Origin of the sequence: Pseudomonas sp. BF-RE-25 (assembly GCF_019956105.1) — a bacterium.
Lineage (GTDB): Bacteria > Pseudomonadota > Gammaproteobacteria > Pseudomonadales > Pseudomonadaceae > Aquipseudomonas > Aquipseudomonas migulae.
This window is the reverse complement of sequence record NZ_JAHBDB010000031.1, coordinates 1-54,586: the sequence shown is the minus strand read 5'-3', so window position 1 is coordinate 54,586 and position 54,586 is coordinate 1. Positions and strand designations below refer to the sequence as shown.

The window sequence follows — 54,586 nt, the reverse complement described above, 5'->3', positions numbered from 1 at the left end:
TCGGTGGAACTGGGCACGCGCAACATCAAGGTCGCCCTGCGTCGGCTGCGTAAGTTCGCCCGTCAGGGTGCGGCCGAAGAACTGGACATCGATGGCACCATCGATCACACCGCCAAGGATGCCGGGTTGCTGAGTATCCAGATGCGGCCGGAGCGGCGTAACACCGTCAAGCTGTTGCTGCTGTTCGACATCGGCGGTTCGATGGATGCGCACGTGAAGATCTGCGAGGAGTTGTTCTCGGCCTGCAAGACCGAGTTCAAACACCTGGAGTACTTCTACTTCCACAACTTCATTTATGAATCGGTGTGGAAGAACAACATGCGCCGCACCTCCGAGCGCACGTCGACCCAGGACCTGCTGCACAAGTACGGCGCCGACTACAAAGTGATCTTCATCGGGGACGCGGCGATGGCGCCTTATGAAATCACCCAGGCCGGCGGCAGCGTCGAGCACTGGAACGAAGAAGCCGGTTATGTGTGGATGCAGCGGTTCAAGGAGAAGTACAAGAAGCTCATCTGGATCAACCCGTATCCGAAAGATACGTGGGGCTATACGTCGTCGACCAATATCGTTCGGGATTTGATTGATGACCAGATGTACCCGCTGACGTTGCGGGGGCTTGAGGAAGGGATGCGGTTTCTTTCCAAGTAATCTTTGCCGTCCGCCAGGGCCCCATCGCGAGCAGGCTCGCTCCCACACTGGATTTTGAGCGTACACAAATTACGTGTTCGCAGAAGTTCAACTGTGGGAGTGAGCCTGCTCGCGATGCTTTTAGCGGTCTGAAAACCGGCGCAAATACTCGACCTGTTCGCGATGCGCGACATCCTGCACCACCGGCCGCAACCGCACCGTCGCCCCCGGCAGACACTGCGCCAGCCGCGCCAGCGCCAACGGCGTCAACGCCCCCAGTCGCGGATAACCGCCAATGGTCTGCCGATCATTGAGCAGCACAATCGGCTGCCCGTCCGGCGGCACCTGCACCGCACCCAGCGGAATGCCCTCGGAAATCATTGGTTTGCCCTGGTACTGCAACGCTGTTCCCAGCAAGCGAATACCCATGCGGTCGGCGCGACTGTCGAGGGTCCAGGCGCTGTTGAACGCATCGAACAGACTCTGGCCGCTGAACTCGCCGATCTGCGCGCCGAGTACCACGTCCAGTGGCAAATCGGATTTGAAGTCCGGTATTTGTTCGCGAGGCAACTCGCGCATCAGCAGCGGCGCTTCAGCCGAGTAGCTCAGCGACGCACCTTTGGCCAACGCCCGTCCCATGCCATCCAGCCCTCCCAACTCCTCACGCACCACCGTCGCGCTGCTGCCCAACACCTTCGGCGCATCAAAACCACCCGGCGCCGCGAGATAAGCCCGCGCCCCCAGGAGTGGCTGAGTGAACTGCAGGCGCTGACCTTTGCGCAGCTTGAAACTGCGCCACGGCGCCAGCGCCTGACCGTCCAGTTGCGCGCCAAGGTCCGCCCCGGCCAGCGCGAGCAAGCAATCGCCCTCGGCCACCACGGTAAATCCGCCGAGGGTGATTTCGATCACCGCTGCATCCAGCGCATTGCCCAGCAGCCAGTTGGCCCAGGACATCGAGCGCCAATCCAGCCCGCCGCCCTGGGTCACGCCCAGATGCCGCACGCCAAAACGGCCAGCGTCCTGCAACAGGCACAACGGTGTGCTCGCTTCAATCGATAGCCGGCTCATGCCTGCGCCTCCAGTGGCGTGTCGTCACCGCCCAGGTTGATGAACTCGGCGTAGCTGACCGCTTCGAAGCGCACCGTATCGCCCGGTTGCATCAGGCTGTAGCCATCGCGTTCGCGGTCGAACAGTTTGGCCGGGGTGCGGCCGATCAGGTTCCAGCCGCCGGGGGACACCACCGGGTAGGCAGCGGTTTGCCGTTCGGCGATCCCGACACTGCCGGCCGCGACTTTTTTGCGCGGCGTATTCAGGCGCGGTGCGGCGAGGACTTCTTCCACTAGCCCCATAAAGGCAAAACCCGGCGCGAAGCCCAAGGCGAACACCTGATATTCACGGTCACTGTGGCGGCGGATCACCTCCTCCACGGCCAGCCCGCTGCGCTGAGACAACAGGCGCAATTCCGGACCGACGCTCACGTCATACCAGACCGGTAGAACATGACATTTTCCGCCGGTGCGGGTGTTGGGCGACAAATCGATCAGTGCTTCGGCGATCAATTCCCGCGCCTGCGCCGGGCTCAATGCGGCCAGATCGTAATGCACCATCAATGTCGTATACGACGGCACCAGATCGATCAGATGCGCACCAAACGCCGCACGCAGGTTTTCGCTGGCAGCGAGCATCCACGGCATGTTGGCTTCGGCGATCTCATCGAACAGCCGCACCATCAGGCAATCCAGCGCCACCACTTCCACCCGAAGTTTCATGGCGCACTCTGCTGATCGAGGGCTTCGCGAATGCGCCGCACGGCCGCCACGGAACTGGCGTTGTCACCGTGTACGCACAGAGTGTTGGCCTGCAAATGCAAGGCGCTGCCGTCGCTGGCGGTCAGGTTGTCACCACGGGCGATGGTCAGTGCCTGTTCGATAATTTTTTCCGGGTCGTGATGCACTGCACCCGGCAGTTGCCGCGAAACCAGCATGCCGGCGCTGTCATAGGCACGATCGGCGAACGCTTCGAACCACAACGTCACGCCGTATTCATCACCCAATCGCTGTGCGGCACTATTGTCGCGGGTCGCCATCAGCATCAGCGGCAACGTCTTGTCATAAGACGCCACGGCCTGCAGCACGGCGCGCAATTGCGCCGGGTTGGCCATCATGTCGTTGTACATCGCGCCGTGGGGTTTGACGTAGCTGACGCGCCCGCCCTGCGCCCGGCAGAGGCCGTCGAGGGCGCCGATCTGATAGTGCAGAATGTCCTGAAGTTCCTGGGCGGTATACGCCATGGAGCGACGGCCGAACCCGACCAGATCCTGATAGGCCGGATGGGCGCCGATCTGCACGCCGTTGCTCAGGGCAAGGCTGACGGTCTTGCGCATGATGCTCGGGTCGCCGGCGTGAAAGCCGCAGGCGATGTTGGCGCAATCGATGAAGGGCATGACCTCGGCGTCCAGCCCCATGGTCCAGTTGCCGAAGCTCTCGCCGATGTCGCAGTTCAATAGCAGGCGGCTCACGGTGAACACTCCTGTAGGTTTTGTTCTTTTCAGATGTGGGCAGATTACTGCGCATCCAGTTGTTTGCCACGGGTTTCCGGCAGGCTCAGCGCCGCAAGGATCACCACCCCGTAGGAAACCGCCGCGAACGCCCCGATGCCTACGCTCAATGGCACCTTCTGGCTGAGCAAGCCGATCAACAGCGGAAACAACGCCGCCAGCGCCCGGCCTATGTTGTAGCAAAAGCCCTGGCCCGAACCGCGAATCCGCGTCGGAAACAACTCGGTCAGGAAGGCACCCATGCCGCTGAAAATCCCCGAGGCAAAGAAGCCCAACGGAAAGCCCAGCCACAGCATCACGCCGTTACTGACCGGCAATTGGGTGTAAAGCAACACGATGGTGAACGAGCCCACCGCGAACAGAATGAAGTTTTTCTTACGGCCAAGGATGTCAGTCAAATACGCGCTGATGACGTAACCGACGTAGGAACCGACGATCACCATTGCCAGATAACCGCCCGTGCCGAGTACGCTCAAACCACGTTCGTTCTTCAGGAACGTCGGCAGCCAGGAAGTGATTGCGTAGTAACCGCCCAGTGCGCCGGTGGTCAGTATCGAAGCGCGAAGCGTGGTGAAGAGGATGCCGGGGGCGAAAATCTCGTAGAACTTCGCCGGGTTGCTCGGTTCCTGTTTGGCTTTGGCTTTGGCTTCGCGGTAGATTTCCGGGTCCTTGACCAGGCGACGGACGAAGATCACGAAAACCGCCGGGACGATGCCGAGGATAAACAGTGCACGCCACGCGTCTTCCGGTGGCAACACCGAGAACAGCAGCGCATACAGGATCGCCGTCAGCCCCCAACCAAGCGCCCAGCCCGATTGCACCATGCCCACCGCTTTGCCACGGTCCTTGGCGCGAATCACTTCACCCATCAGTACCGCGCCGGCGGTCCACTCGCCGCCAAAACCGAAGCCCATCAAGGTGCGGCTGATCAGCAGTTGTTCGTAGTTTTGCGCGAAGCCGCAGAGGAAAGTGAAGAAGGCGAACCACAGCACCGTCAGTTGCAAGGTGCGCACGCGGCCGATGCGGTCGGAGAGAATCCCCGCCACCCAGCCGCCGATGGCCGAGGCAATCAGCGTACTGGTATGAATCAGCCCGGCCTCGCCGGTGGTGATGCCCCACATCGCGATGAGGGTCGGCACCACGAAGCTGAGCATCTGGGTGTCCATGCCGTCCAGGCCGTAGCCGATCTTGCAGCTCCAGAATGTGCGGCGTTCCTGCTGATTGATGTTGCGGTACCAGTCGAAAGGTCCCGGGCGAGCCGTGGCTTTCGGGATGACGGTGGTGTCGGGCGCACTCATGGCAACTCTCCGTGCAAATTTTATTGGTATTGTTCTGAGCCCCGACGACGCCTATCGTGGGAACCGGATGGCCTGATTTTTGGGCGCACGCCCCTATTGCGTCCAACTAATAAAAACCCGCCTTAGACATAAGAAAACTTTATCCACGAGCTGACCCCATGAACCTGAAGTTTCTCGAGACCTTCGTCTGGGTCGCCCGACTCAAAAGTTTTCGCCTGACCGCCGACAAGCTTTTCACCACCCAGGCGTCGATTTCCAGCCGCATCGCCGTGCTCGAAGGCGAGCTGGGGGTGAAGCTGTTCCTGCGCGATTCACGCGGCGTGAGCCTGACGCCCGAAGGCTTGAAAGTGCTCGAACATGCCGAGCAGATGATGGACACCATGCAGGCGCTCAAGCAGTCGATCGAGACCCGCTCCAGCAAGGTCGGCCGGGTGCGCATCGGCGTGATGGACACGGTGATTCATACCTGGCTGAGCCCGTTGGTGGCGCAGATGACGGATCACTATCCGCTGGTGGAAATCGAGCTGGTGGCCGATACCTCGCTCAACCTCTGCGATCAGCTGCAAAAAGGCTTCCTCGACTTGATCCTGCAAACCGACCTGCTGCGTCAGGAAAGCGTGCGCAGCCTGGAGCTGGCCAGTCACCCGATGGGCTGGATCGCTGCCAGCAACTCGATCTACAACCGCGAGTATTCCAGCGTGGCCGATCTGGCGCGGGAGCGGATCATTACCTACTCGAAAAACTCACACCCGCATCAAGAGGTGCTCGCGCTGATGCAGGCCAATGGCGTCATGACGCCACGGCTGAACTGCGTGAATTCGGTGTCGGCGATTACCCGGCTGCTGCGGGACGGTTTTGGCATTGGCGCGTTGCCACCGGTGCTGGTGGCCGAGGAGCTGGCGCGCGGCGAATTGACCTTGCTGGCCATCGATCAACGGCCACCGGATCTACAAGTGGTGGTGTCCTGGCGGACCGGGGCGGAATGGGTCGAGGAGATTGTCGCGTTGTGTCAGCAGGTGCTGGCGGGGTATGCGCGCAAGGTCGGCGAAAACTACATCGTCCTTGCGCGCTGATCACTTACAACCCGCGTAAATCCCGCTCTTCAATCGGCCGGCTCTGGCGCAGGCGCTTGCCGCCCAGCACCACCCAGTCGATCAGCCGGAACAGGCATTCAATCCCGAACGACAGCAGCAACGCGCCGCTCATGCCCCAGATCATCGCTTCTGGCGTCAGCAGGATCTGGTAGCTGTAGCCGTTCCAGGTTTCCTTGCGGATATCCGGGTCGGCGGCCAGTACAACCTGCAGGAAGCGGATGTACCACGGGCCTTGCATGGCCTGGAATTGTTTATCGAGGGCCAGTTGACGGGTGAGCAAGTTGCTCAGGCTGTCGGCATCGCTGCGGAAAACCGGGTCTTCGCTGGCGCGGTAGTGGGCGACCAGGGCCTGCATGTCACCCTTGAAAAATTGAATGGCGGTGCCCTGGAAACCGCTCAAGCCGGTCTGCGCCTCAATCAGGTGCGCTTCGACCCGCTTGGCGTAATCGTTGATGAACCCCGGCACCTGGACGCCGATCAACAGGCCTGCCGCGAACAACACCAGCCGTAGATAACTGAGCAACATGGGGGAGAATCCTTATTCGGTCTTGCCCTGGCTGACGCATTCACCGCGTCGCCAGAGGCTCCATTGGCCCGGTTCGTAGCGGGTCCAGGTTTCGTTTTCGGTCAGGGGCTCGGTGGCGATGACCGTGACCACGTCGTTGGGCGTGGTTTCGGCCTGGAAATCGACGATCACGTCGACATCCTTCAAGCGCGCCGGGCCGAACGGTGCACGGCGGGTAATCTGCGCCAATTTGGTCGAGCAATAGCAGAACAGCCAATCACCGTCGCTGAGCAGGCAGTTGAACACGCCTTTGCTACGGTATTCGGCGCACGCGGCTACCAGATCCGGCAGCAGTGTTTCGATCTCTACCGGTTCCGGGAACGCCGCGCGTACGCGGTTGAGCAGATCGCAGAACGCCGCTTCACTGTCGGTATCGCCGACCGGGCGATAAAAGCTGGTGATCGGCTGAAAGTCCGCCAGTTGGCCGTTGTGGGCGAAACACCAGTTGCGCCCCCACAGTTCGCGCACGAACGGATGGGTGTTGGACAGGCAGACCTTGCCGACGTTGGCCTGGCGGATATGGCCGATGACCACTTCGCTCTTGATCGGATAACGTTGCACCAGGTTGGCGACTTCCGATTCGCTGCTCGCCGCCGGGTCCTGGAACAGGCGCAGGCCGCGGCCTTCATAAAAGGCGATGCCCCAACCGTCACGGTGCGGGCCCGTGCGGCCGCCGCGCTGCATCAGCCCGGTAAAGCTGAACACGATATCGGTCGGCACATTGGCGCTCATGCCCAATAACTCACACATGCTCGGACTCTCTGTAAGGCAGGGGCAAGGTTACAAACGCGGTTCGACGCGCATACGCTGAGGGTTGCTCGGGACCGGCGGACGACCGTAACGGTCATCACCGGCACCGCCGAAAGGATGATCGTCGTCAGGGTCGTCGGCCCGGGCCGCAGCCTTGGCGGCCGCCGTGCGTTCCTTGCGGGCGTTGGAAGCGCGTTCGATCGGGAAACGGATCGCCACGAACACCAGGTAAATGCCGAAGGCGATCATGCCGTACATGAACAGGTCGGAGACCGCCCGCCAGGCATTGTTGCCAACCTTGAACGCGAGATCGAGGGTGGTAATGGCGATGGCCGGTGCGACTTTTTCCTTCACCGGATCGATGATCGTCGGGCTGAACAGCAACACAGCGACCAGCAGCCGCAGGGGCTCGCGCAACCAGCGCCACATCCAGCGGGTCATGCGCATCCACACCAACAGGCAGCCTAAAGCGGCGAAGGCGTAAAGGCCCCAAGCGATCAGATAGTCGTTCTCGGTCATGGTGTCCATGGCAAGGCAGGCAAAGAGGCGCTTATAGTAACGACTTTTCGCACATCAGGCTTGCCCCAATGCCGGCCGGCTATGCACAAACACTGTGGGAGCGGGCTTGCTCGCGAAGGCGTCCTGTCAGCAACATTGATGGCGACTGACACACCGCTTTCGCGAGCAGGCTCGCTCCCACAGGGATCTGGGTAATTTGCCGATACCCTGCGAAACCCTTTATTCCGAATATCGCCCGAGAGCCCTTCATGCCCCAATCCGCCAACATCACCAGCGCCCCGATTGCCCACAAGGCTGAAGGTTCTGACCCGTATGCCTGGCTGCAGGAACGCGACACCGATGTGGTGCTCGATTACCTCAAGGCTGAAAACCGCTATCTAGAGGCGCAAACCGCCGATCAGGCCGGTCTGCGCGAAACCCTTTTCGAAGAGATCAAGGGCCGGATTCTCGAAACCGACCTGTCGCTGCCCTCCCCGTGGGGCCCGTATCTGTATTACACGCGCACCACCGCCGGCGACGAATACGCCCGTCACTACCGCTGCCCGCGCCCGGCGGATGACAGCCTGCAACTCGACGAAAGCCAGGAACAGCTGCTGTTGGACCCGAACGAACTGGCCAACGGCGGTTTCTTCTCCCTCGGCGCGTTCAGCATCAGCCCGGACCACCAGCGCCTGGCCTACAGCCTCGACACCACGGGCGATGAGATTTACACGCTGTTCGTGAAGGAATTATCCAGCGGCCGCGTCAGCGAACTGGAATTCGCCGACTGCGACGGCAGCATGACCTGGGCCAACGACAGCCTGACGCTGTTCTTCGGCGAACTGGACGACACCCATCGCCCGCACAAACTGTTCCGCTATCGACTGGACGGCACGGCGGCCGAAGAAGTGTTCCATGAGCCGGACGGCCGCTTCTTCATGCATTGCTACCGCTCAAGCTCGGAGCAGCAATTGCTGCTGGCGCTGGGCAGCAAGACCACCAGCGAAGTCTGGGTGCTCGACGCATTCCAGCCGCAACAAGCGTTTACCTGTGTGGCACCACGGGTCGAAGACCATGAGTACGACGTCGACCACGGCACCCTCGATGGCCAGTGGACCTGGTTCATTCGCACCAACCGCGACGGCATCAACTTCGCCCTGTACACGGCCGTCGATACCGGCGTCGCACCGACCGAAGCCGACTGGCAGAACCTGATTCCCCACAGCAACACCACGATGATCGACGGCATGAGCCTCAACGCCGGCGCCCTGACGCTGAGCCTGCGGGTCGGCGGCTTGCCGATCATCGAAGTTCACCCGCAAGACCTGCCGAGCTACCGCGTGCAATTGCCGGATGCGGCCTACAGCCTGCACGTGCAAAACAGCCTGGAGTTCGTCAGCGAGCGGATCCGCTTGCGCTACGAAGCATTGAACCGTCCGGCACAAATCCGCCAACTGGACCTGGTCAGCGGCGAACAGAAAGTGCTCAAGGAAACCCCGGTGCTCGGCCCGTTCGACGCCGACGCCTATGTCAGCCAGCGTCTTTGGGCGACCGCACCGGACGGTACGCAAGTGCCGATCAGCCTGGTGGTCAAGCGCGAAGCCCTCGGCAAGCCGACACCCCTTTATCTGTATGGCTACGGCGCCTACGGCGAAAGCCTCGACCCGTGGTTCTCCCACGCGCGCCTGAGCCTGCTGGATCGCGGCGTGGCGTTTGCCATTGCGCACGTGCGTGGCGGCGGCGAGTTGGGTGAGGCCTGGTATCGCGCCGGCAAACAGGAACACAAGCACAACACCTTCAGCGACTTCATCGCCTGCGCCGAGCACCTGATCGCCAACGGCTTCACCACCTCACAACAATTGGCGATCAGCGGCGGCAGTGCCGGCGGGTTGTTGATCGGCGCGGTGCTTAACATGCGGCCGGAGCTGTTCGGCGCGGCGATTGCCGAAGTGCCGTTCGTCGATGTGTTGAACACGATGCTCGACCCGGATCTGCCGCTGACCGTCACGGAATACGACGAGTGGGGCAATCCTGAAGAGCCGGACGTTTATGATCGGATCAAGGCCTACGCCCCGTACGAAAACGTCACCGCGCAGGCTTATCCGGCGACGCTGGTAATCGCCGGCTACAACGACAGTCGCGTGCAGTACTGGGAAGCGGCGAAGTGGGTAGCGAAATTGCGCGCGACCAAAACCGATACCCATCAACTGCTGCTCAAGACCGAATTGGGCGCCGGGCATGGCGGAATGAGTGGCCGTTATCAGGGATTGCGTGACGTAGCACTCGAATACGCATTTGTTTTCGGGGTTTTGGGCATTGCCTGAGGAACTTGGCTCGGTGATTCGGTCTTAAGACCAGAGCACCGAGCCTGCCCTTGTAGGAGCGAGGCTTGCCCGCGAAGAGGCCGTAACATTCAACATCTATGTTGGCTGTGATAATGCCTTCGCGGGCAAGCCTCGCTCCTACAGGGGAACTCGTATGATCCGGAACCGCTACAGACACAAGAAAAAGACCGTGACGACATGTCAGAACCGACCTTACTGAACAACGAAATCCGCGACTGGCTGATGGACTGTGGCCTGTTCGATCAACTGCTGCCCGCCGACTTCGCAGCCGCCTCGGGCTACTTCAGCATCAGCACGGTGGCCGAGGGCGAAGAGATCTTCCGCGAAGGCGATGCCGGCAGTTTCATGTGCATCATCCATACCGGCCAGGTCGCGGTACAAAAAACCAACAGCGACGGACAACGGGTGACCATGGCCACGCTGCGCAGCGGCCGGGCGTTCGGCGAAATGGCTGTGCTCGATGGCGAACGGCGCTCCGCCAGTTGCGTAGCCGCGAGCAATTGCCAGCTGCTGAACCTGGGCAAGGACTCCCTGGAAAAGATGCTCAACGACGCGCCGAAAATCGCCGCCAAGATTATCCGCGCCCTCGCCGTCTCCCTGTCCAAACGCCTGCGTATGGCCGATGGCCAACTGCTTTCACAGCAGGTTTAACCACCGGGCGACTTGATCTTCGTGCGGTTCTGCTCAAGCCCCGGCAAGGGCTGATCCTTGGGCGGGCTGGGCACGATGATCGGCGGCAACAGCGGCGGCCCGCCACTGCCAGGCCCGACTTTTGGCACACTGTTGGGGGTGATCTGCGGGTACGGCGTCGGCGTTGCCGTGCCGGGCGAACCGGGCAGCGGTGACGGGCTGGTCGGAATGGTTTGCAGCTCTTGGGCCTGCACTGCAGTTATCGAGAGCGCGGCCAAGGCAATGACCGTTAGAATGGTGCGCTTCATCAATGGCTCCGTTGGCCTTGTTGTCTATTTGCAGGCTACTCCCAACTGCGTTCGTTTGCCTCCCCCATGCCCTTCCTCCTCAAGAGAACCCCATGAAACGTTTCGTTCTGCTCGACACCGCGCCTATCCCTGAAAACGGCGGTGCCCTGTGCCTGTTCGAATACGGTGAGGATTTCGTCATCAAGATCAAGGGCGGCGACGGCGGACAATTGATGAATACGCGCATGCACGGTTCCGAAGATGCGCTGGCCGAGATCCCCTGCCGCAAGGTCGCCGGACGGCCGAATTCACGGGTATTGATCGGTGGCCTGGGCATGGGCTTTACCCTCGCCTCGGCCCTCAAGCATTTGGGCAAGAGCGCTGAAGTGGTGGTCGCCGAACTGGTGCCGGGCGTGGTCGAGTGGAATCGCGGGCCGCTGGGCGAGAAAGCCGGGAACCCGTTGCTGGATAAACGCACGGTCATTCGCATGGAAGACGTGGCCAACGTACTTCAAGCCGAACCGCAAGGTTTCGATGCGATCATGCTCGACGTCGATAACGGCCCGGAAGGCCTGACCCAGAGGGCCAACAGCTGGCTCTATTCCGCGGGCGGCCTGAGCGCCTGCGCCAAAGCCCTGCGCCCAAAAGGCGTGCTGGCCGTCTGGTCGGCCAGCGCCGACAAGCAGTTTTCGGACAAACTGAAGAAGGCAGGCTTCAAGGCTGAGGAAGTCCAGGTCTTCGCCCACGGCAACAAGGGCACCCGTCACACCATCTGGATTGCCGAGAAGCTCAAGGGCTAGGCTAAACTTACGTCATAACCGTCAATAGTCTTTTACAAAGGTGAACCCATGAGTTCGTCAACACCGACCAACACCTCGAAGCTGGACCGCATCCTCGCCGACAACCAGCGCGACAAGGAAATGGGTTACCGCGACAAAGCCCTGAAGATGTACCCGCACGTGTGCGGCCGCTGCGCCCGTGAGTTTTCCGGCAAGCGCCTGAGCGAACTGACCGTGCACCACCGCGACCACAACCACGACAACAATCCGCAGGATGGTTCGAACTGGGAATTGTTGTGCCTGTATTGCCACGACAACGAACACTCGCGGTATACCGACCAGCAATATTTCGGTGAGGGCTCGTTGAGCACGCCGAAGATTGCCAAGGCGACGCATAACCCGTTTGCGGCGTTGGCCGGGTTGATGAAAAAAGACGACTGAAGATTTGTTTGCCTGACCCGGCCCCATCGCTGGCAAGCCAGCTCCTACAGTGTCATGTGTCGTTCACATATTTTGTGCTTAACGAGTAACCACTGTAGGAGCTGGCTTGCCGGCGATAGCAATCGCCCGGACACCACCAATCTCAAACCAGACACCCCCTCCCCCAATCCCCGTATAATCGCCGTTTTTTCCCCGAAGGCACCCCGCTCGTGGCAGACAAACGGTACAGCTGCATTGGTTTGTTCAACCCAAAATCACCGGAAAACGTCGGCTCGGTCATGCGCGCCGCCGGCTGCTACAACGTGGCGTCCGTGTTCTACACCGGCAAGCGCTATGACCGCGCCGCCGACTTCGTCACCGACACCAAACGCGTTCACTACGACATTCCGCTGATCGGCATCGACGACCTGAAAAAAATCCTGCCGCTGGGCTGCGTACCGGTGGCCGTGGAACTGGTCGACGGCGCCCGTTCGCTGCCGGAATACACTCACCCGGATCGCGCGCTGTACATCTTCGGCCCGGAAGACGGCTCGCTGGATAAAGAGATTCGCGACTGGTGCGAAGACGTGGTCTACATCCCGACCACCGGCTGCATGAATCTTGCGGCCACCGTCAACGTCGTGCTGTACGACCGCATGGCCAAGGGCCTCAACACCCGCTCCGGGCCGAAATTCCGCTGAACCGACGCACATCCGATGGAACAAGCCGCCCGCCTCGGCAGTCAGCTTAATTATCTATTCTTGAAGCAGTCCTTCCAGCAGGAGACAGATCATGAGCGAACTCAAACGCGTGGAGCGCATCGAATCCACCCCGTTCCAGAGTCCTTCCGACCATAACGTCCACGGTTGGGAACGCGCCGGCTCCGTCGCCGGCGGCCTGGTGATGGTGGGCAAAGGCCTGCGTCGCGGCGGTATTTTCGGATTGATCCAGGTGGCGATCGGTGGCGTGGCGCTGGCCCGTGGCATCACTGGCCACAGTTCGGCCAAGAGCCTGCTGGAGAAGAGCCGTCAGGACATGAATAACGTGCGGGCGAAAATCGAGCGTGCCGGGGAAGACCTGGCTCGATTGAAGGCGAATGCCGAGGCGGCGACCAAAACTGCCAGCGTGACCGGGAATGATTCGTTGAAGTCGCCGAAAGCCGGGGTTTGATTCGGGATTTTGTGTCGCGGTTAAGGGCCTCTTCGCGGGCAAGCCTCGCTCCTACAGGACCGCGTGATCCCTTGTAGGAGCGAGGCTTGCCCGCGAAGGCGGTGTTACTGAAGCAACCCGGTATCAAGCACCTTGGAAGACTCGCCAATCACACTCTCGGCCAGTTGAACGAATTCCTTGGTATCCACACTCTCCAGGTGCATCGCCCCACGCAACACATCATCAAGCGAGCGCTTGTTGCGGGTTTTAATGCGAATTTCCTGATCCAGTTCACTCAGCAATAGAACCGCTTTGCCAATCTGCGCAGGGCTGATCTGCTCGCCCCGCAACGTCGTGACCTTCTGGCTGTCCTTGGCCAACTTCTTGTGCAAACTTTCATACCGCTCATCACTCATTCCACCGGCGCGGCGCACCAGTTCGATGGCGTAATACTCGGCAAAGCCTTCGCTGATCCAGTCGCTGCGCTGCTTGTCGTTGATCCGCCCGAACACTTGGGCCAGCTCACGCACCAGCGCGCTGCTGCCACTTTCGCTGACCAGTGGCAGACGCGAATTCAGATAGATCGACTCTCGCGCCGCCAGACTGCCGCGCCACATCGGGTCGTTGGCGCCGACGATCAGCAATTTGGCGGGATGACGCGGAAACACAGCCTGCACTTGCGGCCAGACGAACGTCAGCAGCGTCAGCACGTCCATGCGGCGCATGCCCTGGCCCTGAGGCGAGGCGACGGTGACTTCGGTTTCCCCAAGCCGGGTGCGACGGCTGCCGAGGTGACCGGCGAGCATCCAGCCGGTTGGCCGGTCGAACAGGCGCGAGACGTTGTCGATGCGGAATTTGTTCTTGCCGATCCGCGGCCAGGCGGTTTCGACGCTTTTCCATCCGGTGGGCAATTCGAATTCAAGGCGTGACACCAATTCGATGCCGTCCTGCTGATCGAGTCTGGCGGCCGGTACCAGGTCGTCGCCGCGCATCAGCGCCCAGGTCGGGGTCATGCGCGTGTCGAAACTGCCGCTCTTGCGGCCGTGGCTGATGCGCACGCGGTAGGTCAGGCTGGCCTTGTCGGCCGCCGGGCGCCAGACACCCCGGGCCTCTTTGCCCGGCGTGAGTTGCCATTGGCCGTCGGCCTTGAAGTCGCTGTAATGGCTGCCGTCGCCGAGGTCGAAATCCAGACTGCGCACCGCCGAACCCTGGGCCAGCGTCAGGCGCACTTCAGCCTGATCGCTTTGCGGCAACAGGCGCACGTGGTAATCCAGATCGACTTTCTTCGCCGCCCACACCGACGAACTCAGGGCCAGCAGCCCAACGGCCAACGCCAGCCGCAATCCCACAGCCATACACACTCCCTTGTAAAACTAACCTGCGCGGAAAATCAGATGGTCTTCCCAATCGTCCTCGGGCACGCTGCCTTCGGCGAGCATGCGCCCGGACTGGGAAATACGTTCGTGATGCACGGCATCGCGATCACCGCACACCAGATGGTGCCAGAGGGGCAAATCCTTGCCCTCGCTGACCAGGCGATAACCGCAGGTCGGCGGCAGCCATTTGAACTCATCGGCCTTGCCCGGTGTGAGCTGAATGCAGTCCGGCACGAATTCACGACGGTTGGGGTAATCGCTGCACTGACAGGTTTTCAGGTCCAGCAGTTTGCAGGCGATGCGCGTGTAATAAACGCTGTTGTCGTCTTCATCCTCAAGCTTTTGCAGGCAGCACAGGCCACAACCGTCGCACAGCGATTCCCATTCCTCTTGATCGAGTTGATCGAGGGTTTTGCGTATCCAGAACGGTTCGACTTTGGCGGCCATGGCTCAAGCATCAACATCAGGTGGTGAAAAGGCCGCCAGTCTAGTGCCAAGGCCGTTGCGGGCCAAGCATTGGCGACTGCCGGTAGAACGCGCTTGTCAGTTTTTGCGCTGCCCAGTAGGGTTTCGCGTCGCCCCTCACTTTCAAACGTAGCAAGGAATCTATTGATGAGTGCCAATCCACGCGTTGCCGATTATGCCATCCACCCTCAATTCACCGATCGCTGGTCGCCCCGCGCCTTCACCGGCGAGGCCATCTCCGAGGAAACCCTGCTGAGTTTCTTCGAAGCCGCACGCTGGGCGCCATCGGCCTACAACTCGCAGCCTTGGCGGTTTCTCTACGCGCGCCGCGATACGCCGAACTGGGAGCGTTACCTGGGCCTGCTGAACGAGTTCAACCGCAGCTGGGCGCAACACGCCTCGGCGCTGGTGATCGTGATCTCGAAAACCACCTTCACGGCGCCCGGCGCCACTGAAGAAACCCCGGCGCTGTGGCACACCTTCGACACCGGTTCTGCCTGGGGCCATCTGGCGCTGCAAGCGAGCATCAGCGGCTGGCACACTCACGGCATGGCCGGTTTCGATCAGGAGCTGACCCGCAAGGAGCTGAACATTCCTGAAGGTTACGCACTGCACGCGGCAGTGGCGGTGGGCAAGCTGGGGGACAAGGCGACGCTGGCGGATTACCTGCAAGCCCGTGAAGAGCCGAGCCCGCGTCGTCCGTTGAGCGAGTTGGCGGCTGAAGGCGACTTCACCCTCTAAGCCACAACATAGAACCAAATGTGGGAGCGAGCCTGCTCGCGATAGCGGTGTGTCAGTCAATATTTACGGAGACTGTCACACCGCTATCGCGAGCAGGCTCGCTCCCACAGTTATTTGCGCACCATTCAAGTCCAGCAGTGGGTTCAATACCCGCGATTGAAATCCACTTCGCCGCGCAACGCTTCACCCGCCTGATACGCCCGCAAATTCTCGACAAACAACTTCACCATCATCGTCGGCGACGTTGGTGCGGAGCTGTGGCCGGTCAGCAGCAGGCCCCAGGCCGTCCAGAATGGATGACGTTGCGGCAGCGGCTCCTGACGGCAGACGTCGATCACCGCGCCCGCCAGATGCCCTTCCTTCAAGGCTTCCACCAGATCCGCATCGACCACCGCCACGCCGCGCCCGACGTTGATGAACAACCCGGTCGGCTTGAATTGCTTGAACAGCGCCGCGTTGTACAGGTCGTGGGTGCTCGGGGTGTTCGGCAGCAGATTGATCACGTAATCCACTTCACCGACCAGGCGCGGCAAGTCCGCCAGCGCTCCCACTTCGACAAACGGCGCCTGCTCGCGGGCTTCGCTGGCGATGCCATACAACTCGACGCCAAACGGCAGCAGGAACTGCGCGACGGTCTGGCCGATATCGCCGGTGCCGACGATCAAGACCTTGCGCCCCGCCAGGCTTTGGCCCTGACGGCTGTCCCATTTGCGCTCGACCTGACTGACCAGCCGCGGCAGCACTTCGCGTTCGTGGCCGAGCATGTAGGTCAGCACGTATTCAGCCATGACCTGACCGAAAATCCCTACAGCGCGAGTCAGGCGATAGTGGCGCGGCAAACCGTCGGCCAGCAGCGGCGTGATCCCGGCCCAGGTCGACTGCAACCATTGTGGCTGGTGGCCCTGACGCAACAGGGTGGCCAGGAGGTCCGGCTGACCCAGCCAGATCGGGCAATCGGCAGCCTGACTGGCCAGTTCGGCGGAGTCACCGCTGGTCAGCACTTCCAGATCAGGTGCTGCCTGACGCAACAGTTGGGCATACACAGGGTGGTCGTGTTCAGCAATCAGAACGCGCATGGTTCAAACCTTTCAAAAGCAGTGCAGACGGCCGCCGAGGGAGTATCGCTCCCTCGTTGCGGCCATCGCCAAAATCATTCCAGTTTTTCACAAAGGCTCTGAACAGAGCCTGTCTACCGACTACATCGGGTCGTTGCGTCGCAACAACTCTTCCGGCAAGTGTTCGATGTATTCGTCTTCGGCCGGTGGCATTTGCAGGTGATAGCCCTGCTTGTCGAGGTTTTCCAGCACCACGGCGATGTCCTCGCGCGACAGCTTGCGCTCGGGGGTCAGCACCAGATCGAAGGCGTGGATGGCTTTGCCGAAGGCCGCCATCAGTGTTTCGGGCACGCGCTCCAGTGCATCGCTCTTGAGCACATAGAGGTACATTTCGTTTCTTTTTGAGCTGCGGTAGATGGAGCAAATACGTTTCAAGGCTGTTCTCCGGCGGTGGCCAGGCTGTCGAGCAGCGCCTGGCCCATCAATTCGCGGCGCCAGCCACGCAGCGAATCAGGCAATTGGTAAGGACCATTGGGGAAGCCGCTCTTGAGCAGCGCTTCCAGGGTTTTCTTGCGCAGCATCAGTTCCGGCGCAACGTTCAGTCGCTCGGCTTCGGCCTGGCCGAGTGCACGCAACTGTTTGATCAGTGCGGCAGCATCCACCGGCAACGGTTCCGGCACGGCTGGCGGCCATTGATCTGGCGACACACTGCCAGAGCGCTTGATCAGATCAAGCAGAAATTCGCCGTCCTGACGCACGGTACGCGGGTGCATGTCTTCGATTTTCGCCAACGCCCCGAGGTTGTCCGGTTGCGTGCGCGCCAGCGGCCACAGGGAATGTTCACGGATGATGCGATTGCGCGGCAGATCACGGGCGCGGGCCTCGCGTTCACGCCAGGCGCAGAGTTCACGCAAAACGGCGAGCTGAGCGCGAGACAACTTCCAGGCCAGTTTCGCTTCGCGGTAAACCTCGTACGGGTCGACTTCACGACGCAGGTTGGCCACCAGCTCGGCGCCGTCTTCCAGGACCCAGGCGTACTTGTCGTCAGACAGCTTCGGACGAAGCTGTACGAAAACTTCCGCCAGGTGCAAGGCGTCTTCGGCGGCGTAGCTGATCTGGGTTTCGGACAGCGGGCGTTGCAGCCAATCGGAACGGGTCTCGCCCTTGGGCAGGTCGATGCCGAGCACTTCCTGCACCAACCGCGAATACCCCATGGAGAAACCGAGGTTCAGGTAGGCGGCGGCCAATTGCGTGTCGAACAGCGGCGCCGGCAGGCTGCCGGTCAGGCGCAACAGCACTTCGAGGTCTTCGCTGCACGCATGGACGACTTTGACCACGGCCGGGTTTTCCAGCAACGCGGCCAGGGGTTGCCAGTTGTCGATGGTCAACGGGTCAATCAGGTAAGCGCGTACGCCATCGCCGATCTGCAGCAAACCCGCGATCGGATAAAAGGTGTCGACCCGCATGAATTCGGTGTCGAGGGCAACGTAGGGCAGCTGCTGCCACTCGGCGCAAAACCGGCCGAGGCTATCGTTGTCGCGAATCCAGTGAATATCGATGGCCACACGGCTCTCCCTTGAAGAATGGCGCGCAGTATATATCGCCCCCGGCGATTTCCGCGCCTCCACTGAACAAGAGCTTTAGCGAAAACACCTGCTTGTTAGCAAGAATTGTCTGACGGAGGGAGGTTATCTGGCCTTACGCAGCACGTAGACGCGCATCTGCGTGCAACCTGGCAGGAAATCCTGATGGCTGAGTAAACGGAATCCGGCCTGTTTGAACTCGGCTTCCACCTCGGCCTTACTGGCCAGATGCCGGGCATGAGTGCCTTGTGCATCGGGTTGCCGGCGTTTGAAATGAGCTTCGACCCGCACCGCGACAATCACGGTGTCGCGGCTGACCCGGTGGAACTCACCGAGCATGGCTGACCGATGCTCGGCGCAGGCGATGTGCTGAAACAGTTGCATGCAAAAAATGCAGTCCACCGCATTCGCCGACAAGCCGATGGCGAATGCCGAACTCTGAAAGGTCTTGACCCGTTTCAACAGCTCTTGCGGATGATGGATCGGGGCGTGATCGAGCATGTCCTGCGACGGATCGGACGCCAGGATCACCCGGTTCGCGTGTTCGGCCAGCACCGGCCAGAAACGTCCGGCCCCGCAAGCGACGTCAAGAATCAACCCCGGCTCACCGGCCACTTTGAGCGCGTTGCGCACCAACTGCTCGTCCCGCCAGAACGCCAGGCGCCCGGCCAGACCACGTGGACGCGGCTGCATGCAGACGCGGGCGTGTTCCTGGTCATAGCGCCGGGCGAACTCAAGCTCGAAGGCGGATGGGGGTTGAGGGGACATGTGTGATTGCTCTTGTAGGAAAATCTACCGGCCGCAGGTTAGCGGCCGATACGTGAAAAAAAGGTTGTCACCCTCACTCTTTGGCCAAAACGCCGTCGATCACCGCACCACGGCAGCCTGCAAACAGGTCCAGATCCTGGTTGTAGACCTTACTGTTGACCTCCAGCAGACCGAGCATCGAATGGAACAGATTGTCCTGGCTCAGCGGCTTCTCACGGCTCAATTGCAGGCAGTGTGTGTCCACCGAGAACGACTTTTGATAGCTGTCAGAGAACCAGGCCAGCATCGCAACATGCTTCTGTTGCTCCGGCGCCAGCATGTAAGGCGTACCGTGGAGGAACAGGTTGTATTCGCCCAGAGATTCGCCGTGGTCCGACAGGTAGAGCATCGCGGTATCAACTTTGTCCTGGTTGCTGCGCAACAGATCGATCAGGGTCGACAGCACGTGGTCGGTGTAAACGAGGGTGTTGTCGTAACCATTGACGATACTTTCGCGACTGCAATTATTCAGGGCATTACTTTCACACACCGGCGTAAAGCGTTCGTACTCTTTCGGGTAGCGCTTGAAATACTCCGGGCCATGACTGCCCATCTGGTGCAACACCAACACCGTGTCTTTATCCAGGGTGTCGATGAAGTGCTGCAAACCTTGCAGGAGAATTTCATCGCGGCATTCACTATTGGCGCAGAGCACCGGATCTTTCAGGTTACTGACATCGTCGAGGGTGACGCGGTCGCACGTGCCTTTGCAGCCTGACTGGTTATCGCGCCATATCACCTCCAGGCCTGCACGCTTGAGCACATCCAGCAGGCCTTCTTCATTCTTGGCCTTGCTCGCGTTGTAGTCCTTGCGGCCCATGTTGGAAAACATGCAGGGCACCGACACGGCCGTTTCAGTACCGCAGGAATGCACATCGGTGAACGCAATCAGGCCGGCTTCTTTATCCAGTTTCGGCGTGGTGTCACGGTTATAACCCAGCACACCGAAATTCTCGGCCCGGGCACTTTCACCGACCACCAGCACGGTCAGGGATTTGCGGCTGTGCGCTTGCCAGGCCGGATTTCTCTCGGCGTCCTCACCGATTTTAACGAAAGGCTGATGGGCCGAAGCGACTTGCTCACGCAGGTAGCTGAACGAGGCGCCGATGTAGTTACTCGGGACCACCATCAAACGCAATTCATGGTGATTGCGAAACAGTGAGGACAAGCCCTGATAGTTGACCAGTGCGACGCCACCGATCACCGCCATCGACGCAACACTTACCAGTACTTTACTGAGCAACTCACGGTGCCAGCGACGGTAATTAATTGGCGTCTTCCACAACAACCACGAAGGTAAAACCCCGAGCAGAACAATATAAACAAGTAACTTTATCGAGAGTAAGTCACGCACTTCCGTGGCATTGGTTTGCGCAAAGTTACGCAACATGCCGGTGTCGATAAGTGCACCGTATTGCCCCATGAAATACGCCACCCCGGCGCTGATCATGAAGAGTAGGGTCAAGACCGGCTTCAACAGCGGGCGGAACGCCAACAGGGTCAATACGATGTTGAAAGCAGCCAGAATCATCAAGCCAAAAGCCACACGCATGACGATGCCTTGACCGTCGAACGCGGTGATTTCAAACAAATGTTGCCAGAGCACCAAATTAAAGCCTGTCAATAAAAAGGTGCTGGCAATCAACGTCACCCACTCGGGGCGAACGGCTTTGAGTTTCCACATGATAATCGGCTGTTCCTGAAAAGAAGTGCCGTCGGTCAATGTGAAAATTTCATTGACCGCGACAGCACTAATTTTAAGTAGCCAACCATCAATTTTTTGTGAAAAAGAAGCCAACGATTAGTTGGCTTAAGGCGTTTAACTAAATCTTCAGTTGTATTTGAGAATGGTTCAGGCCTGGTTCAGGTACCAACGCCAATCCTGCTCACCGACCTCGCCCATGAATTGACGATACTCGGCACGCTTCACCGCGAGGTAAACACCCAGAAATTCTCTGCCAAAGGCCTCTCGCGCCCAGCCCGAACCTTCCAGTGCGCGCAAGGTGGTCAGCCAGTCGGTGGGCAGCAGTTCCGTGGCCTGGGCGTAACCATTGCCCTCCACGGGCGCTCCCGGGTCCAGTTGTTCGCGAATGCCGCGATGGATACCCGCCAGAATCGCCGCAGCCGCCAGGTACGGGTTGGCGTCGGCGCCGCAAATGCGATGTTCGATGTGCCGCGAGAACGCCGGCCCACCTGGCACGCGTAGACTCACAGTGCGATTGTCCACGCCCCAGGTGGCCGCCAGCGGCGCGTAACTGTTGGTCTGGAAGCGACGGTAGGAGTTGGCGTTCGGACAGAACAGCAACAACGAATCGAGCAAGGTACTGAGCATCCCGCCAACCGCCTGTTTGAGCAGCGGCGTACCGTCTGCGGCTTCGCTGGCGAACAGGTTGTTGCCGTCCTTGTCCGCGAGGCTGACGTGCATATGCATGCCCGTGCCGGCCAGGTCATCGAACGGTTTGGCCATGAAGCACGCGGTCATCCCGTGCTTGTGCGCCACGCCCTTGACCAGGCGCTTGTAGCGCACGGCTTCGTCCATCGCCTGCAAGGCGTCGGTGCGATGCTCGAGGGTGATTTCCACTTGCCCCGGCGCGTACTCGGAAATCGCCGTGCGTGCCGGAATGCCCTGGAGTTTGCAGGCGTTGTAGAGATCCGCCAGAAACGGCTCGATCTGCTCCAGCTCACGCAAGCCGTAGACTTGAGTTGCGCGCGGGCGCCCGCCATCGACATCCCGCGCCGGTTGCGGCCGGCCGTTGCTGTCGCGCTGCTGATCCAGCAGATAGAACTCCAGCTCCGCGGCCATCACCGGGTAATAACCGTCTGCCTGCAAGCCTTCGATCACCTTCGCCAACAGGTGCCGCGGGTCGGCGATGGTCGCCGGCATGCCCTCCTTCGGGTGCATGCTGACCTGCACCGCCGCCGTCGGAATCAATCGCCATGGCATGCGCGTCAGGCTGCCGCTGATCGGGTAGGCCCGGCAATCGATATCCCCCACGTCCCAGACCAGACCCGAGTTTTCCACGTCATCGCCGTTGATGGTCAGGCCCAGAATGGTGCTCGGCAGGGGGCGACCGCTTTCGTAGACCGCCAGCAGTTCATCGCGATGCAACAACTTGCCCCGTGGCACACCGTTGTTATCGAGGATGAACAACTCGAACATCTCGATATCCGGATTCTGTTCCAGAAAAGTCAGGGCTTCTTGTTTCGTGGCGAAGGAGGTCGTGGCACAACTCATAGGAATTCTCTTGTTTCCGCGTCAGGCAAACGCGCAGGCGCTGCCGGTTTGATCCAGGCGCACAGCGCAGGACCTGTAGGAACAATCAACGGGAAAGGCAGGAATCCGGTGGGCGCGCGTGACGGCAATGCCACAACGCCCAGAAGGCGAGTTCGGAAGGAAGTGCGACTGGACAATCGTCCATAAAGAAGACCGCAGTAGACAGATGAGCAGCAGCGTCACATGGCTGGTTAAGTCGTTAAATCGGGATTTGAAGAACTTTGGTTGTGGGTTGGCTAAACAATCAACCAGCCACCCTATACCCAATGTGGCTGCCGCCACACAAACCATTGTAGGAGCGAGCCTGCTCGCGATGACGGAGAGTCAGGCAACATAAATATTGAATGAAAAATTGCTATCGCCGGCAAGCCGGTCTCGCTCCTACAGGGTTCTGTGTTGCGGCAGAGGTATTTGATTTTTAAATACCGCGACGGACTTTCTGATTTGCGGCTTCCAGGCCTCTCGCGCCTAATCGGGCCCTGTCATTCAAGGTCCAATCGATGGAAAACGTCCGAGCCACTTCTCGCCCTGCCTTCTGGTTGATGGTCAGCATCATGCTCGTCGCGCTGAACCTGCGCCCATCCATGGCCGCGGTCGGCCCTTTGCTCTCGGCGATTCGCGGCGATATCCCGCTGAGTTTCAGCCTGGCGTCGCTGCTGACCATGCTGCCGGTGATGGCCATGGGATTGGCGATGTTCTTCGGCCTCAGCGTCAGCCAATGGCTTGGCGAACAGCGCACGGTGGTGGTGTCGTTGCTGATCATCGGACTGGCGACGGTGTCGCGCCTGTTCCTCGACTCCGCGGCCGAACTGATCCTCAGCGCCGTTCTGGCAGGTGTCGGTATCGCGCTGATTCAGGCGTTGATGCCGACGCTGATCAAGTCGCGATTCAGCGACAACGTTTCCGTGTGCATGGGCCTCTACGTCACGTCGATCATGGGTGGCGCCGCCCTTGCCGCGTCCTTCGCGCCGCTGGTGATGATGCGCACCGGCAGTTGGCGGGGAGGACTGGCGATCTGGTCGATCCTGGCATTGGTGGCGCTACTCTTCTGGCTCGGCCAACGTGCGGTGATGCCGGCACTGCCCGCTCAAGCGCAACGAAACAGGTCGTTCTTCGCCAATTCCCGCGCCTGGTTACTCGCCATCTTCTTTGGTCTGGGCACAGCGTCCTACACCTGTGTGCTGGCCTGGCTGGCGCCGTACTACGTGGAGAAAGGCTGGAGCGAACAAAACGCCGGTTTGTTGTTAGGTTTCCTCACGGCCATGGAAGTACTGTCCGGCCTGGTGACGCCTGCGATCGCCAACCGCAGCCGTGACCGTCGCCTGGTGCTGGTGGTGTTGCTGGCGCTGATCATGGCCGGTTTCTGTGGGCTGATAGTGAGCCCGCAACACCTGAGTCTGTTGTGGCCGTGCCTGTTGGGGCTGGGCATCGGCGGACTGTTCCCGATGAGCCTGATCGTGTCGCTGGATCATCTGGACAACCCGCAACGTGCGGGCGGGCTGACGGCTTTCGTCCAAGGCATCGGCTACCTGATCGCCGGCCTCTCGCCGCTGATTGCCGGGATCATCCGCGATCAACTCGGCAGTTTCGAATGGGCCTGGTGGTCACTCACCGGCGTCATGGCGCTGATGATGTTGATGGTCCTGCGCTTCAACCCGCGGCACTACGCCCGCCACATTCACTGACCCGGAAGCGCCCTCATGAAACACACCGGTTTCGCCGCCGCCCACGCTGGCATGCTGCTCTGGGCACTGTTGATCGCTGCTTCGTTTTCCGCAGCGGCACAGGTCAGTCAGGCTATTGATCCGGTCCTGCTGACCGGCTTGCGCCTGCTGTTTTGCGCACTGGTGTTTTTGCCGCTGTTGCTGATCAAGGGCGACACCGCCATGAACCGACGCGGGTTATTCGGCCATGCCGTCCTCGGCCTGCTGCTGGCGGTTTATTTTGGCTCGCTGTTCGAAGCGTTGCGTTACACCAGTGCGGTCAACACCGGCACGATGTTCACGCTGGTGCCATTGTTGACCCTGCTTTTCGAAGCCGTGTTGATGCCGGACAGCAGCCTGAAACAACGGGTATTGCCGATGTTGATTGCGGCCGCCGGGGCCGTGATGCTGGTGCTGAAAGGCACTGGGCCCGGCGAGTTGCCGTCGTTCTATGCGGTGTCGGTGTACGGGCTCGGTTGCCTGGCGATGGCGCTCTATTCGCCCCTGAGTCAGCGGCTGAAAACCAGCAGCCTCAAGGGTCGTGGCCCGGTAGGCATGACCTTCTGGAACATGCTGTTCGGTGCGTTGTTCCTGCTGGTGTTCTGTGGGGTCAGTGGAGGCTGGCGATCGGCATCGTTGCTGACCCTGAACGATTTTTACTGGCTGATTTACCTGGCGTTGTTCGCCACCCTGGCGACCTTCTGGTTGCTGCACCGGGCCATCGGTGTCATCGCCCCCTCCTCGGTCATTTCGTACATTTACCTGAGTACGTTGTTCATCACGCTGTTTCATTGGTTCTGGTGGCGTCAATCGCCGATGCCGCTGGAAATCGTCGGTGCGGTACTCGTAGGCATCGGCATGCTGACGTTATTGATGTCCAGTCGTCGCACTGTGCATTTGGCACTGCCTCACAACTAAAAGGGAAACTTCCCACAAGGCATTCTCCTGGGACCATCGTTCCGCTAGGATCATTCGCACGAGTTTGCGCTCAGTCAGCGCAAGGATCACAGCGAGATGGAATGGATGCTGAACAGTAACTTGCTTAGAAAACTCGACATGCAGGACCTCATGGTGTTTATCGCCGTGTATGAACAAAGCAGCGTCACCGGAGTGTCCGAAACACTCTGCGTCAGTCAGTCCACCGTCAGTTACTGCCTGAAAAAGCTACGCAGCGGATTCGAAGACGAATTGTTCATCAACACCCGCGCGGGGATGCGCCCTACTTACAAAGCCAGCACCATGTACACCCACGTGCTGAAAATCCTCGACAGCATCAACCTCTGTCACGCCGGGGCACAGGCGTTCGACCCTACCCTGCAACCGGTCACCTTCAACATCTGCGCACCGGAATACTTCGAGCAGTTAATCCTGCCGCGTTTATTGAAAAGCTTTGATTTCGCCGACTTACCGGTGATGGTCAACATGCACAAGTTCGAAACCGACATCCCGGCCGAAGAACTGCGCGACGGCAGTCTCGACCTGGTGATTTGCTTCGGCCCGAATTTTCATCGCAGTCACACCGACTTCAAATCCCGCATGTTGCTGGAGGACGATCTGGTCTGCGTCTTCGATAAACGCGCCACGCCGCTGGAGCCCCGTTTAAGTCTGCAAGCCTTCACCGAACGCCGGCACGTGTTTCCTACACCCTGGACATCAACCACCAACATGGTCGACGGCTGGCTGGCGCAGCAAGCGCAAAAACGGCAAATCGTCGCACGCTCCAACAGCTACAGCGCAGCGCTGAAAATGATCACAGGCACCGACTTCATCGTTACCCTGCCCCGACGCATCCAGCATTTACTGGCCAGCGAGGCGATTTTCAATCACTGCGAAGCGCCCAACGGCTTGCCGGGTTTCACCCTCGATATGCAATGGAGTCAAGGCGCCGATCAGGACAGCGCCAATACCTGGCTGCGTGAACAAGTGGTCAGGGCCTGCACTGAACAGGCCACTGCCTGAGACTCAGTTGTTGATGGCGACTTTGCTGTAGGACTCCCGATCAATGTCGAGGATTTCTACAGCCAACTGCACCTCAACCCCCGCCGGCCATTCACACAAGTCCTGCACCACCGCCAGCAGGCTTTCGGATAACTGCTTTTTGATCTGCGGCGAGCGGCCACTCAACAACGCCAGTTTCACGTGCACAAATGCCCGCTCAGCCAATGCAGTACCGACCTTGAAGGTTTCAACCTTCACGGCTCGGCTTTTGATGTCGTATTCGGCAGCAAACTGACCGGAAGCCACCAGCGTATTGTTGAGCCGGATCAACGCCACGTCGGCGTTCAAATCAGGCAGGTTGGCGGTGTACTCCATGTGCAGGTGGGGCATGACGTGGCTCCTGAAAGTAGGCGGAAAGGTCGTACATATAACACAGAGTGGTCCTGCTCACCGGGACGGCGGCGACGCTAATCGCTCACTCATGAACGCCTCCAGTCGCGAGCGCAACCAGCGCTCGGCGGGGTCGGTGTCGACGTGGCTGAGCCAGACCATCGACAGGTCAAGCGTCGGTGTCTTGAACGGAAAAGGCTCCATGAACAACTGTCCGGACGCCGCCATCGCCTCGGCGGTGTAATCCGGCAGGCTGGCGATCAGATCGGTTCCGGCGAGCAAGGCTGGCAAGGAACTGTATTGCGGCACGGATAACACTACCTGGCGTGTACGCCCGATCTCCGCCAGCCACTCGTCAGCGTAACCACTGATGTTGGCGGTGTGAGACACCAGCACGTGCGGGCGCGAGCAATATTCATTGAGGGTCAGCGGCGTGTCGGACGCATCGGCGCGCAGGATCCTGGGCTGGATGTGCCGCAACAATTTGCGCTTGGCATTGGCCGGCAGACCCCGGGTCTGGCTGATACCCACCGTGATGTCGCCGGATGCCAGCAAATCGGGAATTCGCCAGTAATCGACATGCTGCACTACAAACACCACCTTCGGTGCTTCCTGACGCAAGGCACGCAGCAACGGCGGCAACAGGCCGAACTCGACATCGTCCGACAGCCCGATACGAAACGTCATGGTGCTGACGGTCGGGTCGAAATCATGGGTCAGGCTTAACGCCACCGACAACGAGTCCAGCGCCGGCGACAAATACTGAATCAGCTCCTCGGCCCGGGCGGTCGGCTCCATTCGATGGCCAACCCGAATGAACAGCGGGTCGTTGAACATCGTGCGCAGGCGGTTGAGCGCCGAACTGATGGTCGGCTGCCCGAGAAACAACTTCTCCGCCACACGGGTAACGTTGCGTTCGAGCATCAAGGTTTCGAACACCACCATCAGGTTGATATCCGCCTTGCGTAGTTCGTTGCGATTCATCCACTGCCCCCAATCCCCAAATCTGCTGACAGTTTAGGTAGCTGTCGCAACGGGCGTCTATGCGACTCAAGCAGTTTGCATTTGATCGGGCTGCAAGGCTGCTTGAAACGAAGCTGCCCTGATTGAGCAGCTTCACCGCTGGAGGCCTAGATTTCCTTCACCGGAGTCTGATCCTGAGTGCCCTTGATCAGGCTGATGGCATGCACGCAATCCGCCTTGTTGACGTAAGCCTCCCCGCTGGCAATCGTTTCATTGTTCCCCGCCCGTAAACGCCACCGCCATTGACCTTTGCCGGTGTGCGGGGTGCCACGGGTTTGCCTGTAAATCTCGAAGTACATTGATCGCTCCTTGCGATGACTGATAACGGCAGGTCAGTGACCTGCGAAACCAGAGTAGATGAGGTTTTTGGGCGGAGAGGTGTTGCAATGTCAGGAGATATTTCGAGGGAAAACCCTTGATTGGGGCGGCAGCCAGTAGATACGAGGGGTGGTAATTCGAGCTACGTGGTTGAGTAACTTTTCTTGTGAACGGGCTTATTTTTCTTACTTCAGCCCGTTGACGGTTCCCACGCAAAAAAACTGAACACCTTGCGGTGTCCAGACCATTGCGACTACTTGCGGCTCTGCTACCTCGCACCAAAATCGCCAAAACAAAACGACCAGAAACGAAAAAGCCCCGTATTTAGCTACGGGGCTTAATAAGATGGTCAGTCTGACCGAGAAGCCCTGCAGGTTTACGCCTGCAGGGCTTTTTCGTTTAGTGCAAAAGCATATTCTGGCATCGTCTGACAGCCCCTTCCTGATTTGTCCAAGCCCCTGGCGGCATCAGGCTTGGCCCCTAAGCTCTGCGACGTGCGGGGCGAAAAGGCCCTGACCATCGACAATCATGCGAACTCAAAAGGAGCCTCTCCAATGGCTAGAGATAAAGCAAAAGACGACAAACACTTCAACTGTACCCAACCCCATGAAGCCGACTACGTCGCAGGCCTTTACCCTCACGCGAAGGAAGAGGTCAAAACATTACTGGCATCCGCCTGCAAGGACAAAACCTTGCACAACTCCACACACAGGGATGTCTACGAGCTGATCAAGAGGAAACTGGGTTACTCGCAGCCGTAAGTTTGGCGGGCTAATACGAAGCTGCTCTGATTGAGCAGCTTCACGGCTGTTTTTAAGCTCCACCCCAATTGCACAGAATAGAGCTCAGCACCGCATGAACTCGTCAGGCATGTACCTCACGATCAAGAACATCAGCCACCCACTGATTAATGCTCTTGTTAGCGAGCTGTGCTTTAACAGCGACTGTTGCGTGAAGTGCTGGTGCGAGACGCAGGCTGAGGTTGCCCGAATAGGGTTTTTGCGGGGAGCGGCCGAGCTTGGCACACGTCTCCAGATAATCTGTGACGGCCTCTTCAAATGCTGCGCGGAGCTCGCTGACTGACTCGCCATGAAACCCAACGACATCCTTGATACCCGCGATGTGGCCAACAAACAGGCCGTCTTCATCGCTGTATTCGATCCGGGCGGCGTAGCCCTGATAATTCATAACGTTCACGGAATAACTCCTGCTTGTTCAAGCGGCATTTTCACATCCGGGACTCAGCTGTTTTTGTACGGCCACAAGAATATCGGCGGGACTCTCGGCGCAGTTGTAGGCAAAATCCGAGAGATGCGTACGAACGTACATCTGCTGTCTAGGTGTCGACGAGGCGGCCACCGGTAAATACCGACGCCTAGTACTTACTTTTGTAAGTGCCCCCCCTAAAAACGCACTAAAAAATCTACAGAAACGAAAAAGCCCCGTAGCTTATTCAGCTACGGGGCTTTTTCTATGTAATGGCGGAGAGATAGGGATTCGAACCCTAGGTACCGGTGAAGGTACAACGGATTTCGAATCCGTCCCATTCGGCCACTCTGGCATCTCTCCAACGGCGCGCATCATAACAACACTTTTGCCGGAAGCGAACCCCCAAAGCGAAATTTTTTCCGTGCTATCAGATGCTTGCGTCGATTAAAGCGGTACGCCCAGACGATTGGCGACTTCTTCGTAGGCTTCGATGACGTCACCGAGGCCCTGACGGAAGCGGTCCTTGTCCATTTTCTTGCCGGTGGCCTTGTCCCACAGACGGCAGCCGTCCGGGCTGAACTCGTCGCCCAGGACGATGGAGCCGTCGGAGAACACGCCGAATTCAAGTTTGAAGTCGACCAGCAGCAGGCCGGCGTCGTCGAACAGTTTGCTCAGGACTTCGTTGACCTTGAGCGACAGTTCTTTCATGCGAACCAGTTGCTCGGCGGTGCCCCAACCGAACGCCACGACGTGGGATTCGTTGATGAACGGGTCGCCCTTGGCGTCGTCCTTCAGGAACAGTTCGAAGGTGTAAGGGTTGAGCTTCATGCCCTCTTCGACACCCAGGCGCTTGACCAGGCTGCCGGCGGCGTAGTTACGCACGACGCACTCGACCGGGATCATGTCGAGTTTTTTCACCAGGCATTCGTTGTCGCCCAGCAGTTTGTCGAATTGAGTCGGCACGCCGGCTGCTTCGAGTTTCTGCATGATGAAGGCGTTGAACTTGTTGTTCACCATGCCTTTGCGGTCGAGCTGCTCGATGCGCTTGCCGTCGAACGCCGAGGTGTCGTTGCGAAACAGCAGGATCAAGCGGTCAGCGTCATCGGTCTTGAAAACCGATTTGGCTTTGCCGCGGTAGAGTTCTTCACGTTTTTCCATGATGGGCTCCGCTTGCTAAGTAGGTGGGCTAGGCGATGTGTCGCCAGTCGAGCCCTGAATCTTGATCGGCCAGTTGCAGCCAGTCCGGGTCGCACCCGAGGGTGTCGACAAAACATTGCCGGGCCAGCTGCGGCAGGTTGTTCTTGCTGCTCAGATGGGCCAGGACCAGGTGTTGCAGGCCTTGCCAGCCCAACTCGGACACCAGGAATGCCGCCTGGTGGTTGTTCAAATGTCCCAGTTCACCACCCACCCGCTGCTTGAGAAAGTACGGGTAGTGACCGCGAGCCAGCATGTCACGGCAATGGTTGGCCTCGATCATCAACGCATCGAGGTCACGATAGCCGTCCAGCACCTTGTTGCAGTACGAGCCCAGGTCAGTCAACAGGCCGAAGCGCCGCTCACCGTCACTGAACACATATTGCGTCGGCTCCTGTGCATCGTGGGCCACGGCAATGACGCCGATGCTCAGTGCGCCGATCTGCAGTTGCTCGCCGCCAGCCAGAAGGCCAGCCGGTTCAATCGGTTTGCGCATCCCGCGCAGGGTGCCGCGACTGAGGTAGACAGGCAGATTGTAGCGCCGAGACAGCAAACCCACGCCATGCACGTGGTCGGCATGTTCGTGGGTCACGAGTATCGCGCTCAACTGCGCCGGGTTCACACCCAGGCGCAGCAAGCGTTTTTCGGTTTCCCGCAAGGAGAAACCACAATCCACCAGCACATACGTATCAGCGCTGGCTATCAGCGTGCCGTTCCCTTGGCTACCGCTGCCGAGAACGGCAAAACGCATGTGATCAGCCCAGGTTGTCCTGAATCACGCTCAACACTTTGCGCGCCACGTCAGCCGGCGCCACGGTGTTGATGTTTTTCTCGACGGTGACCTGAACGGTATCGCCTACCTTGCTCAGGCGAACCTGATAACGCTCGGCACGGGCTTCAACTTCTTCCTTGTCCGGCTTGCTGCCGAACAAACCGCTGAGGAAACCAGGCTTCTCGTCTTTCTTCTCGGCTTTTTCGGCCAGGTTGATGTAGTACAGGCCCAGGCTGCGGTTGATGTCTTCAACGCGCCATTCGCCCTGCTCCAGCGCACGACCGACGCTCGACCAGGCACGATCCAGGTCGGTGCCGACGTTCAGAACCGGGTTGCCGCTGCCGTCTTCGCTCAGGCTGACACGGCTTGGCGCATCAAAATCACGCGAGGCCAGCATGGAGACCGAACCGCCCTTCTCCGACGTGCGGCTCATGCTTGCCAGCATGTCGTCGACCAGCGCCGCGTCCAGGCCAGTGTTGACCGAACGGTTGGTGAAGGCCACATCGGCGGTGCTGCCGGCAGGACGCTCGGCGCTGACCACATAGACTTCACTGGTGTTGCGCTGCACGCCTGGCTCGATACGGACCCGCACGCGGGTTTCGCTGTCGGCGCCGACACCGGCTGCGCTCAGGCGCTTGGCCATCGCTGCGGACAGTTCGTCGGAATGCTGCCAGGTGGTGGTGAATTCGCCGGTTTGCGGGCGCTGTTCATCCAGACGGAAACCGTTGTCCTGGAAGAACTGCACAGCCACTGGCCAGACTTCGGCTGGCGGGTTTTGGGCCAGGATCGATCTCGAATCACCGCTCTTCTGCAGCGAGTAGGCACTGGCATCGGCAGCAGCGGACAGCGGCTGTGGACGCGGCACGATGTATTCGCCCTTGACGGTGTCATCGGCCACGTTGCGCGGGATCGGCAGCAGCGGATCCAGACGCTTGGCAGTGCTGACGTCCGTTGGCAATTGCATAGGTGCAGTCTGTTGCGCTTCCAGGTAATCGCTACCACGGTCACGGAAATAACCTTCCGGGCCCCAGACCCATCCGCAGCCACTGGTGCTGGAGATAATCAAGGCAAGTGCGGAAAGTCCGGCCAATCGCTTCATGCGTAGTGCTTCCTCAATTAAACCAGTACGCCGGACTGGCGCATGGCCTGTCGCAGCGGTTCGTGACAGGCAGCGCTGAGCCAGGTGAGCGGCAGACGGATACCGTCCGGCATCAAGCCCATTTCATGCAGCGCCCATTTCACGGGGATAGGGTTGGATTCGATAAACAGGGTTTTATTGAGCGGCATCAGCTTTTCGTGAATCGCGCGGGCCGTGACGGCATCGCCTTTCAGAGCAGCGTTGCACAGGTCGGCCATGTCGCGCGGGGCAACGTTGGCGGTCACCGAAATGTTGCCTTTACCGCCGAGCAGGATCAGCTCGACCGCTGTCGCGTCGTCGCCGGAAAGCACCACGAAGTCTTCGCTGACGCCGTCGATGATCGCTTTGGCACGGGCCAGGTCGCCAGTGGCTTCCTTGATACCGATGATGTTTTTCACGGTCGACAGGCGGATCACGGTTTCGGTCAGCATGTCACACGCCGTACGGCCCGGTACGTTGTACAGGATTTGCGGAATGTCGACGGCTTCGGCGATGGCCTTGAAGTGCTGGTACAAGCCTTCCTGGGTCGGCTTGTTGTAGTACGGCGTCACCAGCAGGCAAGCATCGGCGCCGGCGGTCTTAGCATTGGTGGTCAGCTCGATGGCTTCGCGGGTCGAGTTGGCGCCGGTACCGGCGATCACCGGAATGCGCCCTGCAACCTGCTTGACCACGTAACGAATCACTTCGATGTGTTCGTTCACGTCTAGCGTGGCCGATTCACCTGTCGTGCCGACCGCCACGATGGCGTGGGTGCCGTTTTGCAGGTGAAAGTCCACCAGTTTGCTCAGGCTGTCCCAGTCGAGACGACCCTGTGCATCCATGGGTGTGACCAGTGCCACCATACTGCCCGCAATCATGCAACCGCTCCTGCCGGAAAAAGAGAGCCGTAATGGTACTGGCGCCAAGATGCTTGTACAAGCGAAGTACTGCGCTGCTGCCATTCCCCTTGGCGCTGCTTTTCGCTACCCTTCAGACTTTGATCGGTACTGACAAGCTCGTACGCCGGGTTTCAGCCTCCATTTTCGGCATCACAAGCCCCGATCCAGCGTTGCCACCCTTCGCTCTTGCCTTAATGGAGCACGTTGCAACCTTCCGGCTCGGGTTTTCTGAATTCGCATCCGCAGGCTCGCCCCCGGCAATAAAAGCCCGTAGAAGTATCGACCGCTCATCGCTTTAGGAATGCTGCATGTCCACCCCCACAGTTCGCGAACAATTCCTTGTCATCAGTGCCCTCGGCGCCAACCCCATGGAGCTGACTAACGTCCTGTGCCGCGCCAGCCATGAAAATCGCTGCGCCGTGGTCACCTCTCGCCTGACCCGTCATGGCGAGTGCAGTGCGTTGATCCTCGAGATCTCCGGTAGCTGGGACGCCCTGGCGCGCCTGGAAGGCAGCCTGCCGAGCCTCGCCAAGAAGCACGCCTTCACGGTCAACGTGGTGCGCAGCGCGGCGCTGGAGAACCGTCCCCAGGCCCTGCCGTACGTTGCCTATGTCAGCTCGGCTTACCGCTCGGACATCATCAACGAGCTGTGCCAGTTCTTCATGGACCATAACGTCGAGCTGGAAAACCTGACCTGCGACACCTATCAGGCGCCGCAAACCGGCGGGACCATGCTCAACGCCACGTTCACTGTGACCTTGCCGGCTGGCGTACAGATCAGCTGGTTGCGCGACCAGTTCCTGGATTTCGCCGACGCGCTGAACCTGGATGCCCTGATCGAACCGTGGCGCCCACAAAACCCAATGTAAGGAAGCTTTCATGGCCGTAGCCATCGACCAACCGGTTGCCGACTTCGAAGCACCCGCCACCAGCGGACAGACCGTCAGCCTCGCGAGCCTTAAAGGCAAGCAAGTGGTGATCTACTTCTATCCGAAGGACAGCACGCCAGGCTGCACGACCCAGGGTCAGGGCTTTCGCGATCAGCTTGATGCCTTTAAAGCGGCTAACACCGAAGTCTTCGGCGTGTCCCGCGACAGCCTGAAATCTCACGAGAACTTCAAGGCCAAGCAAGCGTTCACCTTCGAGCTGATCAGCGACAAGGAAGAGGCGCTGTGCCAGCTGTTTGATGTGATCAAGCTGAAGAAGCTTTATGGCAAGGAATACATGGGTGTTGATCGCAGCACGTTTTTGATCGACAAGAACGGTGTGCTGCGTCAGGAATGGCGCGGCGTGAAGGTGCCGGGGCATGTGGATGCTGTTTTGGCTGCTGCGCAGGCATTGAACAATGCCTGATTGTTTGGCGTCCTGTCGGACGCTTTCGCTGGCAAGCCAGCTCCTACAGTTGATCGAGCTGTCCAGACGGACGCTGCCTAATGTAGGTGCTGGCTTGCCAGCGATGAGGCCTTGCGCCTCACCGCAGAGTTCGACCGCTAAAGCAGAGGTGCCACCACCGGCTCCTTCCGAGGCCAGGCATCCAGCACGGCCTTGAACAGCGTCGCCAGCGGAATCGCAAAAAACACCCCCCAGAACCCCCATAACCCGCCAAACAACAACACCGCGCAGATGATCGCCACCGGATGCAGGTTGACCGCTTCCGAGAACAGCAGCGGCACCAGCACATTGCCATCCAGCGTCTGAATAATTCCGTAGACCGCCATCAAATAGATGAACTGATCGCTCCAGCCCCACTGGAACAACGCAATCAGCAGCACCGGCACGGTCACCACCACGGCCCCGACATAGGGCACCACCACTGACACGCCTACCAGCAACGCCAACAGTGCCGCGTAGTTGAGCCCCAACACGACAAACGCGATGTAGGTCACGCCACCACAGATGAAAATCTCAATGACCTTGCCGCGAATGTAGTTGGCGATCTGCCGGTTCATTTCGTGGGCAACACGGGTGATCAGCGCGCGCTCACGAGGCAGATAACCGCGAACCCACTGGCCGATCATTTCCCGGTCCTTGAGAAAGAAGAACACCAGGATTGGCACCAGCACCAGGTAAATCATGATGTTGACCAACAGCGGCAGGCTGGACAGCGAGAACGTCAGCGCCCACTGGCCGAACTTGCCGATCTCACCGCGTGCCGCCTCGATGGCCTGCAACACCTGCTCGTCGGACACCAGATGCGGATAGCGCTCGGGCAGCAGCAATAACAGTGATTGCCACTTGGCGAGCATGCCGGGCAACTCGTTGAACAAGGTGATCAACTGGTGCCAGAGCAACGGCACCACGACAATAATGAACACCAGCAAAACGCCCATGAACAAGGCAAAGACCGCTCCGACGGCCACCCCGCCCGGCACCCGCAGGCGCTCAAGTGTCACCACCAATCCCTGCATCAGATACGCCAGCACCATCCCGGCGAGCACCGGCGCAAGCATGCCGCCAAGGGTGAGCACGGCGGTAAACGCCAGAAACAGCAGGACCGCCAGCACCACCGCTTCTTCATCGGAGAAATAGCGCTGAATCCAGTCGCGTAACACTTTGAACATCAATAATCCTTAGAAACGAACGCAGCAATTTTCAGGCTTTTTTCAGCCAATAGCGGTAAACACCCGCTTCATCTTCTTCGCGAAGCAGCGTATGACCGGCCAAACGGGCAAAGGTGCGGAAGTCGCGCTGCGAACCCGCATCGGTGGCGATCACCTTGAGTACTGCGCCGCTGGCCATCTTGTTGAGTTCCATCTTGGCCTTGAGCAGCGGCAACGGACAATTCAGGCCGCTGGCGTCCAGTTCGGCGTCATGGGCTACAGCGTCGGTCATTGCGTTACTCCGGGTCAGGTGGTCGAGCGGCTTAGAATATCTGGTCCGAAGCGTACTGTCCGGCTACAGTAAGGTCTTTGTCGACTAAGGCTTTGTGCATGACTTTTTTGCGCCCTACCCTGCTGACGCTCGCTTGCCTGCTCGCCTCACCGGGCTTCGCCGACGACCTGCCGTCACTCGGTGACGCCAGTTCTGCAATCGTCTCGCCACAACAGGAATATCAGCTGGGCCGCGCCTGGCTGGCGCTGCTGCGCAGTCAGGTTGACCAGCTCAATGACCCGCAACTCAAGGACTATGTCGAATCCAGCGTCTACCGGTTGGTTGAGACCAGCCAGGTCAATGACCGGCGTCTGGAGTTCATTCTGATCAACAGCCCGCAGCTCAACGCCTTTGCGGCGCCGGGCGGGATTGTCGGAGTCAACGGTGGCTTGTTCCTTAATGCACAGACCGAAGGCGAATATGCCTCGGTACTCGCTCACGAACTGGCTCACTTGTCGCAGCGCCACTTTGCCCGTGGTGTCGAAGCGCAACAACGCATGCAGGTGCCGATGATGGCCGCACTGCTGGCCGGGATCGTGATTGCCGCTGCCGGTGCCGGCGATGCCGGGATCGCGGCCATTGCGGGCACGCAGGCGGCAGCGATTCAGGAACAACGACGTTTCTCGCGCCAGAACGAGCAAGAGGCCGACCGTATCGGCATCCTCAACCTTGAAAAAGCCGGTTACGACCCACGCTCGATGCCAACCATGTTCGAGCGGTTGGCGCGCCAATACCGCTTCGACGCCAAGCCACCGGAGTTCTTGCTGACTCACCCGGTGACCGAATCGCGTATCGCCGACACCCGCAACCGCGCCGAGCAGGCCAAACCCGGCGGCATTGAAGACAGCATGCGTTATCAGCTGATCCGTGCGCGAGTCCAGCTGATTTACGAAGAAACCCCAGGCCTGGGCGCCAAACGCTTCCGCGCACAGCTGGATGAAAACCCGAAAAACGACGTTGCGCGTTATGGCCTGGCGATCGCCCAGATAAAGGGCGGCCAACTGAACGAAGCACGGGAAAATCTCAAGTTGCTGCTGGCCAAGTCGCCGAACGAGATCATCTACAACCTGGCGCAGATCGATCTGGACATCACCAACAATCGCCTGCCGGACGCCCAAACCCGGGTGGACCGGATGCTCACTCAGTATCCGGGCAACTATCCACTGAATCAGGTGCGCGTCGATTTGCTGCTCAAGCAAAACCGGGCGCCCGAAGCGGAAAAAGCGCTGGAGAACCTGCTCAAAAGCCGTCCCGATGATCCGGATGTCTGGTACATGGTGGCGGAAACCCGTGGCCTTTCAGGCAACATCATCGGCTTGCATCAGGCGCGCGCCGAGTACTTTGCGCTGGTTGGCGACTACCGCCAGGCCATTCAGCAACTGGACTTCGCCAAGCGCAAGGCCGGGACCAACTTCCCGCTGTCATCGCGTATCGACGCCCGTCAACGGGAGCTGATGGAGCAGGAGCGCATGATCAAGGACATGATGGGCTGAGGCTTTTCATCAGGCATAAAAAAACCGCCTCTTTCGAGGCGGTTTTTTATTCAGCCGACAACCGGTTTATTCAGCCAGTTTGAAGGTGATGAAGCTGGCGCGATTCTGACGCAGAACCCGCATCGATACCGAGCGGTTCTTCGGCAGCGCCTTGGCGATATCGGTGAACTCCTTGGCGGAACCAATCGCCTGATTGTTCAGGTGAGTGATGACGTCGCCTGGCTGCAAGCCGATCAGGGATGCAGGACCGTCCTGAACTTCCTTGATCACCACGCCACCTTTGAGGTCGTAGGTTTTCTTCTGTTCGTCGGTCAGCTCGACCACGGAAACACCCAGACGATTGCTGCTGCGCTCGGTGGTCGATTTTGGCAGGGCATCCAGCTCTTTGCCCTCTTCAGGGATGGCGCCGACCGTCAGCTCGACATTCTGGCGCTTACCTTCACGAATCACTTCGAGGTTTGCCTTGGCACCAGCCTTCAGCGCGCCGACCAGATGCGGCAGATCGGCAGACATGACGATCGGTTGACCGTTCATGCTCAGGATCACGTCACCCACTTGCAGGCCACCCTTGGCCGCCGGACCGTCATCCTGGATCTGCGCCACCAGTGCACCGGCCGGTTTATCAAGACCGAACGACTCGGCCAGATCCTTGCTCACTTCCTGAATCACGACGCCCAACCATCCACGGCTGACCTTGCCGCCGCTTTTCAGCTGGTTGGAAACGTCCATGGCCACATCGATCGGGATTGCGAACGACACGCCCATGAAACCACCGGAACGGGTGTAGATCTGAGAGTTGATCCCCACCACTTCGCCCGCCAGGTTGAACAGCGGACCACCAGAGTTACCCGGGTTGATCGGCACGTCAGTCTGGATGAACGGCACATAGTTTTCGTTCGGCAGGCTGCGACCGATGGCACTGACGATGCCTTGGGTCACAGTGTGGTCGAAACCGAATGGCGAGCCGATGGCCACGACCCACTGGCCAGCCTTCAGGTCCTGGGATTTACCCAGTTTCAGGACCGGCAGATCCTTGCCTTCGATTTTCAGCAGCGCCACGTCGGAGCGTGGATCGGTGCCGACCAGTTTGGCTTTCAGCTCACTACGGTCAGCGAGACGGACGAGAATTTCGTCGGCATCGGCGATCACGTGGTTGTTGGTCAGGATGTAGCCGTCAGACGAGATGATGAAACCCGACCCCAACGACTGGGCTTCGCGCTGACGATCACCGCGCGGCGTACGCGGTTGTGGCGGCATGCCGCGCTCGAAGAACTCGCGCAACATCGGCGGCAAGCCTTCAAGGTCTGGCATCTGCTGGCTCGACACTTTGCGGTCCGGCAGTTTCTGCGTGGTACTGATGTTTACCACCGCGGGCGAGGCCTGCTCGACCAGCTGCGTGAAGTCAGGCAACTCGGCCGCTTGTACAGCGACCGCCTGACCGAGCACCAGCACGGTGGCAAATATGGAGAGGTAAGACTTCAAGCGTGGTATCGACATACGGCTCCCGTTACGACGAGCATGGTTAAGCGATATGGAGCAAGGAACACCGGGAACGATACGCCGGTATTTTTGTTCCGGGAACAACAAACAAGGCCAGAGCCGAGGGGCTCTGACCTATAAAAAAATTCGGGGATATTTGCAAATTGAAATGCTCACCAAACATTTCGGTTTCAGCTCACTACTGGGTTGCAGTGGCATCGGAGCGCATGGACAGCGCAATCCGTTCAGCGGTACCTACCGGGATTTCACCGACGACGGTGACCATCATCTCGCCCTGAGGGGTGGTCAAGCGCCGGGATACAGCGACGGTTGGGCCCAACTGAGTGCGGGTATCGGTGACGGGGGCACCATTGAGCGGCTCAAGGAACACCGAAAAACGTGCGAGACCATCGTCATACATCAGGCTGCTGACCTGGGTTTTGGTCTCGGGATCCTTGCGTGAAGTGCTGCTGGTCAGCTCAAAGCCGGCAGGCAACCAGTCCGAATGCCACGTCTGCGCAGACTTGACGGCTGAAGCCTTGTCGCTGTCGAGGGTGATGGCTTTGCAATCCGGGCCTGCCTGCAAATCGTCGTCGGAGGGCAAATCGGAGGTATCCAGCTGCGTGAACTGGAACCGCTCCAGCAACTGCCCTTTCTCATTCAAAAGCAATGATTTGAGCGGCAGGCCGGTTTCTTTATCCAGATGCAATTCAAAACCGTAGCGATGTTGATCGCGAGGCGTCAGGGTAACGATGACTGCCGCACGTCCGGCCACACGCGACTTGCCGATGACGGCAAGGTCGTACCAATTCTTGAGCTTCTGTGGATCGAGTGTACGAGCAGCGGAGTTGGGGGAATCCCCAAGCCCTGCAATCAGAAGGCCGCTGACGCATTGAGTATGCCCATCAATGCGCACAACTTCCTGAGCCTGGCCGTCGAGCTGGAGTAAACGCTCATGGACCTTGCCATCCTGGACGCGGTGCCAGATGTTGTGGGTAGAAAAACTACCGTTTCGCTCGTAGACAAAAGTACCGTGAAAGCTTTGCTGCTGCTCGGCCTGGCCAAGACGGGTCAACCAGTCTTGTGCCTCATCGGCATGGGCTGGAACAATGAACCAGCCACTAAGCAGAAGCGAAAGTAGAGGTATGGCGCGCATGATCCTCCTTAACGGTTTTCCAGGCTCGCTGCACGAGCGTAAGGCAGAGCGCTCTCAGTACCTTTCAGTGCAGCCTGTTGAGCATGTTGGCGCAAGTAGCCTGGCAAACGCTGATCGTGCCAGCCCGGCTGAGCTTGCAATACGCCGTTGGCCATAGGACCAGTGGCTTCCGAGCTCTCATTATAGCCTGCCAAAACAGCTGGACCCTTGACCTGAGGAACGGCCAGACCCGGTTGAGTGGAGTGCTGAGCCAACTCGACACCCGCGATCTCGTCCTGGTTGTACAGACGAACACCTGCCAACACGGCGACGGTAACCGAAGCGGCTACAGCGAGGCGACCCAGGCTGCGCCATGGACCACGGGAGACTTTCGCCGGTACGGCTTCATCAGCCAGCGCAGCAGAAACGGCCGCTGCAATGTCCAGACGTGGAAGCAGCAGATCCTTGTGCATCACTGCCCGAGCGATTTGATAACGAGCCCATGTATCACGGGTTTCAACATCGTCAAAGGCATTCAATACCCGACGCAATTCCAGTTCGTCCGCTTCGTTATCCATCACTGCGGACAGCGATTCCTGCAGGGCTTCACGACTCATGGCGTTCCTCTCTTGGCTGTCGCCGCTGTCTCAGTTTTCCTGCAACAACGGCTGCAGGGCTTTATCGATGGCCTCCCGAGCGCGGAAAATCCGGGAGCGCACGGTACCCACCGGACACTGCATGACTGCCGCAATGTCCTCGTAACTCAGACCATCGAATTCACGTAAAGTTAAAGCCGTACGCAAATCTTCCGGCAGTTGCTGAATGGTTCGATGGACGGTGCCTTCGATCTCATCCCGCAGCAATGCACGCTCAGGCGACTCGAGATCCTTGAGGCCATGATCGCCATCGTAGAACTCTGCATCTTCGGAACTGACATCGCTATCCGGCGGCCGACGGCCGCGTGAAACCAGATAGTTTTTCGCCGTGTTGATGGCGATGCGGTAAAGCCACGTGTAAAACGCGCTGTCCCCGCGAAAATTTCCAAGCGCACGGTACGCCTTGATAAAGGCTTCTTGTGCCACATCCTGGGCTTCATGGGTGTCGTGCACGAAACGCACGATCAACCCGAGAATTTTGTGCTGGTATTTCAGCACTAGCAGATCGAAAGCTCGCTTGTCGCCGCGCTGAACGCGTTCGACCAGCTGCTGATCCTCTTCCTGGGTTAGCATGAACTCTCCTCGATAAGCTCGGAGGAAGCTTGCATAACTAAACGACCAGACTTGCAAACATAGACTCGGGCTTTTCGCAAAAGTTCTCCCCCTCCAAGCAAGTTTCCTGCGGGCTCTGATTTGGCACGCACGAAAAGCGCAGCTCGGCATAACCCGGCTGCGCGAATAATCTTGTCATCGGATTCGCCGGCAAGGATCAAACCGCAATCCTGCATTGAAGCCGACACTGTCCCTTGATTCAGGCAACGGTCTATTGATCTTGGGCCTTTGGCAAAAGTTCCAAATATTTATAGCTGTGCAAGACCGACATTGTGCAACCGTGAATGGAAAAAGACTGTTAAATCGACGATACAGTCTTCTTGTCGCCGAACCGGTCGGAAAATCATCCGACGAAGCGTCAAGTCTTTTCCGTCACAGTAGTTTCACAATGCCATGTGACCTCGGCTATTGTGCCGCTCCCCCCCTCTATATACTAGTGCGCTGTGTGGCCGCCTTGACTCGCCGTTCCGGGAGTCATGCGCCAACCCCGACCCGGGTCGCTTTGAGCGGAATCCTGAAATGAGCCAACAGTTTCAACACGATGTTCTGGTGATTGGCAGCGGTGCTGCCGGTTTGAGCCTTGCGCTGACCTTGCCCGATCATTTGCGCATTGCCGTACTGAGCAAAGGCGACCTCGCCAATGGCTCGACCTTCTGGGCCCAGGGCGGTGTCGCTGCCGTGCTGGATGACACCGATACCGTTGAATCCCACGTCGATGACACCTTGAATGCCGGCGGTGGCCTGTGCCACGAAGACGCCGTGCGCTTCACCGTCGAGCACAGTAAAGAGGCCATTCAATGGCTGATCGATCAAGGCGTGCCGTTCACCCGCGATGAACAATCCGGCACCGAAGATGGCGGTTTCGAGTTTCACCTGACCCGCGAAGGCGGTCACAGCCATCGGCGCATCATTCACGCAGCCGATGCCACCGGCGCAGCGATTTTCAGAACCCTGCTCGACAAAGCCAGACAACGGCCCAACATCGAGTTGCTGGAACAGCGGGTCGCCGTCGATCTGATCACCGAGAAGCGCCTGGGCCTTGAAGGCGACCGCTGCCTCGGCGCCTACGTGCTCAACCGCGGCACCGGGGAAGTCGACACCTACGGCGCACGCTTCGTGATCCTCGCGTCCGGCGGTGCCGCCAAGGTCTACCTCTATACCAGCAACCCCGACGGCGCCTGCGGTGATGGCATTGCCATGGCCTGGCGTTCGGGCTGCCGGGTGGCGAACCTGGAGTTCAACCAGTTTCACCCGACGTGCCTGTATCACCCGCAAGCCAAGAGCTTCCTGATCACCGAAGCCCTGCGCGGCGAAGGTGCGCACCTGAAGCTGCCCAATGGCGAACGCTTCATGCAGCGTTTCGACCCGCGCGCCGAACTGGCGCCACGGGACATCGTCGCTCGGGCCATCGACCATGAGATGAAACGCCTGGGTGTCGATTGCGTTTATCTGGACATCAGTCACAAGCCGGAAGCGTTCATCAAGACGCACTTCCCGACGGTGTACGAGCGCTGCCTGGAGTTTTCCATCGACATCACCAAGCAACCGATTCCGGTGGTTCCCGCGGCGCACTACACCTGCGGCGGCGTGATGGTCGATCAGCAGGGCCGCACCGACGTGCCGGGGCTGTATGCAATTGGCGAAACCAGTTTCACCGGCCTGCACGGCGCCAACCGCATGGCCAGCAACTCGCTGCTGGAATGCTTCGTTTACGCACGCTCGGCAGCGGAAGACATTCTTGAGCAACTGCCGCAGGTTTCGATTCCGGTCGCCCTGCCCGTCTGGGATGCCAGCCAGGTCACCGACTCGGATGAAGACGTGATCATTGCGCACAACTGGGATGAACTGCGGCGATTCATGTGGGACTACGTCGGCATTGTGCGCACCAACAAGCGCCTGCAACGTGCGCAGCACCGCGTGCGGCTGTTGCTGGACGAAATCGACGAGTTCTACAGTAACTACAAGGTCAGCCGGGACTTGATCGAGCTGCGTAACCTGGCCCAAGTGGCGGAACTGATGATTCAGTCAGCCATGGAACGCAAGGAAAGTCGCGGCCTGCATTACACCCTCGACTACCCGAACCTGCTGCCGGAGGCGCTGGACACTATTCTGGTGCCGCCCACCTACGCCGACTGAACGTGAGCCGAACCCGCAGGCGTCGGTGCACATCCGCCGCCTGCGAATCCCTGGGCACACAGATCGCCCGGACCCGACGCTCGCCCTGCAGGCGAAAACGCAGGACTACGACCAGCGGCAGCGCGAGGCTGTCCGGCCGTAGCTGAACCGCCTGCCAACCCGCCACCTGATTCCACAACTGCCAGCCATCCGCATCGCGACGCAAGCCGCGAAACGCCTGTGGGTGTATCAGCAAAATCTGGCGTGGCAATGCCCAAACGCCATGAGCCAGGCAGCAAACAGCGCCGAGCAAGCTGGCCCAGACCGGTATGGCAAGCAGAAACAACGCACCCAGCGCGAACAGTTGGGCCAACAGATACGCCGCCAGCAACTGCCGTGAGGCATGCCAGCGGCATTCGAACGCATTACTTGGGCTGGACACGATCCAGGATCATGCGAACCATGCGCTGCAGCTCCGGATCTTCCGACTCGGCGCGCTCCATGAACCAGCCGAACATGTCCTGATCTTCGCATTCGAGCAGCTTGCGGTAGCAATCGCGGTCGACATCATTGAGGTGCGGGTAGACCTCTTTCACGAACGGCACCAGCAACACGTCAAGTTCAAGCATGCCGCGGCGGCTGTGCCAGTAGAGGCGATTCAGTTCAACATCTTCGACCATGGAGCGCTCCTCAAATAGGCGGCAAGTATACAGCCCCGGACACCATCGAACAGTCGGCTTTGGTCGGGCACTGTCGACCTTTTGTGAACTACCCATTTCATGGGCGCCCCCTTATGATGTCCCCCAGACTCTTTTACCCTGCGATCTCCCATGGCCGATTCTGCTTTTTTCTGCACCCTGTCTCATGAAGGCGTTCTCGCGGTCCGCGGCGCGGATGCCAGCAAATTTCTGCAAGGCCAACTGACCTGCAACCTCAATTACCTGAGCGACACCCAGGCCAGCCTCGGCGCGCGCTGCACACAGAAAGGCCGGATGCAATCGAGCTTCCGCATTCTGCTGCAAGGTGATGGCGTGCTCATGGCCATGGCCACCGAGCTGCTGGAGCCGCAACTGGCGGACTTGAAGAAGTACGCGGTGTTCTCCAAATCGAAATTGACCGATGAAAGCGCTGCCTGGGTCCGCTTCGGCGTTGACCATGGCGATGCCGCCCTGATCGGCCTGGGTCTCGAACTGCCGGCGGACACCGACAGCGTGGCGCGCAATGACGGGCTGATCGCCATCCGCGTTTCACCGGACCGCGCCGAACTCTGGGTTGCCGCCGATCAGGCCGACGTCATCAAGGGCCGGTTATCTGCTTTGCTGACCGAGGGCGATCTCAATCAATGGCTGCTGGGCCAGGTCCGCGCGGGGATCGGCCAGGTGATGCCGGGCACACGCGAATTGTTCATTCCGCAGATGCTCAATCTGCAGGCCGTCGGCGGCGTGAGCTTCAAGAAAGGTTGCTACACCGGCCAGGAAATCGTTGCGCGGATGCAGTACCTGGGCAAACTCAAGCGCCGCTTGTATCGTCTGAAGCTGGACGCCAGTGCATTGCCTGAACCCGGCACGCCCTTGTTTTCCCCGACACACGGCAGTTCCATCGGCGAAGTGGTGATTGCCGCGCACGCCGGACAAAACATTGAACTCCTGGCCGTCTTGCAAGCCGAAGCGGCGGAAGGTGGCGAAGTCCATCTGGGCGCGATCGAAGGGCCGGCCCTGCATCTGCTTGACTTGCCTTATGAACTGGATCGCGATCGCGAGATCCAGCGTTAACAGCAGTACTTGTTGCAACACCCTAGAGAAAAGAAATGAGCGATTTGGCGGATAAGGTCCAACAGGATTTGGTTGAGGCCATCGATAACGATGACCTGGTTCTGCCAACGTTGCCGGAAGTGGCCCTGCAGATTCGCAAGGCCGCTGAAGACCCGGAAATAAGTGTCAGCACCCTGAGTAAAGTGATTGGCCGTGATACGGCGCTGTCGGCGCGCCTGATCAAAGTGGTCAATAGCCCGCTGCTGCGCGCGACCCAGGAAGTCACTGACTTGCACACGGCAATCACGCGCCTGGGCGTCAATTACAGCAGCAACCTGGCCATCGGTCTGGTCATGGAGCAGATTTTCCATGCGCGCTCTGACGTGGTGGAGAAAAAGATGCGCGATGTCTGGCGCAAAAGCCTGGAAATCGCCGGGGTCAGCTACGCGCTGTGCCGCAGTTACACGCAGCTCAAGCCCGATCAGGCGGCGCTGGGCGGACTGGTGCATCAAATTGGTGTACTGCCGATCCTGACCTACGCCGAAGACCACTACGAGCTGCTGTCGGACCCGGTCAGCCTGAACCATGTGATCGACCACATTCACCCGCTGCTCGGCGACAAACTGCTCAGGGTCTGGGAGTTTCCGGAAATGCTGGTACAGGTGCCGGGGCTGTATCTGGACTTCAAGCGCGAGTCCGAGCGCGTCGACTATGTGGATCTGGTGCAAGTGGCCAGTTTGTATTGCCACAAGGACACCGACCACCCCATCGCCCGTATCGACCCGCTCGGCGTGCCGGCCTTCAAGAAGCTGGGAATCGACCCGGAGAATGAGTCGATGTGCAGGGATCTGGAAGAATCGCGGTCGATGTTTTACTAGCGGAAACCGCATCGTACCCATCGCGAGCAGGCTCGCTCCCACACTGGATCGATGCAGCACCATAGATCCTTGTGGGAGCGAGCCTGCTCGCGATGGGGTCAGCCCTAACAGCGCAAAACTACCCCGCGATAAAACTCACCCGCACCTTCAACCCCGCCTGCTCGCCATCGTGCAGGCTGATCTGTGCCAGATGCGCGCGGCAGATCTCGCCGACAATCGCCAACCCCAACCCCGACCCGGCCACCTGCTGGTTGCGCCGATAGAAGCGCTCGAACACCCGATCACGCTCTTCCAGCGGAATCCCCGGCCCATCATCCTCGACCTCCAGCACCGCCGGCGCCGAAACCCGCAGGATCACATTGCCGCCGGGCGGCGTATGGGCCAGCGCGTTGTCCACCAGATTGCTCAACAGCTCGTTCAGCAGCGTCGGCTCACCGCGCAGCCACACCGGTTCGTCGGCTTCCAGCGCCAGCGCCACGCCGCGGGCATGGGCCAGCGGCGCCATCGCCATGCCCAGTTCCCGGGCCAGCTGACTCAGATCGAGTAATTGTGCACCGCCCTCGGCAATCGCCCGGGCACCGTTTTCGACACGCGCCAGCGACAGCAATTGGTTGGCCAGATGGGTCAAACGATCCGTGCCTTGCGCTGCCGTTTCCAGCGTGTTGCGCCAGGTTTCGGGTTCGCCCGAACGCAAGCCGAGTTCAAGTCGCGCCTTGAGCGCCGCCAGTGGCGTGCGCAGTTCATGCGCAGCATCGGCAATGAACTGCGCCTGACGTTCGAACTGCCCGCGCAGACGCTCGGTAAAGTGATTGAGCGCACGCACCAACGGCCACAATTCTCGCTGCACCTCGACCAGCGGCAGCGGCCGCAAGTCATCGGACTGGCGCTCTTCCACCGCCGTGCGCAAGCGTTCCAATGGACGCAACGCCGCACTCACCGCAAACCACACCATCAGCAACGCGCCGACCGCCAGCATGCCCAGCCGCAACAACGTGTCTGCCGCCAGGCTACGGGCCATGCTGACGCGTGCCTCGTCGGTTTCCGCCACGCGAATTTCCGCCATGCCGTTCATGTTCGGCTCGCTCACGGGCTTGAGCAGGCTGACCACCCGCACGTTCTGCCCCCGATACGTCGCGTTGTAGAAACGGGCAAGCGCCGGATAGTCATCGGTGCGCGGCGTTCCCGGTGGTGGAGCGGGAAGGTTTTCGTAGCCGGAAATCAGGTTCTGGTGAATGTCGTTGACCAGGTAAAAAATTCGCCCGGCACTGTCGTAGGCAAACGTATCCAGCGCTACGTAAGGCACATCGGCACTGAGGGTTCCGTCACGCTGGGACACCCCGGCGGCGATGGTTCGCGCCGAAGCCAGCAAGGTCCGGTCATACGCGGTGTCGGCGGCTTCGCGACCATTCCAGTACGCGCTCAATCCACTGGCCAGCATCAACACCACCAGCAACAGCGCGAGGTTCCACAGCAACCGCCAGCGCAGGCTGCTGGGCTTATGCATCGCGGCTTTCCAGCAAATAGCCGAGGCCGCGGAACGTCACGATGGCGACCGGTTGGCCGTCGAGTTTCTTGCGCAAGCGGTGGACGTAGATTTCGATGGCGTCGGGGCTGGCTTCTTCGTCGAGACCGAACACCTGGGCGGCCAGTTGTTCCTTGCTCATCACCCGACCGGGACGCGCAATCAGCGCTTCGAGCACCGCTTGTTCGCGGGATGTCAGGGTCAGCAATTCATCGCCGAGGGTGAAGCGTCGGGTGTCCAGATCGTAAGCCAGCACACCGCAGGTCTGCTGCCGTTCGCCGCCGAGCACACTGCGACGCAGCAAGGCTTTGACCCGGGCTTCGAGCTCGGTCAGTTCGAACGGTTTGGCCAGGTAATCGTCAGCGCCGAGGTTCAAGCCATGCACGCGATCCTTGACGTCGCTGCGGGCGGTCAGCATCAGCACCGGCAGGTTCTTGCCCCGGGCCCGCAAGCGCGCCAGCACCTCGAAGCCATCCATGCGCGGCAGGCCGACATCGAGGATCGCCATGGCGTATTCCTCGCTGCTCAGCGCCAGGTCGGCGGCCACGCCGTCGTGCAGCACATCCACGGTCAGCCCGGTGCTCTTGAGCGCCTGGGCGACACTGTCGGCGAGTTGCAGATGGTCTTCGACGAGCAGAACACGCATGGATCTTTACCTCATTCAGGGATGTTCGACGCCATTCTTTGGCGCGGAGTTTACAGCCGCATCCGCCGCTGTGAAGCCCGAAAACCGTGAAAGTCCGCTGAAAGGTTAGTGAAAGGTTCGACCGTTAGAGTCGGCCCACGGATGGTTTCGACTGAAAGCCATCGATCGTGCTTTGAAATGTAGCTCCCGAAAAACGCCTCGATGCGTTTTCGCCAATAAGAACAATAACGAGGTACTTCGCCATGCTGTCCACACAGCTCCAGGTTTGCCCGCCTCATCTCTTTTTTCAATTCCCGTCGTTTACGTTTGTCAGCGCCATCAACGGCTGCGCGACGCGAAACTGCCGCACCTGAAACATCCCCAAAAACAACAACTCCCGTGGAGACAACAATGAATCGATCACTGCGCCGTTTCGCCCTCGCCGCCAGCTGCATGCTGTTTGCCGGCCAACTGATGGCCGAGCCCAAGCGCCCGGAATGCATCGCCCCGGCCTCGCCCGGCGGCGGTTTCGACCTGACCTGCAAACTGGCGCAAAGCGCGCTGATGAACGAGAAACTGCTGAGCAAACCGATGCGCGTGACCTACATGCCCGGCGGTGTCGGCGCAGTGGCGTACAACGCGGTGGTCGCTCAGCGTCCGGCCGACGCCGGCACGCTCGTGGCGTGGTCCAGCGGCTCGTTGCTGAACCTGGCCCAGGGCAAGTTCGGTCGTTTCGATGAAACCAACGTTCGCTGGCTGGCAGCGGTCGGCACCAGCTACGGCGCCATCGCGGTTAAAAGCGATTCGCCTTACAAGACCCTCGACGATCTCGTTCAGGCGCTGAAGAAAGATCCAAGCAAAGTGGTGATCGGTTCCGGCGGCACCGTCGGCAGCCAGGACTGGATGCAAACCGCGTTGATCGCCAAGGCCGCCGGGATCAACCCGCGCGATCTGCGTTACGTCGCCCTCGAAGGTGGCGGCGAAATCGCCACCGCTCTGCTAGGCGGCCACATCCAGGTCGGCAGCACCGACATCTCCGACTCCATGCCGCACATCCAGAGCGGCGACATGCGCCTGCTGGCGGTGTTCTCCGATAAGCGCCTGGACGAGCCGGAAATGAAAGACATTCCGACCGCCAAAGAGCAAGGCTACGACATCGTCTGGCCAGTGGTTCGCGGTTTCTACCTCGGGCCAAAAGTCAGCGATGAAGACTACGCCTGGTGGAAAGACTCCTTCGACAAACTGCTGGCTTCCGATGATTTCGCCAAGCTACGCGATCAGCGTGAACTCTTTCCGTTCGCCATGACCGGCCCGGAACTGGACACCTACGTGAAGAAACAGGTCGCGGACTACAAAGTGCTGGCCAAAGAGTTCGGCCTGATTCAGTGATCGCCTCTGTCTAGCGGCTGCGGCCCCGTTCTGCGGGGTCGCGGCACAGGAGTTCCCCATGCTCGTACAACGCATTTTCGCATCGGTGCTGCTGCTGGCCTGCGCCAGCCTGGTGCTGATGGCCTGGCCCTACCAGGCGCCTTTTTCCTACGAACCGATCGGCCCTCGCGCCTTCCCCTTGCTGATGCTGGGGCTGATGGGAATGGGCCTGATCTACATGGTGTTTCGCCCGTCCCCGATTAAACACTCCGAAGAAGACCCGCCGCTGGACCGTGAAACCCTCCACAAGATCGGCCGCTGCGTGGTGCTGCTGCTGGTGTTCGCCGGCCTGTTCGAACCGTTGGGTTTCATCCTCAGCAGCATTTTGATCGGCATTCCGATGGCGCGCCTGTACGGCGGACGCTGGTTGCCAAGCGCAGTGATCATCAGCCTGATGAGCATCGGTCTGTACCTGCTGTTCGACAAAGTGATGGACGTGCCGCTGCCTCTGGGCCTGCTCGACGTTCTGGAGAACTGAAATGGATACGCTTGGTTATTTGAGTCACGGCTTCGGCGTCGCACTGACCCCTTACAACCTGGTCACCGCACTCAGCGGCACGCTGATCGGCACCGTCGTCGGCCTGCTGCCCGGCCTCGGTCCGATCAACGGCGTCGCGTTGCTGATCCCGATTGCATTCGCCCTCGGGCTGCCACCGGAATCGGCACTGATCCTGCTGGCTGCTGTTTACCTGGGTTGCGAGTACGGCGGCCGGATCAGTTCGATCCTGCTGAACATTCCGGGCGAAGCGTCCACCGTCATGACCACCCTCGACGGCTACCCGATGGCCCGTCAAGGCATGGCCGGTGTCGCGCTGTCGCTGTCGGCGTGGAGTTCGTTCATCGGCGCCTTTATTGCCACGTGCGGGATGGTGGTGTTCGCGCCGATCCTGGCGAAATGGGCGATTGCCTTCGGTCCGGCGGAATATTTCGTCCTGATGGTGTTCGCGATTGTCTGCCTCGGCGGCATGGCCGGTGATCGACCGCTGAAGACCTTTATCGCGGCGCTGATCGGCCTGTTCCTGTCGACCGTCGGCATCGACGCCAACAGTGGTGTCTACCGCTTCACCGGCGACAACATCCACCTCACCGACGGCATTCAGTTCGTGGTGTTGGTGCTGGGCCTGTTCTCCATCAGCGAAATCCTGTTGCTGCTGGAAAAAACCCATCGTGGCCAGGAAGCGTTCAAAGCCACCGGCCGCATGATGTTCAACTTCAAGGAAGCTGCGTCGGTGTTCTGGGTGAACATGCGGTGCGGTGTGCTGGGTTTCATCATGGGCGTTTTGCCTGGCGCCGGTGCAACACTTGCCAGCGCCGTGGCCTACATGACCGAGAAACGTATCGCTGGCCCAAGCGGCAAATTCGGACAGGGCGACAAGCGCGGCCTGGCCGCTCCGGAAACCGCCATCGGTGCTGAAGCCTGCGGCGCGCTGGTGCCGATGCTGACCCTGGGCGTTCCCGGTTCGGGCACGACGGCGGTGATGATCGGTGCGTTGTCGCTGTACAACATCACGCCGGGCCCACTGTTGTTCCAACAGCAACCGGACATCGTCTGGGGCCTGATCGCGTCGTTGTTCATTGCCAACATCATGCTGGTGATCCTCAACATTCCGATGATCCGCATCTTCACCCGCATCCTCGCCGTACCGAACTGGGCGCTGGTACCAATGATCGCGATCATTACCGCCATCGGCGTGTTCGCGGTGCATGCCACCACCTTCGACCTGTTCCTGATGATCGGCATCGGCATCTTCGGCTACATTCTGCGCAAGCTGGATTTCCCGTTGTCGCCGGTTTTGCTGGGCTTCATTCTCGGAGGTTTGATGGAACAGAATCTGCGCCGCGCACTGTCGATCTCCAACGGTTCGCTGGAGATTCTCTGGTCGAGCGGGATCACGCTGGGTGTCTGGGCGCTGATCGTGGTGATGTTGCTGGTGCCGATCCTGCGGATCTGGCGCAAACGTTCGGTCGCTCGTCGCGCGGTCGCCGATGTCTGATCGAACACCCTTCAAGGCCTGGTGGGGTACGCCGCTGGTCGGCGCGCTGGGCGGTTACCTGGCCAGCCAGATCGGCTGGCCACTGCCGTGGATGGTCGGCTCGTTGCTGGCGATCATCCTCGTGCGTTGCCTGACGCCCTGGCAATTGGCCGAAATCCCTGGCGGCCGCAAGGTCGGCCAGTGGGTCGTCGGCATCGGCATCGGCCTGCACTTCACCCCGGTGGTGATGGAGCAGGTGTTGAGCCACTTTGGCCTGATCTTCTTCGGTGCGTTGATCACCAGCCTGTCCGCCGTGGTCGGGGTCTGGTTGATGCGCCGCACCGGTGAGGATCGCGCCACCGCATTCTTTTCCAGCATGCCCGGCGGCTCCGGGGAGATGGTCAACCTCGGCGCACGCAATGGCGCGGTGCTCAGTCGCGTAGCGGCCGGGCAAAGCCTGCGGGTGCTGGTGGTGGTGCTTTGCGTACCGGCGGCGTTCAAGTATTTGCTGGGCGACGGTGCACCGGTTTTTCATCCGACGGCCGTCAACTGGTGGTGGCTGGCCCTTCTATTTCCGGCGGGCGCCTTGGCAGCGTGGATTTGGGAACGTTTGCGTCAACCCAACCCGTGGCTGTTCGGGCCGTTGCTGGTGAGTGCGGCGGTGAGCATTGGTTGGGATCTGCACATTGGTTTGCCCAACGGCGGTAGCCAGATTGGCCAATGGCTGATCGGCAGTGGATTGGGCTGCCACTTCAATCGACAGTTTTTCCGGCGTGCGCCTTCGTTTATGGGGCGGACGTTGATTGGTACGGTGTTGACCATGTTGATCGCCACGGCGGCAGCCTTGGGATTGAGTGCGCTGACACATCTGGATTTGCGTTCGCTGACCCTGGGCATGATGCCCGGCGGGATTGCGGAGATGAGCCTGACGGCGGAGACCCTGCAATTGTCGGTGCCGCTGGTGACGGCGATGCAGGTGATGCGGTTGTTGTTTGTGTTGTTTCTGGCGGAGCCGTTGTTCAAGTATTGGAATCGGAATCCGGATTCGGTCTGATAGACCGAGTCGCTCCCTTCGCGGGCAAGCCTCGCTCCTACAGGGTTTGTGTCGTTTGTGAATTATATGCTCGACACAAATCCTGTAGGAGCGAGGCTTGCCCGCGAAGCTTTTTAGACTGGCGGCAACCGCCAATCAATCGGCGTCTCGCCATTCTGCTCAAGAAACTTGTTGGTCCGGCTGAAGTGCCCGCACCCGAGAAACCCGCGATAAGCGGACAGCGGTGACGGGTGCACCGACGTCAGCACCAGATGCTTGGTCGCGTCGATCAGCTTCTGTTTGCTCTGGGCATGGGCGCCCCACAGCATGAACACCAGATGCGGTTGCTGTTGGCTGACCACTTCAATGATCCGGTCGGTAAAAAACTGCCAGCCCTTGTCCTTGTGCGCATTGGCGTTGGCGCGCTCGACGGTCATGGTGGTATTGAGCATCAACACGCCCTGATCGGCCCAGCTCTGCAGATAACCGTGATTGGGAATGTCGATGTTCAGGTCGCGTTTCAACTCCTTATAGATGTTCACCAGCGACGGCGGCGCCGGCACGCCCGGTTGCACCGAGAAGCACAATCCATGGGCCTGGCCTGGCCCGTGATACGGATCCTGACCGAGAATGACGACCTTGACCTTGTCCAGCGGCGTCGAGTTGAGCGCGTTGAAAATCATCGGGCCCGGCGGATAAATCTCCTTGCCGGCCGCACGCTCCTGTTGCAGGAAATCGCGCAACTCTGCCATGTAGGGCTGGTCGAATTCGGCACGCAGTGCCTCCTTCCAGCTCGGTTCGAGTTTGATACGGTCGTCAGCAGTCATGGTTACATCCGGCAAAAACAATGGGGCGAACCCTAGGAAAGCCCATCACGCTTGTCAATTGATCTGACGCAGATCCGGCACTTTCCTGCATTGCGATCATACTGAACGCTCAAATTCCCGATCGAGGTCACGATGAATCTGCACTTCGAAGAACTCACCGGCACCGATGGCGCCCGCATCGGCGTTGCCAGCCTGGATGCCGAAAAATCCCTGAACGCCCTGTCCTTGCCAATGATCAACGCCCTGCGCGATCAACTGGACGCTTGGGCCAAGGATCCGCAAATCGTCTGCGTGCTATTGCGCGGTCATGGCGCCAAGGCCTTTTGCGCCGGTGGCGAAGTGCGCAGCCTGGTGGAAGCCTGTCGCGCGCACCCCGGCGTAGTGCCCCCGCTGGCCGCAACTTTCTTCGCAGCGGAATACCGGCTGGACTTCAGCCTGCACACCTACCCGAAACCGCTGATCTGCTGGGGTCACGGTTATGTACTCGGCGGCGGCATGGGCCTGCTGCAGGGCGCGAACATCCGCATTGTCACCCCGAGCAGCCGTTTGGCGATGCCGGAAATCAGCATTGGTTTGTATCCGGATGTCGGTGCCAGTTGGTTTCTGTCGCGCCTGCCCGGCAAGCTCGGCTTGTTCCTCGGCCTGACTGGCGCGCACATGAACGGGCGCGATGCGATCGATCTGGGCCTGGCCGACCGCTTCCTGCTCGATGAACAGCAAGAAGAGCTGATCGAAGGCTTGCTGCAATTGAACTGGCAGGAACAGACGCCGATGCAGCTCAACAGCCTGCTCAAGGCCTTGCAGCAAGAAGCGCTGGCGCAAATGCCCGAAGCGCAATGGCTGCCGCGTCGCCAGCAGATCGATGAACTGCTGGACGTCAGTGATATACGCTGCGCCTGGAAAGCCATCAGCCAACAGCGTGATAGCACGGACTTGGTACTTAGCCGCGCGGCGCGGACCCTGAGTGAAGGTTCGCCGCTGACCGCTCATCTGGTCTGGCAACAGATATCCCGCGCCCGGCATATGTCGCTGGCTCAGGTTTTCCAGATGGAATACACCTTGAGCCTCAACTGCTGCCGGCATCCGGAGTTCAGCGAAGGCGTGCGTGCGCGGTTGATCGACAAAGACCAGAAACCGCATTGGCATTGGCCTGATATCAATCACGTGCCGGATGCGGTGGTGGAGGCGCATTTTCGCAAGGTCTGGGAAGGTCGGCATCCGCTGGCGGATTTGTAAGGTCACAAAACGAAATGTGGGAGCGGGCTTGCTCGCGAAGGCGGTGTATCAGGCAGAATTATGTTGCCTGATACACCGCCTTCGCG

At 59.7% G+C, this 54,586-nt stretch carries 59 protein-coding genes and 1 tRNA gene (1 of these 60 cut by a window edge); 24 read left to right on the top strand and 36 right to left on the bottom strand.

Annotated elements, in window-relative coordinates; genetic code table 11:
* On the top strand, positions 1-651 hold the 3' portion of the coding sequence (locus KGB24_RS15480; RefSeq protein WP_223415194.1) for a vWA domain-containing protein. Its footprint begins 528 nt before the window's first position; the window shows 651 of its 1,179 coding nt (coding positions 529-1,179); its start codon lies off the left edge, out of view; the stop codon is at positions 649-651.
* Positions 652-771: 120 nt separating this feature from the next.
* Here the strand turns inward: KGB24_RS15480 and KGB24_RS15475 are convergent, their stop codons facing one another.
* The 4 genes from KGB24_RS15475 to KGB24_RS15460 are packed head-to-tail and all read right to left on the bottom strand — an operon-like array spanning position 772 to position 4,485.
* Positions 772-1,698 carry a biotin-dependent carboxyltransferase family protein gene (locus tag KGB24_RS15475; protein WP_223415195.1) on the bottom strand — a complete coding sequence of 309 codons (927 nt, stop codon included), beginning with the start codon at positions 1,696-1,698 and terminating at the stop codon, positions 772-774.
* Entirely contained in the window at positions 1,695-2,399 is a 705-nt protein-coding gene (locus KGB24_RS15470) for a 5-oxoprolinase subunit B family protein (protein ID WP_223415196.1), read from the bottom strand. The genes KGB24_RS15475 and KGB24_RS15470 overlap by 4 nt, the downstream gene beginning before the upstream one ends.
* Complete coding sequence (locus tag KGB24_RS15465; RefSeq protein ID WP_008035059.1) at positions 2,396-3,148, bottom strand: 5-oxoprolinase subunit PxpA; 753 nt, start codon at positions 3,146-3,148, stop codon at positions 2,396-2,398. The genes KGB24_RS15470 and KGB24_RS15465 overlap by 4 nt, the downstream gene beginning before the upstream one ends.
* Positions 3,149-3,192: 44 nt before the next feature.
* Complete coding sequence (locus KGB24_RS15460; protein ID WP_223415197.1) at positions 3,193-4,485, bottom strand: MFS transporter; 1,293 nt, start codon at positions 4,483-4,485, stop codon at positions 3,193-3,195.
* Between the two features lie 158 nt (positions 4,486-4,643).
* On the opposite strand from KGB24_RS15460, the gene KGB24_RS15455 reads away from it, so the two are divergent.
* On the top strand, positions 4,644-5,558 hold the full coding sequence (locus KGB24_RS15455) for a LysR family transcriptional regulator (RefSeq protein ID WP_008035056.1): 915 nt from the start codon (positions 4,644-4,646) through the stop codon (positions 5,556-5,558).
* A 4-nt stretch (positions 5,559-5,562) separates the two neighbouring features.
* On the opposite strand, the gene KGB24_RS15450 is transcribed toward KGB24_RS15455, so the two are convergent.
* The 3 genes from KGB24_RS15450 to KGB24_RS15440 are packed head-to-tail and all read right to left on the bottom strand — an operon-like array spanning position 5,563 to position 7,422.
* The gene (locus tag KGB24_RS15450; protein WP_008035055.1) at positions 5,563-6,105 is read right to left on the bottom strand and encodes a DUF2937 family protein; all 543 of its coding nucleotides are present in this window, start codon (positions 6,103-6,105) and stop codon (positions 5,563-5,565) included.
* 12 nt (positions 6,106-6,117) lie between these two features.
* Positions 6,118-6,894, bottom strand: coding sequence for a class II glutamine amidotransferase (locus KGB24_RS15445; RefSeq protein WP_008035054.1), 777 nt, complete (start codon positions 6,892-6,894; stop codon positions 6,118-6,120).
* 30 nt (positions 6,895-6,924) lie between these two features.
* A complete protein-coding gene (locus tag KGB24_RS15440; protein ID WP_008044875.1) occupies positions 6,925-7,422 on the bottom strand; it encodes a hypothetical protein in 498 nt (165 codons plus the stop codon).
* A gap of 239 nt (positions 7,423-7,661) precedes the next feature.
* Between KGB24_RS15440 and KGB24_RS15435 the strand changes: the two genes are divergently transcribed.
* Both KGB24_RS15435 and KGB24_RS15430 read left to right on the top strand, forming a co-directional pair.
* Complete coding sequence (locus KGB24_RS15435) at positions 7,662-9,716, top strand: S9 family peptidase (RefSeq protein ID WP_223415198.1); 2,055 nt, start codon at positions 7,662-7,664, stop codon at positions 9,714-9,716.
* A 198-nt stretch (positions 9,717-9,914) separates the two neighbouring features.
* On the top strand, positions 9,915-10,388 hold the full coding sequence (locus KGB24_RS15430) for a cyclic nucleotide-binding domain-containing protein (RefSeq protein ID WP_008035048.1): 474 nt from the start codon (positions 9,915-9,917) through the stop codon (positions 10,386-10,388).
* Here KGB24_RS15430 and KGB24_RS15425 read toward each other — a convergent pair.
* Positions 10,385-10,675: a hypothetical protein gene (locus KGB24_RS15425; RefSeq protein WP_192228708.1), complete on the bottom strand. Its 291-nt coding sequence runs from the start codon at positions 10,673-10,675 to the stop codon at positions 10,385-10,387. The genes KGB24_RS15430 and KGB24_RS15425 overlap by 4 nt on opposite strands.
* A 92-nt stretch (positions 10,676-10,767) precedes the next feature.
* Between KGB24_RS15425 and KGB24_RS15420 the strand changes: the two genes are divergently transcribed.
* From KGB24_RS15420 to KGB24_RS15405, 4 genes are all read left to right on the top strand, one after another.
* On the top strand, positions 10,768-11,454 hold the full coding sequence (locus KGB24_RS15420) for a spermidine synthase (protein WP_223415199.1): 687 nt from the start codon (positions 10,768-10,770) through the stop codon (positions 11,452-11,454).
* Positions 11,455-11,502: 48 nt separating this feature from the next.
* A complete protein-coding gene (locus tag KGB24_RS15415; protein ID WP_008034789.1) occupies positions 11,503-11,874 on the top strand; it encodes a YajD family HNH nuclease in 372 nt (123 codons plus the stop codon).
* A 209-nt stretch (positions 11,875-12,083) separates the two neighbouring features.
* A complete protein-coding gene (locus KGB24_RS15410) occupies positions 12,084-12,554 on the top strand; it encodes an RNA methyltransferase (RefSeq protein WP_008034973.1) in 471 nt (156 codons plus the stop codon).
* 91 nt (positions 12,555-12,645) lie between these two features.
* Positions 12,646-13,023 (top strand): DUF2892 domain-containing protein, encoded by a 378-nt coding sequence (locus KGB24_RS15405; protein ID WP_008036152.1) that lies wholly within the window; start codon positions 12,646-12,648, stop codon positions 13,021-13,023.
* 104 nt (positions 13,024-13,127) lie between these two features.
* Here the strand turns inward: KGB24_RS15405 and KGB24_RS15400 are convergent, their stop codons facing one another.
* On the bottom strand, positions 13,128-14,357 hold the full coding sequence (locus KGB24_RS15400; RefSeq protein ID WP_223415200.1) for a hypothetical protein: 1,230 nt from the start codon (positions 14,355-14,357) through the stop codon (positions 13,128-13,130).
* An 18-nt stretch (positions 14,358-14,375) separates the two neighbouring features.
* Positions 14,376-14,825: a YcgN family cysteine cluster protein gene (locus KGB24_RS15395; protein WP_008034970.1), complete on the bottom strand. Its 450-nt coding sequence runs from the start codon at positions 14,823-14,825 to the stop codon at positions 14,376-14,378.
* Positions 14,826-14,990: 165 nt separating this feature from the next.
* Here KGB24_RS15395 and KGB24_RS15390 point away from each other — a divergent pair, with 165 nt between their 5' ends.
* Positions 14,991-15,584: a nitroreductase family protein gene (locus KGB24_RS15390; protein ID WP_008034969.1), complete on the top strand. Its 594-nt coding sequence runs from the start codon at positions 14,991-14,993 to the stop codon at positions 15,582-15,584.
* Positions 15,585-15,727: 143 nt separating this feature from the next.
* Here the strand turns inward: KGB24_RS15390 and KGB24_RS15385 are convergent, their stop codons facing one another.
* The 6 genes from KGB24_RS15385 to KGB24_RS15360 all read right to left on the bottom strand — a co-directional run bounded on the left by KGB24_RS15385 (position 15,728) and on the right by KGB24_RS15360 (position 22,264).
* Positions 15,728-16,660: a D-2-hydroxyacid dehydrogenase gene (locus KGB24_RS15385; RefSeq protein ID WP_008034968.1), complete on the bottom strand. Its 933-nt coding sequence runs from the start codon at positions 16,658-16,660 to the stop codon at positions 15,728-15,730.
* Between the two features lie 120 nt (positions 16,661-16,780).
* Positions 16,781-17,074, bottom strand: coding sequence for a YcgL domain-containing protein (locus KGB24_RS15380; protein ID WP_192419483.1), 294 nt, complete (start codon positions 17,072-17,074; stop codon positions 16,781-16,783).
* Complete coding sequence (gene rnd, locus KGB24_RS15375; protein WP_223415201.1) at positions 17,071-18,204, bottom strand: ribonuclease D; 1,134 nt, start codon at positions 18,202-18,204, stop codon at positions 17,071-17,073. Before rnd ends, KGB24_RS15380 begins: the two co-directional genes overlap by 4 nt.
* A 123-nt stretch (positions 18,205-18,327) precedes the next feature.
* On the bottom strand, positions 18,328-18,990 hold the full coding sequence (locus tag KGB24_RS15370; RefSeq protein WP_223415202.1) for a class I SAM-dependent methyltransferase: 663 nt from the start codon (positions 18,988-18,990) through the stop codon (positions 18,328-18,330).
* A 73-nt stretch (positions 18,991-19,063) separates the two neighbouring features.
* Positions 19,064-20,713, bottom strand: coding sequence for a phosphoethanolamine transferase (locus KGB24_RS15365; RefSeq protein WP_223415203.1), 1,650 nt, complete (start codon positions 20,711-20,713; stop codon positions 19,064-19,066).
* Between the two features lie 168 nt (positions 20,714-20,881).
* Positions 20,882-22,264: a glutamine synthetase family protein gene (locus tag KGB24_RS15360; protein WP_008034959.1), complete on the bottom strand. Its 1,383-nt coding sequence runs from the start codon at positions 22,262-22,264 to the stop codon at positions 20,882-20,884.
* 539 nt (positions 22,265-22,803) lie between these two features.
* On the opposite strand from KGB24_RS15360, the gene KGB24_RS15355 reads away from it, so the two are divergent.
* From KGB24_RS15355 to KGB24_RS15345, 3 genes are all read left to right on the top strand, one after another.
* Positions 22,804-23,988, top strand: a complete 1,185-nt coding sequence (locus KGB24_RS15355) for a cyanate transporter (RefSeq protein WP_223415204.1) — start codon at positions 22,804-22,806, stop codon at positions 23,986-23,988.
* Between the two features lie 15 nt (positions 23,989-24,003).
* A complete protein-coding gene (locus KGB24_RS15350) occupies positions 24,004-24,924 on the top strand; it encodes a DMT family transporter (protein WP_223415205.1) in 921 nt (306 codons plus the stop codon).
* Between the two features lie 105 nt (positions 24,925-25,029).
* Positions 25,030-25,965, top strand: coding sequence for a LysR family transcriptional regulator (locus tag KGB24_RS15345; protein ID WP_032829211.1), 936 nt, complete (start codon positions 25,030-25,032; stop codon positions 25,963-25,965).
* 3 nt (positions 25,966-25,968) lie between these two features.
* Here KGB24_RS15345 and KGB24_RS15340 read toward each other — a convergent pair whose 3' ends face one another.
* The 3 genes from KGB24_RS15340 to KGB24_RS15330 form a co-directional block, all read right to left on the bottom strand.
* A complete protein-coding gene (locus KGB24_RS15340) occupies positions 25,969-26,334 on the bottom strand; it encodes a 5-carboxymethyl-2-hydroxymuconate Delta-isomerase (protein WP_192228700.1) in 366 nt (121 codons plus the stop codon).
* Positions 26,335-26,391: 57 nt separating this feature from the next.
* On the bottom strand, positions 26,392-27,318 hold the full coding sequence (locus KGB24_RS15335) for a LysR family transcriptional regulator (protein ID WP_223415206.1): 927 nt from the start codon (positions 27,316-27,318) through the stop codon (positions 26,392-26,394).
* 146 nt (positions 27,319-27,464) lie between these two features.
* Positions 27,465-27,656 carry a YegP family protein gene (locus tag KGB24_RS15330; protein WP_008034931.1) on the bottom strand — a complete coding sequence of 64 codons (192 nt, stop codon included), beginning with the start codon at positions 27,654-27,656 and terminating at the stop codon, positions 27,465-27,467.
* Positions 27,657-28,229: 573 nt separating this feature from the next.
* Between KGB24_RS15330 and KGB24_RS15325 the strand changes: the two genes are divergently transcribed.
* The gene (locus tag KGB24_RS15325; protein WP_223415207.1) at positions 28,230-28,436 is read left to right on the top strand and encodes a hypothetical protein; all 207 of its coding nucleotides are present in this window, start codon (positions 28,230-28,232) and stop codon (positions 28,434-28,436) included.
* Positions 28,437-28,539: 103 nt separating this feature from the next.
* On the opposite strand, the gene KGB24_RS15320 is transcribed toward KGB24_RS15325, so the two are convergent.
* The 6 genes from KGB24_RS15320 to dapA form a co-directional block, all read right to left on the bottom strand.
* Complete coding sequence (locus KGB24_RS15320) at positions 28,540-28,872, bottom strand: type II toxin-antitoxin system HicB family antitoxin (RefSeq protein WP_223415208.1); 333 nt, start codon at positions 28,870-28,872, stop codon at positions 28,540-28,542.
* A gap of 282 nt (positions 28,873-29,154) precedes the next feature.
* Positions 29,155-29,244: transfer RNA gene (locus tag KGB24_RS15315), tRNA-Ser, on the bottom strand.
* A gap of 84 nt (positions 29,245-29,328) precedes the next feature.
* Positions 29,329-30,042, bottom strand: a complete 714-nt coding sequence (gene purC, locus KGB24_RS15310) for a phosphoribosylaminoimidazolesuccinocarboxamide synthase (RefSeq protein WP_008034929.1) — start codon at positions 30,040-30,042, stop codon at positions 29,329-29,331.
* A 28-nt stretch (positions 30,043-30,070) separates the two neighbouring features.
* On the bottom strand, positions 30,071-30,829 hold the full coding sequence (locus KGB24_RS15305) for an MBL fold metallo-hydrolase (protein WP_008034928.1): 759 nt from the start codon (positions 30,827-30,829) through the stop codon (positions 30,071-30,073).
* A gap of 4 nt (positions 30,830-30,833) precedes the next feature.
* Positions 30,834-31,949, bottom strand: a complete 1,116-nt coding sequence (gene bamC, locus KGB24_RS15300) for an outer membrane protein assembly factor BamC (RefSeq protein ID WP_008034927.1) — start codon at positions 31,947-31,949, stop codon at positions 30,834-30,836.
* A 17-nt stretch (positions 31,950-31,966) separates the two neighbouring features.
* Positions 31,967-32,845: a 4-hydroxy-tetrahydrodipicolinate synthase gene (gene dapA / locus KGB24_RS15295; RefSeq protein ID WP_008034926.1), complete on the bottom strand. Its 879-nt coding sequence runs from the start codon at positions 32,843-32,845 to the stop codon at positions 31,967-31,969.
* Between the two features lie 329 nt (positions 32,846-33,174).
* Between dapA and KGB24_RS15290 the strand changes: the two genes are divergently transcribed.
* Together KGB24_RS15290 and KGB24_RS15285 are read left to right on the top strand one after the other, a co-directional pair.
* Positions 33,175-33,735, top strand: coding sequence for a glycine cleavage system protein R (locus KGB24_RS15290; RefSeq protein ID WP_008034925.1), 561 nt, complete (start codon positions 33,175-33,177; stop codon positions 33,733-33,735).
* Positions 33,736-33,745: 10 nt separating this feature from the next.
* Entirely contained in the window at positions 33,746-34,219 is a 474-nt protein-coding gene (locus KGB24_RS15285) for a peroxiredoxin (RefSeq protein ID WP_223415209.1), read from the top strand.
* 137 nt (positions 34,220-34,356) lie between these two features.
* Here KGB24_RS15285 and KGB24_RS15280 read toward each other — a convergent pair whose 3' ends face one another.
* Both KGB24_RS15280 and KGB24_RS15275 read right to left on the bottom strand, forming a co-directional pair.
* Positions 34,357-35,427, bottom strand: coding sequence for an AI-2E family transporter (locus KGB24_RS15280; protein WP_008034923.1), 1,071 nt, complete (start codon positions 35,425-35,427; stop codon positions 34,357-34,359).
* 31 nt (positions 35,428-35,458) lie between these two features.
* Complete coding sequence (locus tag KGB24_RS15275; RefSeq protein WP_008034921.1) at positions 35,459-35,698, bottom strand: sulfurtransferase TusA family protein; 240 nt, start codon at positions 35,696-35,698, stop codon at positions 35,459-35,461.
* A gap of 98 nt (positions 35,699-35,796) precedes the next feature.
* Here KGB24_RS15275 and KGB24_RS15270 point away from each other — a divergent pair, with 98 nt between their 5' ends.
* The gene (locus tag KGB24_RS15270; RefSeq protein WP_008034920.1) at positions 35,797-37,230 is read left to right on the top strand and encodes a M48 family metalloprotease; all 1,434 of its coding nucleotides are present in this window, start codon (positions 35,797-35,799) and stop codon (positions 37,228-37,230) included.
* Positions 37,231-37,296: 66 nt separating this feature from the next.
* Here the strand turns inward: KGB24_RS15270 and KGB24_RS15265 are convergent, their stop codons facing one another.
* From KGB24_RS15265 to rpoE, 4 genes are all read right to left on the bottom strand, one after another.
* Complete coding sequence (locus tag KGB24_RS15265; RefSeq protein WP_223415210.1) at positions 37,297-38,727, bottom strand: DegQ family serine endoprotease; 1,431 nt, start codon at positions 38,725-38,727, stop codon at positions 37,297-37,299.
* Positions 38,728-38,908: 181 nt separating this feature from the next.
* On the bottom strand, positions 38,909-39,865 hold the full coding sequence (locus KGB24_RS15260; RefSeq protein ID WP_223415211.1) for a MucB/RseB C-terminal domain-containing protein: 957 nt from the start codon (positions 39,863-39,865) through the stop codon (positions 38,909-38,911).
* A gap of 8 nt (positions 39,866-39,873) precedes the next feature.
* Positions 39,874-40,461, bottom strand: coding sequence for a sigma-E factor negative regulatory protein (locus KGB24_RS15255; protein ID WP_223415212.1), 588 nt, complete (start codon positions 40,459-40,461; stop codon positions 39,874-39,876).
* 30 nt (positions 40,462-40,491) lie between these two features.
* Positions 40,492-41,073: an RNA polymerase sigma factor RpoE gene (gene rpoE / locus KGB24_RS15250; protein ID WP_007944079.1), complete on the bottom strand. Its 582-nt coding sequence runs from the start codon at positions 41,071-41,073 to the stop codon at positions 40,492-40,494.
* Positions 41,074-41,631: 558 nt separating this feature from the next.
* Here rpoE and nadB point away from each other — a divergent pair.
* Positions 41,632-43,248, top strand: coding sequence for an L-aspartate oxidase (gene nadB, locus KGB24_RS15245; RefSeq protein WP_008034915.1), 1,617 nt, complete (start codon positions 41,632-41,634; stop codon positions 43,246-43,248).
* Here the strand turns inward: nadB and KGB24_RS15240 are convergent.
* Together KGB24_RS15240 and KGB24_RS15235 are read right to left on the bottom strand one after the other, a co-directional pair.
* Positions 43,217-43,669, bottom strand: a complete 453-nt coding sequence (locus KGB24_RS15240; protein ID WP_223415213.1) for a protein YgfX — start codon at positions 43,667-43,669, stop codon at positions 43,217-43,219. The genes nadB and KGB24_RS15240 overlap by 32 nt on opposite strands.
* Positions 43,653-43,907, bottom strand: a complete 255-nt coding sequence (locus KGB24_RS15235) for a succinate dehydrogenase assembly factor 2 (RefSeq protein ID WP_007944081.1) — start codon at positions 43,905-43,907, stop codon at positions 43,653-43,655. Before KGB24_RS15235 ends, KGB24_RS15240 begins: the two co-directional genes overlap by 17 nt.
* A 150-nt stretch (positions 43,908-44,057) precedes the next feature.
* On the opposite strand from KGB24_RS15235, the gene KGB24_RS15230 reads away from it, so the two are divergent.
* Together KGB24_RS15230 and KGB24_RS15225 are read left to right on the top strand one after the other, a co-directional pair.
* The gene (locus KGB24_RS15230) at positions 44,058-44,999 is read left to right on the top strand and encodes a YgfZ/GcvT domain-containing protein (RefSeq protein ID WP_223415214.1); all 942 of its coding nucleotides are present in this window, start codon (positions 44,058-44,060) and stop codon (positions 44,997-44,999) included.
* Between the two features lie 35 nt (positions 45,000-45,034).
* On the top strand, positions 45,035-45,856 hold the full coding sequence (locus KGB24_RS15225; protein WP_008034910.1) for an HDOD domain-containing protein: 822 nt from the start codon (positions 45,035-45,037) through the stop codon (positions 45,854-45,856).
* 118 nt (positions 45,857-45,974) lie between these two features.
* Here the strand turns inward: KGB24_RS15225 and KGB24_RS15220 are convergent, their stop codons facing one another.
* Positions 45,975-47,360 (bottom strand): sensor histidine kinase, encoded by a 1,386-nt coding sequence (locus KGB24_RS15220; protein WP_008034909.1) that lies wholly within the window; start codon positions 47,358-47,360, stop codon positions 45,975-45,977.
* A complete protein-coding gene (locus KGB24_RS15215) occupies positions 47,353-48,024 on the bottom strand; it encodes a response regulator (RefSeq protein ID WP_008034908.1) in 672 nt (223 codons plus the stop codon). Before KGB24_RS15215 ends, KGB24_RS15220 begins: the two co-directional genes overlap by 8 nt.
* A 390-nt stretch (positions 48,025-48,414) precedes the next feature.
* Between KGB24_RS15215 and KGB24_RS15210 the strand changes: the two genes are divergently transcribed.
* The 4 genes from KGB24_RS15210 to KGB24_RS15195 are packed head-to-tail and all read left to right on the top strand — an operon-like array spanning position 48,415 to position 52,458.
* Positions 48,415-49,392, top strand: coding sequence for a Bug family tripartite tricarboxylate transporter substrate binding protein (locus tag KGB24_RS15210; RefSeq protein WP_008036010.1), 978 nt, complete (start codon positions 48,415-48,417; stop codon positions 49,390-49,392).
* Between the two features lie 58 nt (positions 49,393-49,450).
* Positions 49,451-49,909: a tripartite tricarboxylate transporter TctB family protein gene (locus KGB24_RS15205; RefSeq protein ID WP_008034905.1), complete on the top strand. Its 459-nt coding sequence runs from the start codon at positions 49,451-49,453 to the stop codon at positions 49,907-49,909.
* A gap of 1 nt (position 49,910) precedes the next feature.
* Positions 49,911-51,425, top strand: a complete 1,515-nt coding sequence (locus KGB24_RS15200; RefSeq protein WP_008034898.1) for a tripartite tricarboxylate transporter permease — start codon at positions 49,911-49,913, stop codon at positions 51,423-51,425.
* Positions 51,418-52,458, top strand: a complete 1,041-nt coding sequence (locus KGB24_RS15195; protein WP_223415215.1) for an AbrB family transcriptional regulator — start codon at positions 51,418-51,420, stop codon at positions 52,456-52,458. Before KGB24_RS15200 ends, KGB24_RS15195 begins: the two co-directional genes overlap by 8 nt.
* Before the next feature lie 113 nt (positions 52,459-52,571).
* Here KGB24_RS15195 and ung read toward each other — a convergent pair whose 3' ends face one another.
* Positions 52,572-53,264, bottom strand: coding sequence for a uracil-DNA glycosylase (ung, locus tag KGB24_RS15190; RefSeq protein WP_008025785.1), 693 nt, complete (start codon positions 53,262-53,264; stop codon positions 52,572-52,574).
* Between the two features lie 132 nt (positions 53,265-53,396).
* On the opposite strand from ung, the gene KGB24_RS15185 reads away from it, so the two are divergent.
* Positions 53,397-54,500 carry an enoyl-CoA hydratase/isomerase family protein gene (locus tag KGB24_RS15185; RefSeq protein WP_223415216.1) on the top strand — a complete coding sequence of 368 codons (1,104 nt, stop codon included), beginning with the start codon at positions 53,397-53,399 and terminating at the stop codon, positions 54,498-54,500.
* Positions 54,501-54,586: the final 86 nt, after the last annotated feature.

Excerpts from the sequence above, each read along its gene's own strand:
- KGB24_RS15335 (WP_223415206.1), bottom strand. The coding sequence starts at position 27,318 with ATGAATCGCAACGAACTACGCAAGGCGGATATCAACCTGATGGTGGTG.
- KGB24_RS15265 (WP_223415210.1), bottom strand. The coding sequence starts at position 38,727 with ATGTCGATACCACGCTTGAAGTCTTACCTCTCCATATTTGCCACCGTG.
- KGB24_RS15255 (WP_223415212.1), bottom strand. The coding sequence starts at position 40,461 with ATGAGTCGTGAAGCCCTGCAGGAATCGCTGTCCGCAGTGATGGATAAC.
- KGB24_RS15435 (WP_223415198.1), top strand. The coding sequence starts at position 7,662 with ATGCCCCAATCCGCCAACATCACCAGCGCCCCGATTGCCCACAAGGCT.
- KGB24_RS15220 (WP_008034909.1), bottom strand. The coding sequence starts at position 47,360 with ATGCATAAGCCCAGCAGCCTGCGCTGGCGGTTGCTGTGGAACCTCGCG.
- KGB24_RS15420 (WP_223415199.1), top strand. The coding sequence starts at position 10,768 with ATGAAACGTTTCGTTCTGCTCGACACCGCGCCTATCCCTGAAAACGGC.
- KGB24_RS15395 (WP_008034970.1), bottom strand. The coding sequence starts at position 14,825 with ATGGCCGCCAAAGTCGAACCGTTCTGGATACGCAAAACCCTCGATCAA.
- KGB24_RS15230 (WP_223415214.1), top strand. The coding sequence starts at position 44,058 with ATGGCCGATTCTGCTTTTTTCTGCACCCTGTCTCATGAAGGCGTTCTC.
- KGB24_RS15195 (WP_223415215.1), top strand. The coding sequence starts at position 51,418 with ATGTCTGATCGAACACCCTTCAAGGCCTGGTGGGGTACGCCGCTGGTC.
- KGB24_RS15360 (WP_008034959.1), bottom strand. The coding sequence starts at position 22,264 with ATGAGTTGTGCCACGACCTCCTTCGCCACGAAACAAGAAGCCCTGACT.
- KGB24_RS15350 (WP_223415205.1), top strand. The coding sequence starts at position 24,004 with ATGAAACACACCGGTTTCGCCGCCGCCCACGCTGGCATGCTGCTCTGG.
- KGB24_RS15290 (WP_008034925.1), top strand. The coding sequence starts at position 33,175 with ATGTCCACCCCCACAGTTCGCGAACAATTCCTTGTCATCAGTGCCCTC.
- KGB24_RS15235 (WP_007944081.1), bottom strand. The coding sequence starts at position 43,907 with ATGGTCGAAGATGTTGAACTGAATCGCCTCTACTGGCACAGCCGCCGC.
- KGB24_RS15455 (WP_008035056.1), top strand. The coding sequence starts at position 4,644 with ATGAACCTGAAGTTTCTCGAGACCTTCGTCTGGGTCGCCCGACTCAAA.
- KGB24_RS15330 (WP_008034931.1), bottom strand. The coding sequence starts at position 27,656 with ATGTACTTCGAGATTTACAGGCAAACCCGTGGCACCCCGCACACCGGC.
- KGB24_RS15475 (WP_223415195.1), bottom strand. The coding sequence starts at position 1,698 with ATGAGCCGGCTATCGATTGAAGCGAGCACACCGTTGTGCCTGTTGCAG.
- KGB24_RS15325 (WP_223415207.1), top strand. The coding sequence starts at position 28,230 with ATGGCTAGAGATAAAGCAAAAGACGACAAACACTTCAACTGTACCCAA.
- KGB24_RS15340 (WP_192228700.1), bottom strand. The coding sequence starts at position 26,334 with ATGCCCCACCTGCACATGGAGTACACCGCCAACCTGCCTGATTTGAAC.
- KGB24_RS15430 (WP_008035048.1), top strand. The coding sequence starts at position 9,915 with ATGTCAGAACCGACCTTACTGAACAACGAAATCCGCGACTGGCTGATG.
- KGB24_RS15390 (WP_008034969.1), top strand. The coding sequence starts at position 14,991 with ATGAGTGCCAATCCACGCGTTGCCGATTATGCCATCCACCCTCAATTC.
- KGB24_RS15275 (WP_008034921.1), bottom strand. The coding sequence starts at position 35,698 with ATGACCGACGCTGTAGCCCATGACGCCGAACTGGACGCCAGCGGCCTG.
- KGB24_RS15205 (WP_008034905.1), top strand. The coding sequence starts at position 49,451 with ATGCTCGTACAACGCATTTTCGCATCGGTGCTGCTGCTGGCCTGCGCC.
- KGB24_RS15445 (WP_008035054.1), bottom strand. The coding sequence starts at position 6,894 with ATGTGTGAGTTATTGGGCATGAGCGCCAATGTGCCGACCGATATCGTG.
- ung (WP_008025785.1), bottom strand. The coding sequence starts at position 53,264 with ATGACTGCTGACGACCGTATCAAACTCGAACCGAGCTGGAAGGAGGCA.
- KGB24_RS15440 (WP_008044875.1), bottom strand. The coding sequence starts at position 7,422 with ATGGACACCATGACCGAGAACGACTATCTGATCGCTTGGGGCCTTTAC.
- KGB24_RS15280 (WP_008034923.1), bottom strand. The coding sequence starts at position 35,427 with ATGTTCAAAGTGTTACGCGACTGGATTCAGCGCTATTTCTCCGATGAA.
- nadB (WP_008034915.1), top strand. The coding sequence starts at position 41,632 with ATGAGCCAACAGTTTCAACACGATGTTCTGGTGATTGGCAGCGGTGCT.
- KGB24_RS15365 (WP_223415203.1), bottom strand. The coding sequence starts at position 20,713 with ATGTGGAAACTCAAAGCCGTTCGCCCCGAGTGGGTGACGTTGATTGCC.
- KGB24_RS15405 (WP_008036152.1), top strand. The coding sequence starts at position 12,646 with ATGAGCGAACTCAAACGCGTGGAGCGCATCGAATCCACCCCGTTCCAG.
- KGB24_RS15345 (WP_032829211.1), top strand. The coding sequence starts at position 25,030 with ATGCTGAACAGTAACTTGCTTAGAAAACTCGACATGCAGGACCTCATG.
- KGB24_RS15470 (WP_223415196.1), bottom strand. The coding sequence starts at position 2,399 with ATGAAACTTCGGGTGGAAGTGGTGGCGCTGGATTGCCTGATGGTGCGG.
- KGB24_RS15210 (WP_008036010.1), top strand. The coding sequence starts at position 48,415 with ATGAATCGATCACTGCGCCGTTTCGCCCTCGCCGCCAGCTGCATGCTG.
- KGB24_RS15450 (WP_008035055.1), bottom strand. The coding sequence starts at position 6,105 with ATGTTGCTCAGTTATCTACGGCTGGTGTTGTTCGCGGCAGGCCTGTTG.
- KGB24_RS15285 (WP_223415209.1), top strand. The coding sequence starts at position 33,746 with ATGGCCGTAGCCATCGACCAACCGGTTGCCGACTTCGAAGCACCCGCC.
- KGB24_RS15370 (WP_223415202.1), bottom strand. The coding sequence starts at position 18,990 with ATGTCCCCTCAACCCCCATCCGCCTTCGAGCTTGAGTTCGCCCGGCGC.
- bamC (WP_008034927.1), bottom strand. The coding sequence starts at position 31,949 with ATGAAGCGATTGGCCGGACTTTCCGCACTTGCCTTGATTATCTCCAGC.
- rpoE (WP_007944079.1), bottom strand. The coding sequence starts at position 41,073 with ATGCTAACCCAGGAAGAGGATCAGCAGCTGGTCGAACGCGTTCAGCGC.
- KGB24_RS15460 (WP_223415197.1), bottom strand. The coding sequence starts at position 4,485 with ATGAGTGCGCCCGACACCACCGTCATCCCGAAAGCCACGGCTCGCCCG.
- KGB24_RS15260 (WP_223415211.1), bottom strand. The coding sequence starts at position 39,865 with ATGCGCGCCATACCTCTACTTTCGCTTCTGCTTAGTGGCTGGTTCATT.
- KGB24_RS15425 (WP_192228708.1), bottom strand. The coding sequence starts at position 10,675 with ATGAAGCGCACCATTCTAACGGTCATTGCCTTGGCCGCGCTCTCGATA.
- KGB24_RS15200 (WP_008034898.1), top strand. The coding sequence starts at position 49,911 with ATGGATACGCTTGGTTATTTGAGTCACGGCTTCGGCGTCGCACTGACC.
- KGB24_RS15385 (WP_008034968.1), bottom strand. The coding sequence starts at position 16,660 with ATGCGCGTTCTGATTGCTGAACACGACCACCCTGTGTATGCCCAACTG.
- KGB24_RS15270 (WP_008034920.1), top strand. The coding sequence starts at position 35,797 with ATGACTTTTTTGCGCCCTACCCTGCTGACGCTCGCTTGCCTGCTCGCC.
- dapA (WP_008034926.1), bottom strand. The coding sequence starts at position 32,845 with ATGATTGCGGGCAGTATGGTGGCACTGGTCACACCCATGGATGCACAG.
- KGB24_RS15215 (WP_008034908.1), bottom strand. The coding sequence starts at position 48,024 with ATGCGTGTTCTGCTCGTCGAAGACCATCTGCAACTCGCCGACAGTGTC.
- KGB24_RS15415 (WP_008034789.1), top strand. The coding sequence starts at position 11,503 with ATGAGTTCGTCAACACCGACCAACACCTCGAAGCTGGACCGCATCCTC.
- KGB24_RS15305 (WP_008034928.1), bottom strand. The coding sequence starts at position 30,829 with ATGCGTTTTGCCGTTCTCGGCAGCGGTAGCCAAGGGAACGGCACGCTG.
- KGB24_RS15355 (WP_223415204.1), top strand. The coding sequence starts at position 22,804 with ATGGAAAACGTCCGAGCCACTTCTCGCCCTGCCTTCTGGTTGATGGTC.
- KGB24_RS15225 (WP_008034910.1), top strand. The coding sequence starts at position 45,035 with ATGAGCGATTTGGCGGATAAGGTCCAACAGGATTTGGTTGAGGCCATC.
- purC (WP_008034929.1), bottom strand. The coding sequence starts at position 30,042 with ATGGAAAAACGTGAAGAACTCTACCGCGGCAAAGCCAAATCGGTTTTC.
- KGB24_RS15400 (WP_223415200.1), bottom strand. The coding sequence starts at position 14,357 with ATGGCTGTGGGATTGCGGCTGGCGTTGGCCGTTGGGCTGCTGGCCCTG.
- KGB24_RS15185 (WP_223415216.1), top strand. The coding sequence starts at position 53,397 with ATGAATCTGCACTTCGAAGAACTCACCGGCACCGATGGCGCCCGCATC.